At 50.1% G+C, this 55,667-nt stretch carries 61 protein-coding genes and 4 pseudogenes (2 of these 65 only partly in view); 49 read left to right on the top strand and 16 right to left on the bottom strand.

All coding sequences use genetic code 11. The features are described from left to right. The 10 genes from cysD to NA330_RS06810 all read left to right on the top strand — a co-directional run. Window positions 1-781, top strand: partial view of a sulfate adenylyltransferase subunit CysD gene (gene cysD, locus NA330_RS06765; protein WP_000372384.1) — the 3' portion only. It extends 128 nt beyond the left edge of the window; only the last 781 of its 909 coding nucleotides appear in the window; its start codon lies beyond the left edge, outside the window; its stop codon occupies window positions 779-781. Window positions 782-790: 9 nt separating this feature from the next. After that, window positions 791-2,230 (top strand): sulfate adenylyltransferase subunit CysN, encoded by a 1,440-nt coding sequence (gene cysN, locus NA330_RS06770; protein ID WP_023241748.1) that lies wholly within the window; start codon window positions 791-793, stop codon window positions 2,228-2,230. After that, the gene (gene cysC / locus NA330_RS06775) at window positions 2,217-2,822 is read left to right on the top strand and encodes an adenylyl-sulfate kinase (protein WP_001173663.1); all 606 of its coding nucleotides are present in this window, start codon (window positions 2,217-2,219) and stop codon (window positions 2,820-2,822) included. The genes cysN and cysC overlap by 14 nt, the downstream gene beginning before the upstream one ends. 50 nt (window positions 2,823-2,872) lie before the next feature. Further along, window positions 2,873-3,196: a DUF3561 family protein gene (locus tag NA330_RS06780; RefSeq protein ID WP_001537530.1), complete on the top strand. Its 324-nt coding sequence runs from the start codon at window positions 2,873-2,875 to the stop codon at window positions 3,194-3,196. A 190-nt stretch (window positions 3,197-3,386) separates the two neighbouring features. Then, a complete protein-coding gene (gene ftsB, locus NA330_RS06785) occupies window positions 3,387-3,698 on the top strand; it encodes a cell division protein FtsB (protein ID WP_000517480.1) in 312 nt (103 codons plus the stop codon). 18 nt (window positions 3,699-3,716) lie between these two features. Beyond that, window positions 3,717-4,427: a 2-C-methyl-D-erythritol 4-phosphate cytidylyltransferase gene (gene ispD, locus NA330_RS06790; protein ID WP_000741653.1), complete on the top strand. Its 711-nt coding sequence runs from the start codon at window positions 3,717-3,719 to the stop codon at window positions 4,425-4,427. Beyond that, on the top strand, window positions 4,427-4,906 hold the full coding sequence (ispF, locus tag NA330_RS06795) for a 2-C-methyl-D-erythritol 2,4-cyclodiphosphate synthase (protein ID WP_001219244.1): 480 nt from the start codon (window positions 4,427-4,429) through the stop codon (window positions 4,904-4,906). Before ispD ends, ispF begins: the two co-directional genes overlap by 1 nt. Beyond that, window positions 4,903-5,952, top strand: coding sequence for a tRNA pseudouridine(13) synthase TruD (gene truD / locus NA330_RS06800; protein ID WP_000134246.1), 1,050 nt, complete (start codon window positions 4,903-4,905; stop codon window positions 5,950-5,952). Before ispF ends, truD begins: the two co-directional genes overlap by 4 nt. Next, the gene (gene surE / locus NA330_RS06805; RefSeq protein WP_001221537.1) at window positions 5,933-6,694 is read left to right on the top strand and encodes a 5'/3'-nucleotidase SurE; all 762 of its coding nucleotides are present in this window, start codon (window positions 5,933-5,935) and stop codon (window positions 6,692-6,694) included. Before truD ends, surE begins: the two co-directional genes overlap by 20 nt. After that, window positions 6,688-7,314, top strand: a complete 627-nt coding sequence (locus tag NA330_RS06810) for a protein-L-isoaspartate(D-aspartate) O-methyltransferase (RefSeq protein ID WP_000253545.1) — start codon at window positions 6,688-6,690, stop codon at window positions 7,312-7,314. The genes surE and NA330_RS06810 overlap by 7 nt, the downstream gene beginning before the upstream one ends. Before the next feature lie 138 nt (window positions 7,315-7,452). Here NA330_RS06810 and NA330_RS06815 read toward each other — a convergent pair whose 3' ends face one another. After that, entirely contained in the window at window positions 7,453-7,611 is a 159-nt protein-coding gene (locus NA330_RS06815; protein ID WP_223148970.1) for a peptidase, read from the bottom strand. Here NA330_RS06815 and nlpD point away from each other — a divergent pair. Together nlpD and rpoS are read left to right on the top strand one after the other, a co-directional pair. Next, entirely contained in the window at window positions 7,541-8,623 is a 1,083-nt protein-coding gene (gene nlpD, locus NA330_RS06820) for a murein hydrolase activator NlpD (RefSeq protein WP_223149274.1), read from the top strand. The genes NA330_RS06815 and nlpD overlap by 71 nt on opposite strands. 62 nt (window positions 8,624-8,685) lie before the next feature. Further along, a complete protein-coding gene (rpoS, locus tag NA330_RS06825) occupies window positions 8,686-9,678 on the top strand; it encodes an RNA polymerase sigma factor RpoS (RefSeq protein WP_000081498.1) in 993 nt (330 codons plus the stop codon). Between the two features lie 44 nt (window positions 9,679-9,722). On the opposite strand, the gene NA330_RS06830 is transcribed toward rpoS, so the two are convergent. From NA330_RS06830 to NA330_RS06840, 3 genes are read right to left on the bottom strand one after another with little or no spacing between them, the layout of a single operon-like run. Beyond that, window positions 9,723-9,959 (bottom strand): non-oxidative hydroxyarylic acid decarboxylases subunit D, encoded by a 237-nt coding sequence (locus tag NA330_RS06830; RefSeq protein ID WP_000562964.1) that lies wholly within the window; start codon window positions 9,957-9,959, stop codon window positions 9,723-9,725. A 10-nt stretch (window positions 9,960-9,969) separates the two neighbouring features. After that, window positions 9,970-11,397: a non-oxidative hydroxyarylic acid decarboxylases subunit C gene (locus tag NA330_RS06835; RefSeq protein ID WP_000863168.1), complete on the bottom strand. Its 1,428-nt coding sequence runs from the start codon at window positions 11,395-11,397 to the stop codon at window positions 9,970-9,972. After that, window positions 11,397-11,990 (bottom strand): non-oxidative hydroxyarylic acid decarboxylases subunit B, encoded by a 594-nt coding sequence (locus tag NA330_RS06840; RefSeq protein ID WP_001237180.1) that lies wholly within the window; start codon window positions 11,988-11,990, stop codon window positions 11,397-11,399. Before NA330_RS06840 ends, NA330_RS06835 begins: the two co-directional genes overlap by 1 nt. Before the next feature lie 170 nt (window positions 11,991-12,160). Between NA330_RS06840 and NA330_RS06845 the strand changes: the two genes are divergently transcribed. After that, a complete protein-coding gene (locus NA330_RS06845) occupies window positions 12,161-12,565 on the top strand; it encodes a MarR family winged helix-turn-helix transcriptional regulator (RefSeq protein ID WP_000423338.1) in 405 nt (134 codons plus the stop codon). Between the two features lie 18 nt (window positions 12,566-12,583). On the opposite strand, the gene ygbI is transcribed toward NA330_RS06845, so the two are convergent. Further along, window positions 12,584-13,348, bottom strand: coding sequence for a DNA-binding transcriptional repressor YgbI (gene ygbI / locus NA330_RS06850; RefSeq protein WP_000613179.1), 765 nt, complete (start codon window positions 13,346-13,348; stop codon window positions 12,584-12,586). 196 nt (window positions 13,349-13,544) lie between these two features. Between ygbI and ltnD the strand changes: the two genes are divergently transcribed. The 6 genes from ltnD to NA330_RS06880 are packed head-to-tail and all read left to right on the top strand — an operon-like array spanning window position 13,545 to window position 19,623. Beyond that, complete coding sequence (gene ltnD, locus NA330_RS06855; RefSeq protein ID WP_000206958.1) at window positions 13,545-14,468, top strand: L-threonate dehydrogenase; 924 nt, start codon at window positions 13,545-13,547, stop codon at window positions 14,466-14,468. After that, window positions 14,462-15,724: a 3-oxo-tetronate kinase gene (otnK, locus tag NA330_RS06860; RefSeq protein WP_023241750.1), complete on the top strand. Its 1,263-nt coding sequence runs from the start codon at window positions 14,462-14,464 to the stop codon at window positions 15,722-15,724. The genes ltnD and otnK overlap by 7 nt, the downstream gene beginning before the upstream one ends. Then, window positions 15,721-16,359 (top strand): 3-oxo-tetronate 4-phosphate decarboxylase, encoded by a 639-nt coding sequence (gene otnC, locus NA330_RS06865; protein ID WP_000153636.1) that lies wholly within the window; start codon window positions 15,721-15,723, stop codon window positions 16,357-16,359. The genes otnK and otnC overlap by 4 nt, the downstream gene beginning before the upstream one ends. Window positions 16,360-16,363: 4 nt before the next feature. Next, complete coding sequence (locus NA330_RS06870; RefSeq protein WP_001136891.1) at window positions 16,364-17,140, top strand: HPr family phosphocarrier protein; 777 nt, start codon at window positions 16,364-16,366, stop codon at window positions 17,138-17,140. Window positions 17,141-17,179: 39 nt separating this feature from the next. Beyond that, on the top strand, window positions 17,180-18,130 hold the full coding sequence (gene denD / locus NA330_RS06875) for a D-erythronate dehydrogenase (RefSeq protein ID WP_052894785.1): 951 nt from the start codon (window positions 17,180-17,182) through the stop codon (window positions 18,128-18,130). Continuing rightward, window positions 18,127-19,623 (top strand): GntP family permease, encoded by a 1,497-nt coding sequence (locus tag NA330_RS06880; protein ID WP_000202725.1) that lies wholly within the window; start codon window positions 18,127-18,129, stop codon window positions 19,621-19,623. Before denD ends, NA330_RS06880 begins: the two co-directional genes overlap by 4 nt. A 41-nt stretch (window positions 19,624-19,664) precedes the next feature. Here NA330_RS06880 and NA330_RS06885 read toward each other — a convergent pair whose 3' ends face one another. After that, entirely contained in the window at window positions 19,665-20,597 is a 933-nt protein-coding gene (locus NA330_RS06885) for a LysR family transcriptional regulator (RefSeq protein ID WP_072103202.1), read from the bottom strand. Between the two features lie 87 nt (window positions 20,598-20,684). On the opposite strand from NA330_RS06885, the gene NA330_RS06890 reads away from it, so the two are divergent. Next, entirely contained in the window at window positions 20,685-21,893 is a 1,209-nt protein-coding gene (locus NA330_RS06890) for an MFS transporter (protein ID WP_023241753.1), read from the top strand. Next, window positions 21,890-22,270, top strand: coding sequence for a DUF4440 domain-containing protein (locus NA330_RS06895; RefSeq protein ID WP_023214371.1), 381 nt, complete (start codon window positions 21,890-21,892; stop codon window positions 22,268-22,270). The genes NA330_RS06890 and NA330_RS06895 overlap by 4 nt, the downstream gene beginning before the upstream one ends. Before the next feature lie 55 nt (window positions 22,271-22,325). Here NA330_RS06895 and mutS read toward each other — a convergent pair whose 3' ends face one another. Further along, a complete protein-coding gene (gene mutS, locus NA330_RS06900) occupies window positions 22,326-24,893 on the bottom strand; it encodes a DNA mismatch repair protein MutS (RefSeq protein ID WP_001005807.1) in 2,568 nt (855 codons plus the stop codon). Between the two features lie 158 nt (window positions 24,894-25,051). Between mutS and NA330_RS06905 the strand changes: the two are divergent. The 4 genes and pseudogenes from NA330_RS06905 to NA330_RS06920 all read left to right on the top strand — a co-directional run. Further along, a pseudogene (locus NA330_RS06905) lies at window positions 25,052-25,450 on the top strand (cytoplasmic protein); the annotation flags it as partial. Between the two features lie 199 nt (window positions 25,451-25,649). After that, a pseudogene (locus tag NA330_RS06910) lies at window positions 25,650-25,880 on the top strand (hypothetical protein); the annotation flags it as partial. 156 nt (window positions 25,881-26,036) lie between these two features. After that, complete coding sequence (locus NA330_RS06915) at window positions 26,037-26,705, top strand: hypothetical protein (RefSeq protein WP_000445914.1); 669 nt, start codon at window positions 26,037-26,039, stop codon at window positions 26,703-26,705. 26 nt (window positions 26,706-26,731) lie between these two features. Next, window positions 26,732-27,226 carry a hypothetical protein gene (locus tag NA330_RS06920; RefSeq protein ID WP_020899151.1) on the top strand — a complete coding sequence of 165 codons (495 nt, stop codon included), beginning with the start codon at window positions 26,732-26,734 and terminating at the stop codon, window positions 27,224-27,226. 171 nt (window positions 27,227-27,397) lie between these two features. Here the strand turns inward: NA330_RS06920 and pphB are convergent, their stop codons facing one another. Further along, window positions 27,398-28,054: a protein-serine/threonine phosphatase gene (pphB, locus tag NA330_RS06925; protein WP_023181885.1), complete on the bottom strand. Its 657-nt coding sequence runs from the start codon at window positions 28,052-28,054 to the stop codon at window positions 27,398-27,400. Between the two features lie 226 nt (window positions 28,055-28,280). On the opposite strand from pphB, the pseudogene NA330_RS06930 reads away from it, so the two are divergent. Beyond that, window positions 28,281-28,705, top strand: a pseudogene (locus NA330_RS06930) (transposase); the annotation flags it as partial. Between the two features lie 72 nt (window positions 28,706-28,777). Here the strand turns inward: NA330_RS06930 and NA330_RS06935 are convergent. From NA330_RS06935 to NA330_RS06945, 3 genes and pseudogenes are all read right to left on the bottom strand, one after another. Further along, window positions 28,778-29,305, bottom strand: a complete 528-nt coding sequence (locus NA330_RS06935; protein WP_000971653.1) for a GNAT family N-acetyltransferase — start codon at window positions 29,303-29,305, stop codon at window positions 28,778-28,780. Further along, on the bottom strand, window positions 29,302-29,592 hold the full coding sequence (locus NA330_RS06940; RefSeq protein ID WP_000855694.1) for a DUF1778 domain-containing protein: 291 nt from the start codon (window positions 29,590-29,592) through the stop codon (window positions 29,302-29,304). Before NA330_RS06940 ends, NA330_RS06935 begins: the two co-directional genes overlap by 4 nt. A 269-nt stretch (window positions 29,593-29,861) precedes the next feature. Beyond that, a pseudogene (locus tag NA330_RS06945) lies at window positions 29,862-30,062 on the bottom strand (IS3 family transposase); the annotation flags it as partial. A 240-nt stretch (window positions 30,063-30,302) separates the two neighbouring features. Here NA330_RS06945 and NA330_RS06950 point away from each other — a divergent pair. Then, on the top strand, window positions 30,303-30,629 hold the full coding sequence (locus NA330_RS06950) for a hypothetical protein (protein WP_000393297.1): 327 nt from the start codon (window positions 30,303-30,305) through the stop codon (window positions 30,627-30,629). Between the two features lie 271 nt (window positions 30,630-30,900). On the opposite strand, the gene NA330_RS06955 is transcribed toward NA330_RS06950, so the two are convergent. The 3 genes from NA330_RS06955 to invH form a co-directional block, all read right to left on the bottom strand. Next, window positions 30,901-31,248 carry a DUF1493 family protein gene (locus NA330_RS06955; RefSeq protein ID WP_001555786.1) on the bottom strand — a complete coding sequence of 116 codons (348 nt, stop codon included), beginning with the start codon at window positions 31,246-31,248 and terminating at the stop codon, window positions 30,901-30,903. Further along, window positions 31,233-31,682, bottom strand: coding sequence for an STM2901 family protein (locus NA330_RS06960; RefSeq protein WP_000381616.1), 450 nt, complete (start codon window positions 31,680-31,682; stop codon window positions 31,233-31,235). Before NA330_RS06960 ends, NA330_RS06955 begins: the two co-directional genes overlap by 16 nt. Window positions 31,683-32,100: 418 nt before the next feature. Further along, entirely contained in the window at window positions 32,101-32,544 is a 444-nt protein-coding gene (invH, locus tag NA330_RS06965) for an SPI-1 type III secretion system invasion lipoprotein InvH (protein WP_023241755.1), read from the bottom strand. Window positions 32,545-33,001: 457 nt separating this feature from the next. Here invH and invF point away from each other — a divergent pair, with 457 nt between their 5' ends. The 22 genes from invF to sptP all read left to right on the top strand — a co-directional run bounded on the left by invF (window position 33,002) and on the right by sptP (window position 54,863). Continuing rightward, on the top strand, window positions 33,002-33,652 hold the full coding sequence (gene invF, locus NA330_RS06970) for a type III secretion system transcriptional activator InvF (protein ID WP_001728903.1): 651 nt from the start codon (window positions 33,002-33,004) through the stop codon (window positions 33,650-33,652). Next, a complete protein-coding gene (invG, locus tag NA330_RS06975; RefSeq protein ID WP_000848102.1) occupies window positions 33,649-35,337 on the top strand; it encodes a type III secretion system outer membrane ring protein InvG in 1,689 nt (562 codons plus the stop codon). Before invF ends, invG begins: the two co-directional genes overlap by 4 nt. Continuing rightward, window positions 35,334-36,452 (top strand): type III secretion system gatekeeper InvE, encoded by a 1,119-nt coding sequence (gene invE, locus NA330_RS06980; RefSeq protein WP_000612166.1) that lies wholly within the window; start codon window positions 35,334-35,336, stop codon window positions 36,450-36,452. The genes invG and invE overlap by 4 nt, the downstream gene beginning before the upstream one ends. Before the next feature lie 24 nt (window positions 36,453-36,476). Beyond that, a complete protein-coding gene (gene invA, locus NA330_RS06985) occupies window positions 36,477-38,534 on the top strand; it encodes a type III secretion system export apparatus protein InvA (protein WP_023241756.1) in 2,058 nt (685 codons plus the stop codon). Window positions 38,535-38,557: 23 nt separating this feature from the next. Beyond that, window positions 38,558-38,965 carry an SPI-1 type III secretion system chaperone SpaK gene (gene spaK, locus NA330_RS06990; RefSeq protein ID WP_001164066.1) on the top strand — a complete coding sequence of 136 codons (408 nt, stop codon included), beginning with the start codon at window positions 38,558-38,560 and terminating at the stop codon, window positions 38,963-38,965. Then, window positions 38,962-40,257, top strand: a complete 1,296-nt coding sequence (invC, locus tag NA330_RS06995; RefSeq protein ID WP_000856766.1) for a SctN family type III secretion system ATPase InvC — start codon at window positions 38,962-38,964, stop codon at window positions 40,255-40,257. Before spaK ends, invC begins: the two co-directional genes overlap by 4 nt. Beyond that, window positions 40,235-40,678, top strand: coding sequence for an SPI-1 type III secretion system protein SpaM (spaM, locus tag NA330_RS07000; RefSeq protein ID WP_000555884.1), 444 nt, complete (start codon window positions 40,235-40,237; stop codon window positions 40,676-40,678). Before invC ends, spaM begins: the two co-directional genes overlap by 23 nt. Next, window positions 40,678-41,688, top strand: a complete 1,011-nt coding sequence (gene spaN / locus NA330_RS07005; protein WP_000503107.1) for an SPI-1 type III secretion system protein SpaN — start codon at window positions 40,678-40,680, stop codon at window positions 41,686-41,688. The genes spaM and spaN overlap by 1 nt, the downstream gene beginning before the upstream one ends. Next, window positions 41,688-42,599 carry an SPI-1 type III secretion system protein SpaO gene (gene spaO, locus NA330_RS07010; protein WP_000058726.1) on the top strand — a complete coding sequence of 304 codons (912 nt, stop codon included), beginning with the start codon at window positions 41,688-41,690 and terminating at the stop codon, window positions 42,597-42,599. Before spaN ends, spaO begins: the two co-directional genes overlap by 1 nt. Then, window positions 42,589-43,263, top strand: a complete 675-nt coding sequence (gene spaP / locus NA330_RS07015) for an SPI-1 type III secretion system export apparatus protein SpaP (protein ID WP_000526016.1) — start codon at window positions 42,589-42,591, stop codon at window positions 43,261-43,263. The genes spaO and spaP overlap by 11 nt, the downstream gene beginning before the upstream one ends. 25 nt (window positions 43,264-43,288) lie before the next feature. Then, window positions 43,289-43,549 (top strand): SPI-1 type III secretion system export apparatus protein SpaQ, encoded by a 261-nt coding sequence (spaQ, locus tag NA330_RS07020; protein ID WP_000342503.1) that lies wholly within the window; start codon window positions 43,289-43,291, stop codon window positions 43,547-43,549. A 3-nt stretch (window positions 43,550-43,552) separates the two neighbouring features. Next, window positions 43,553-44,344 (top strand): SPI-1 type III secretion system export apparatus protein SpaR, encoded by a 792-nt coding sequence (spaR, locus tag NA330_RS07025; RefSeq protein ID WP_000498965.1) that lies wholly within the window; start codon window positions 43,553-43,555, stop codon window positions 44,342-44,344. Further along, window positions 44,331-45,401: an SPI-1 type III secretion system export apparatus protein SpaS gene (gene spaS, locus NA330_RS07030; protein ID WP_000097719.1), complete on the top strand. Its 1,071-nt coding sequence runs from the start codon at window positions 44,331-44,333 to the stop codon at window positions 45,399-45,401. Before spaR ends, spaS begins: the two co-directional genes overlap by 14 nt. A 137-nt stretch (window positions 45,402-45,538) precedes the next feature. Continuing rightward, window positions 45,539-46,036, top strand: coding sequence for a SycD/LcrH family type III secretion system chaperone SicA (sicA, locus tag NA330_RS07035; RefSeq protein ID WP_000386309.1), 498 nt, complete (start codon window positions 45,539-45,541; stop codon window positions 46,034-46,036). A 2-nt stretch (window positions 46,037-46,038) separates the two neighbouring features. Further along, window positions 46,039-47,820, top strand: a complete 1,782-nt coding sequence (gene sipB / locus NA330_RS07040; protein ID WP_023241757.1) for an SPI-1 type III secretion system needle tip complex protein SipB — start codon at window positions 46,039-46,041, stop codon at window positions 47,818-47,820. 27 nt (window positions 47,821-47,847) lie between these two features. Continuing rightward, window positions 47,848-49,077 (top strand): SPI-1 type III secretion system needle tip complex protein SipC, encoded by a 1,230-nt coding sequence (gene sipC / locus NA330_RS07045; protein ID WP_000909028.1) that lies wholly within the window; start codon window positions 47,848-47,850, stop codon window positions 49,075-49,077. Between the two features lie 70 nt (window positions 49,078-49,147). After that, window positions 49,148-50,179, top strand: a complete 1,032-nt coding sequence (gene sipD, locus NA330_RS07050; protein WP_020899142.1) for an SPI-1 type III secretion system needle tip complex protein SipD — start codon at window positions 49,148-49,150, stop codon at window positions 50,177-50,179. 18 nt (window positions 50,180-50,197) lie between these two features. Beyond that, window positions 50,198-52,255 carry an SPI-1 type III secretion system effector SipA gene (gene sipA / locus NA330_RS07055; protein WP_023241758.1) on the top strand — a complete coding sequence of 686 codons (2,058 nt, stop codon included), beginning with the start codon at window positions 50,198-50,200 and terminating at the stop codon, window positions 52,253-52,255. An 18-nt stretch (window positions 52,256-52,273) separates the two neighbouring features. Further along, window positions 52,274-52,522 (top strand): acyl carrier protein, encoded by a 249-nt coding sequence (locus tag NA330_RS07060; RefSeq protein WP_001055579.1) that lies wholly within the window; start codon window positions 52,274-52,276, stop codon window positions 52,520-52,522. Window positions 52,523-52,565: 43 nt separating this feature from the next. Beyond that, on the top strand, window positions 52,566-52,826 hold the full coding sequence (locus NA330_RS07065) for a hypothetical protein (protein ID WP_000692249.1): 261 nt from the start codon (window positions 52,566-52,568) through the stop codon (window positions 52,824-52,826). A 26-nt stretch (window positions 52,827-52,852) separates the two neighbouring features. After that, on the top strand, window positions 52,853-53,245 hold the full coding sequence (gene sicP / locus NA330_RS07070; protein WP_001147851.1) for a chaperone SicP: 393 nt from the start codon (window positions 52,853-52,855) through the stop codon (window positions 53,243-53,245). Next, complete coding sequence (gene sptP / locus NA330_RS07075) at window positions 53,232-54,863, top strand: SPI-1 type III secretion system effector GTPase-activating protein SptP (RefSeq protein WP_023241759.1); 1,632 nt, start codon at window positions 53,232-53,234, stop codon at window positions 54,861-54,863. Before sicP ends, sptP begins: the two co-directional genes overlap by 14 nt. 53 nt (window positions 54,864-54,916) lie before the next feature. Here the strand turns inward: sptP and iagB are convergent, their stop codons facing one another. Together iagB and hilA are read right to left on the bottom strand one after the other, a co-directional pair. Then, on the bottom strand, window positions 54,917-55,399 hold the full coding sequence (gene iagB, locus NA330_RS07080) for an SPI-1 type III secretion system invasion protein IagB (protein ID WP_000558930.1): 483 nt from the start codon (window positions 55,397-55,399) through the stop codon (window positions 54,917-54,919). 17 nt (window positions 55,400-55,416) lie between these two features. Next, window positions 55,417-55,667, bottom strand: partial view of a transcriptional regulator HilA gene (gene hilA, locus NA330_RS07085; protein ID WP_001120085.1) — the end only. 1,411 nt of this gene lie beyond the right edge of the window; only the last 251 of its 1,662 coding nucleotides appear in the window; its start codon lies beyond the right edge, outside the window; the stop codon is at window positions 55,417-55,419.

Raw genomic sequence — 55,667 nt, forward strand, 5'->3', positions numbered from 1 at the left:
GCTGCATCTGGCGCGTAAGGCGTTTTATCCGGGTACGTTACCGTTCCCGCTATTGCACGTTGATACCGGTTGGAAATTCCGTGAGATGTACGCCTTTCGCGATCGTACCGCCAACGCATATGGCTGCGAGTTGCTGGTACATAAAAATCCGGAAGGCGTGGCGATGGGCATCAATCCGTTCGTTCACGGTAGCGCTAAACACACCGACATTATGAAAACCGAAGGGTTAAAGCAGGCGCTGAATAAGTACGGTTTTGATGCCGCGTTCGGCGGCGCACGGCGCGATGAGGAAAAATCCCGTGCGAAAGAACGTATTTACTCCTTTCGTGACCGTTTCCATCGCTGGGACCCGAAAAATCAGCGTCCAGAGTTGTGGCGTAACTATAACGGTCAGATTAATAAAGGCGAAAGTATACGCGTCTTCCCGCTCTCCAACTGGACAGAGCAGGATATCTGGCAATACATCTGGCTGGAAAACATCGACATCGTGCCGCTGTATTTGGCTGCTGAACGCCCGGTTCTGGAACGTGACGGCATGTTGATGATGGTGGATGACGATCGTATCGATCTCCAGCCTGGCGAAGTCATCAAAAAAAGGATGGTGCGCTTCCGTACACTTGGCTGTTGGCCGCTCACCGGGGCGGTGGAATCCCACGCGCAAACGCTGCCGGAAATTATCGAAGAGATGCTGGTTTCTACCACCAGCGAGCGCCAGGGAAGGATGATTGACCGCGATCAGGCGGGGTCGATGGAGCTTAAAAAACGTCAGGGGTATTTCTAAGGAGCCGCCATGAACACCATACTTGCACAACAAATCGCCAATGAAGGCGGCGTCGAAGCCTGGATGATGGCCCAACAGCACAAAAGCCTGCTGCGTTTTTTAACCTGTGGCAGCGTTGATGACGGTAAAAGTACGCTGATAGGTCGTTTGCTGCACGATACCCTGCAAATTTATGAAGATCAGCTCTCTTCTCTGCATAATGACAGTAAACGTCATGGCACGCAGGGAGAAAAACTCGATCTGGCGCTGCTGGTAGATGGGCTGCAGGCCGAGCGTGAGCAGGGCATTACTATTGACGTCGCGTACCGCTATTTCTCCACGGAAAAACGAAAATTTATTATCGCCGACACGCCGGGCCATGAACAATATACCCGGAATATGGCGACCGGAGCGTCCACCTGCGATCTGGCGATCCTACTGATCGACGCGCGTAAAGGCGTGCTGGATCAGACGCGTCGCCATAGCTTTATCTCCACTCTGTTGGGGATCAAACACCTGGTGGTGGCAATCAACAAAATGGATCTCGTTGACTACCGCGAAGAGACCTTCGCCCGTATTCGTGAAGATTACCTGACCTTTGCTGAACAGTTGCCGGGCGATCTGGATATTCGCTTTGTCCCGCTTTCGGCGCTGGAAGGGGATAATGTCGCCGCGCAGAGCGCCAATATGCGCTGGTACAGCGGTCCGACGCTGCTGGAAGTCCTGGAAACGGTAGACATACAGCGTGCGGTAGACCGTCAGCCGATGCGCTTTCCGGTACAATACGTCAATCGCCCGAACCTTGATTTTCGGGGGTATGCCGGCACTCTGGCGTCTGGTAGCGTCAAAGTCGGAGAGCGCATTAAAGTGCTGCCGTCCGGCGTGGAATCCAGCGTGGCGCGTATCGTCACTTTTGATGGCGATAAAGAAGAAGCCTGTGCGGGCGAAGCCATTACCCTGGTACTCAACGACGACATTGATATTAGCCGCGGCGATCTGCTGCTGGCGGCAAACGAGACGCTGGCACCTGCGCGGCACGCCGCGATCGATGTGGTATGGATGGCGGAACAGCCGCTGACGCCGGGCCAAAGTTACGACGTTAAACTTGCGGGTAAGAAAACCCGCGCGCGTATCGAGGCTATTCGCTATCAGATTGATATCAACAATCTGACTCAACGAGACGTCGAGAGCCTGCCGTTAAACGGTATTGGTCTGGTAGAGATGACATTCGATGAGCCGCTCGCGCTGGATATTTATCAGCAAAATCCGGTGACGGGCGGACTGATTTTTATCGACCGGCTTTCTAACGTTACCGTGGGCGCTGGCATGGTGCGGGAACTGGACGAACGCGGAGCGACGCCGCCCGTGGAATACAGTGCGTTTGAGCTGGAGCTGAATGCGCTGGTACGCCGTCATTTTCCGCACTGGGACGCCCGCGATTTGCTGGGAGATAAACATGGCGCTGCATGATGAGAACGTGGTCTGGCATTCTCATCCCGTTACTGTCGCCGCCCGTGAACAGCTCCACGGCCACCGTGGCGTGGTGCTGTGGTTTACCGGACTCTCCGGTTCGGGAAAATCAACGGTGGCCGGCGCGCTGGAAGAGGCGTTACATCAGCGTGGCGTCAGTACCTACCTATTGGACGGCGATAATGTGCGCCACGGTTTGTGCCGTGATTTAGGCTTTAGCGATGCCGATCGCCAGGAGAATATCCGGCGGGTAGGCGAAGTGGCCAGCCTGATGGCGGACGCCGGCCTGATTGTTTTGACGGCATTTATTTCTCCGCACCGCGCCGAGCGGCAACTGGTAAAAGAGCGCGTCGGCCACGATCGTTTTATCGAGATTTATGTCAATACGCCGCTGGCTATCTGTGAACAGCGCGATCCTAAGGGGTTGTATAAAAAAGCGCGCGCGGGCGAGTTGCGTAACTTTACCGGCATCGACGCCATTTACGAAGCGCCTGACTCGCCCCAGGTTCATCTTAATGGTGAACAATTAGTAACAAATTTGGTTTCCCAATTATTAGACCTGCTGAGACGGCGCGATATTATCAGATCCTGAGACACCACCGGGCTTGTATGCCCGGTATGGTCAAGGTTACAGGATTTAATATGCGTAATAGCCATAACATTACTTTCACAAGGTCAGACGCCTTCATGGTCGACGATGACGCCACCAGTGCATTTCCGGGGGCGGTGGTCGGCTTTGTGTCATGGCTGCTGGCGTTGGGGATCCCTTTTCTGCTTTATGGCCCTAACACGCTGTTTTTTTTCCTCTATACCTGGCCCTTTTTCCTCGCGTTAATGCCGGTATCGGTGATTATCGGCATTGCGTTGCATCTGCTGGTAAAGGGCAAAATACTTTTTAGCATTATGTTTACTCTACTGGCCGTAGGCGCGCTGTTCGGCGCGTTATTTATATGGCTATTAGGGTAGACGGGTTATCAGTGCGCCTCCGGTCATAATTCAAACCGTAACCAACAATGAGATTATGTTCTCCTTACTCGGGTATACGTAACATCCGGCAAATGTGGTACATTTGCCGGCGTTGTCGCGGCAATCCCGTCCTGAATGTGGAGTCACAGAGGACGTTATGGGATGATGATGCCGTTTTTCAGGGGGCAGGATGGGTAAACTAACGCTGCTGTTGCTGGCTTTACTGGTCTGGCTACAGTACTCGCTGTGGTTCGGTAAGAACGGCATACATGACTATAGCCGCGTCAACGATGATGTGGTCGCGCAGCAGGCGACAAACGCCAAACTTAAAGCGCGTAACGATCAGCTTTTTGCCGAAATTGACGATCTCAATGGCGGCCAGGAAGCGATTGAGGAGCGCGCGCGCAACGAACTTAGCATGACCAAACCGGGCGAAACCTTCTATCGTCTGGTGCCTGACGCCTCAAAACGCGCGGCAACGGCGGGGCAAACTCATCGATAAACCATCCAGGGATTTAACATGGCAGCCACTTTATTGGACGTTTGCGCCGTGGTGCCGGCTGCCGGATTTGGCCGCCGAATGCAAACAGAATGTCCTAAGCAGTATCTCTCAATCGGTAATAAAACCATTCTGGAGCACTCAGTTCATGCGCTGCTGGCGCATCCTCGGGTGACACGCGTTGTTATTGCTATCAGCCCTGGCGATCATCGCTTTGCCCAACTTCCGCTGGCGAATCATCCGCAAATCACCGTTGTGGATGGCGGCAACGAACGCGCTGATTCCGTTTTGGCCGGGTTACAGGCCGTTGCAAAGGCGCAGTGGGTGCTGGTGCACGACGCGGCAAGACCCTGTTTGCATCAGGATGACCTTGCGCGGTTGCTGACCATCAGCGAAAACAGCCGGGTTGGCGGTATCCTCGCCAGTCCGGTGCGCGACACCATGAAACGCGGCGAACCGGGGAAGAACGCTATTGCCCATACCGTAGAGCGCGCCGATTTATGGCACGCGCTCACCCCGCAGTTTTTCCCCCGCGAACTCTTGCACGATTGTCTGACGCGTGCGCTGAATGAAGGCGCGACCATCACCGACGAAGCGTCAGCGCTGGAATATTGTGGTTTTCATCCGGCGCTGGTAGAAGGTCGCGCGGATAACATCAAGGTCACTCGTCCGGAAGATCTGGCGCTGGCGGAATTTTATCTGACCCGAACCATCCACCAGGAGAAAGCATAATGCGAATTGGACACGGTTTTGACGTACACGCGTTTGGCGGAGAAGGGCCGATTATTATTGGCGGCGTGCGTATCCCTTATGAAAAAGGGCTATTGGCGCATTCCGATGGCGATGTGGCGTTACATGCGCTGACCGATGCGCTGCTGGGCGCGGCGGCGCTTGGCGATATCGGCAAGCTCTTCCCGGATACCGATCCGGCATTTAAGGGAGCGGATAGCCGCGAACTACTGCGTGAAGCCTGGCGTCGTATTCAGGCCAAGGGGTACACCCTCGGCAACGTGGATGTCACCATTATTGCGCAGGCGCCGAAAATGCTGCCGCATATTCCGCAAATGCGCGTCTTTATCGCCGAAGATCTCGGCTGCCATATGGATGACGTTAACGTGAAGGCGACGACGACGGAAAAGCTCGGATTTACCGGACGCGGAGAAGGCATTGCCTGCGAAGCGGTCGCGTTGCTGATGAAGGCGGCGAAATGACAGAGTTTGACAATCTCACCTGGCTGCACGGAAAACCACAAGGTAGCGGATTGCTGAAAGCGAATCCGGAAGATTTTGTGGTGGTTGAAGATTTAGGCTTTACGCCGGATGGTGAAGGCGAGCACATTCTGCTGCGTATTTTGAAAAACGGTTGCAATACCCGTTTTGTCGCTGACGCGCTGGCGAAATTCCTGAAAATTCACGCTCGCGAAGTGAGCTTTGCCGGGCAAAAAGATAAACACGCCGTTACCGAGCAGTGGCTGTGCGCGCGCGTGCCGGGGAAAGAGATGCCCGATTTCAGCGCCTTTCAGCTGGAAGGTTGTAAAGTGCTGGAATACGCGCGTCACAAGCGTAAGCTGCGTTTAGGCGCGCTGAAAGGCAATGCCTTTACGCTGGTGTTGCGTGAAATAAGCGATCGCCGCGATGTCGAAACACGATTGCAGGCGATTCGCGATGGCGGCGTGCCGAACTATTTCGGCGCACAGCGATTCGGCATTGGCGGCAGCAACTTGCAGGGCGCGCTGCGCTGGGCGCAAAGTAACGCGCCGGTGCGCGATCGCAATAAACGCAGTTTTTGGTTGTCGGCGGCACGTAGCGCGTTGTTTAATCAAATTGTTCACCAGCGGCTGAAGAAACCAGACTTTAATCAAGTTGTTGACGGCGATGCGCTACAATTAGCGGGGCGTGGAAGCTGGTTCGTCGCGACATCTGAAGAACTGCCTGAATTGCAGCGCCGGGTAGACGAAAAAGAGCTGATGATTACAGCGTCGTTGCCGGGCAGCGGAGAGTGGGGAACACAGCGTGCGGCGCTGGCGTTTGAGCAAGATGCCATTGCCCAGGAAACGGTGTTGCAATCGCTGTTGCTGCGCGAAAAAGTAGAGGCGTCGCGCAGAGCGATGCTGCTTTATCCGCAACAATTAAGCTGGAACTGGTGGGATGACGTTACCGTCGAGTTACGTTTCTGGCTGCCCGCAGGCAGTTTTGCCACCAGCGTAGTAAGGGAACTGATCAACACAATGGGTGATTATGCGCATATTGCTGAGTAACGATGACGGGGTTCACGCGCCCGGTATACAAACGCTGGCGAAAGCGCTGCGTGAGTTTGCTGATGTACAGGTCGTAGCCCCGGATCGTAACCGCAGCGGCGCGTCTAATTCCCTCACGCTGGAATCTTCGCTTCGTACTTTTACCTTTGATAATGGCGATATCGCCGTACAGATGGGGACGCCGACCGATTGCGTCTATCTGGGCGTTAATGCCTTAATGCGTCCGCGTCCGGATATTGTCGTTTCCGGTATTAACGCGGGTCCGAATCTGGGCGATGATGTGATCTATTCCGGTACTGTCGCCGCGGCGATGGAAGGTCGTCATCTCGGCTTTCCGGCATTAGCGGTCTCCCTTAACGGCTATCAGCATTATGATACGGCTGCGGCCGTGACTTGCGCGCTTTTGCGAGGGTTAAGCCGGGAGCCGTTGCGTACCGGGCGTATTCTCAACGTGAATGTCCCGGATCTACCGTTAGCGCAGATTAAAGGCATCCGCGTGACTCGCTGTGGTAGCCGCCATCCAGCGGATAAAGTAATCCCGCAGGAAGATCCGCGCGGTAATACATTGTACTGGATTGGCCCGCCAGGCGATAAATACGATGCCGGGCCGGATACCGATTTCGCGGCGGTGGATGAAGGCTACGTCTCCGTCACGCCGTTGCATGTGGATTTAACCGCGCACAGCGCGCATGATGTGGTTTCAGACTGGTTAGACAGCGTGGGAGTTGGCACGCAATGGTAAGTGGACGTGTACAGGCTCTTCTTGAACAATTGCGCGCGCAGGGCATCAGAGATGAGCAGGTGCTTAATGCGCTTGCCGCAGTGCCGCGCGAGAAATTTATTGATGAAGCGTTTGAACATAAGGCCTGGGAAAATATCGCTTTGCCGATAGGCCAGGGTCAGACGATTTCGCAGCCCTATATGGTGGCGCGAATGACGGAACTGCTCGAACTGACGCCGCAATCCAGGGTGCTGGAAATTGGCACCGGTTCCGGCTATCAGACGGCGATTCTGGCGCATCTGGTACATCACGTTTGCTCCGTTGAGCGGATTAAGGGGCTGCAATGGCAGGCGCGTCGCCGCCTGAAGCAGCTCGATTTACATAATGTTTCTACCCGTCATGGCGATGGCTGGCAAGGCTGGCAGGCGCGTGCGCCGTTTGACGCTATCATTGTGACGGCCGCGCCACCGGAAATTCCTACCGCGCTCATGGCACAGTTGGATGAAGGCGGCATTCTTGTTCTGCCCGTGGGCGATGAGCAGCAGTTTTTGAAACGCGTGCGTCGCCGGGGCGGCGAATTTATTATCGATACCGTGGAGGCCGTTCGCTTCGTCCCGTTAGTCAAGGGAGAGCTGGCCTAGTTTGCTCTGCAAACACCCACTCTTACGCCTGATGAAGCCGAAACGAATACCTGGAGTTTTCCTGGTTATTCCCGGTGGGTTAAGCGTATCGTGAACACATTTTTCCGTGTTCACTTAATGCGTTGCACGGTTCTTACGTCACTGGTTGTTAACCAAATTTTTTCCTGGGGGATAAATGAGCGCGGGAAGCCCAAAATTCACCGTTAGTCGCATTGCGGCACTATCACTGGTTTCACTATGGCTGGCAGGTTGTACCAGTTCGTCAAACCCTCCGGCGCCGGTCACGTCTGTGGACAGTGGGTCGTCATCAAATACCAATTCCGGGATGTTGATCACACCGCCGCCAAAAATGGGCGCGACAACGCAACAAACGCCGCAACAAGCGCCGCAAATTCAACCCGTTCAGCGTCCTGTAACGCAGCCCATGCAAACTCAACCGGTCACGGAACAACCCGTGCAGATGGAAAATGGGCGAATCGTATACAATCGCCAGTATGGGAATATTCCGAAAGGTAGCTATACGGGTGGCAGTACTTACACCGTGAAAAAGGGTGATACGCTTTTTTACATCGCCTGGATTACCGGGAACGATTTCCGCGATCTGGCCCAGAGAAACAGTATTTCTGCCCCGTATAGCCTGAATGTAGGGCAAACTTTGCAAGTTGGTAACGCATCCGGCACGCCAATTACTGGCGGAAATGCGATCACCCAGGCGGATGCAGCACAGCAAGGAGTTGTGACCAGGTCTGCACAAAATTCCACCGTTGCAGTTGCGTCTCAACCAACAATTACGTATTCTGAGGGCTCAGGTGAACAAAGTGCTAACAAAATGTTGCCAAACAACAAGCCTGCTGGGACGGTTGTCACAGCGCCTGTAACGGCACCAACGGTAAGCACGACCGAACCAAATGCAAGCAGTACGTCAACCAGCGCGCCGATTTCCGCATGGCGCTGGCCGACGGATGGCAAAGTGATCGAAAACTTTGGCGCTTCCGAAGGGGGCAATAAAGGGATCGACATTGCAGGCAGTAAGGGACAGGCTATCGTCGCAACCGCTGATGGGCGCGTCGTATATGCCGGTAACGCACTGCGTGGTTACGGTAATCTTATTATCATCAAACATAACGATGATTACCTGAGTGCCTACGCCCATAATGATACGATGCTGGTCCGGGAACAACAGGAAGTTAAGGCGGGGCAAAAAATCGCTACTATGGGTAGCACCGGCACCAGCTCTACACGCTTGCATTTTGAAATTCGTTACAAGGGGAAATCCGTAAACCCGCTGCGTTATTTACCGCAGCGATAAAGCGGCGGAACCAGGCTTTGACTTGCTAGTTCCGTCAAGGGATCACGGGTAGGAGCCACCTTATGAGTCAGAATACGCTGAAAGTTCATGATTTAAATGAAGACGCGGAATTTGATGAGAACGGAGTAGAGGCTTTTGACGAAAAAGCCTTGAGTGAAGAGGAACCCAGTGATAACGACCTGGCTGAAGAAGAGCTGTTATCGCAAGGGGCCACACAGCGTGTGTTGGACGCGACTCAGCTTTACCTTGGTGAGATTGGGTATTCACCACTGTTAACAGCCGAAGAAGAAGTCTATTTTGCGCGTCGCGCACTGCGTGGAGATGTCGCTTCTCGCCGTCGCATGATTGAGAGTAACCTGCGTCTGGTGGTAAAAATTGCCCGCCGTTATGGCAATCGTGGACTGGCGTTGCTGGACCTGATTGAAGAGGGCAACCTGGGGCTTATCCGTGCAGTCGAGAAGTTTGACCCGGAACGCGGGTTCCGCTTCTCAACATACGCAACCTGGTGGATTCGCCAGACAATCGAACGGGCGATTATGAACCAAACCCGTACGATTCGCTTGCCGATTCACATTGTTAAAGAGCTGAACGTATACCTGCGCACCGCACGTGAGTTGTCGCATAAACTGGACCACGAACCGAGTGCGGAAGAAATTGCAGAGCAACTGGATAAACCGGTTGATGACGTCAGCCGTATGCTTCGTCTCAACGAGCGCATTACCTCGGTAGACACCCCGCTGGGCGGTGATTCCGAAAAAGCGTTGCTGGACATCCTGGCCGATGAAAAAGAGAACGGTCCGGAAGACACCACGCAAGATGACGATATGAAACAGAGCATCGTCAAATGGTTGTTCGAACTGAACGCCAAACAGCGTGAAGTGCTGGCGCGCCGTTTCGGTCTGCTGGGATATGAAGCTGCGACACTGGAAGATGTAGGCCGTGAAATCGGTCTTACGCGTGAACGTGTTCGTCAGATTCAGGTTGAAGGCCTGCGCCGTCTGCGCGAAATTCTGCAGACGCAGGGGCTGAATATCGAAGCGCTGTTCCGCGAGTAAGTACCCTTGTCAAAAAAAGGCCAGTCGACAGACTGGCCTTTTTTTTACCGTTTGTCTTCTGCCAGCAGCGGCGGGATACTCGGCACCATTGGCGCGTCATCAATATCTTTTTGCGTCATGCGAAACGCTTGTGGATAGTGTTCGCGGCTGGTACGGCGTAACGGTTCGGTATCGCGCCAGGTATACAGACAATGCTGACACTGATATACCGTCCAGACTCCTTTTACCGGCGAAGTCGCCATGAGTTCAATATGTGCATCGGCACAGCGTGGACAAATCATCGGTTACTCCTTATTTACGGTTGGCCAGCATGGCGGTCAGCTTTTCAGCCCAGGCTTTAGTTTCCGGTAAATCAACAACCGGCTGGCTATAGTGACCACGGTTATCTGGCGCAACCGGCGTGGTGGCGTCAATGATCAGCTTGTCGGTAATCCCCGCCGGGCTTGAGCCCGGATCCAGTTCCAGGACGGACATATTCGGTAGCTGTACCAGATCGCCTGCCGGATTCACTTTCGACGACAACGCCCACATCACCTGTGGCAGATTGAATGGATCGACATCTTCATCGACCATGATCACCATCTTCACATATCCCAGACCGTGCGGCGTTGTCATCGCTCGCAGGCCCACCGCGCGGGCAAAGCCGCCGTAGCGTTTTTTGGTTGAGATGATGGCCAGCAGGCCGTGGGTGTACATGGCGTTTACCGCCTGCACTTCCGGAAATTCGGCTTTCAACTGTTGATACAGTGGCACGCAGGTCGCCGGCCCCATCAGGTAGTCGATTTCCGTCCACGGCATCCCCAAATAGAGCGATTCAAAAATGGGTTTGCTGCGATAAGAGACCTTATCGATACGCACCACGGTCATGTTGCGACCGCCGGAATAGTGGCCGGTAAATTCGCCGAACGGTCCTTCAATTTCACGTTTACGGCTTTCGATGACCCCTTCAAGAATGACTTCAGATCCCCACGGCACATCAAAACCGGTCAACGGCGCGGTGGCGATAGGATAGGGGCTTTCACGCAGCGCGCCTGCCATTTCATACTCTGACTGATCGTATTTCAGCGGCGTTGCGCCCATCAGGGTAATGATCGGATCGTTACCCAGCGTGATCGCAATCGGCAGATCTTCGCCACGCTCTTCGGCTTTGTGCAGGTGCAATGCGATATCATGCATCGGCACTGGTTGCAGACCCAGCTTACGCTTGCCTTTAACTTCCATACGGTAGATGCCGACATTCTGCTTGCCGAAGTTATCGGGATCGAGCGGATCGCGTGATACCACACAGGCTTTATCCAGATAGAATCCGCCGTCGCCGTCGTTCAGACGAAACAGCGGCAGGATATCAAACAGGTTGATCGCGTCGCCGTCGACGGTATTTTCCGCCCAGCCCGGATTCGCCCGTCGTTCCGGCGCTACCGGAAAATTGTCCCAGCGGCGAATAAATTCATCGATCTGTTTTTTAACCGGCGTGTTAGGCGGCAAACCCAGTGAGATGGCATGGTTCTGCCAGGAACCGATGGTATTCATCGCCACGCGGGCGTCGGTAAAACCACGAATATTGTCAAACCACAGCGCGGGCGCGCCATCGCCGATTCGTCCCGTTGCGTTGGCAGCGGCGGCGAGATCCGGCTCCGCATTCACTTCCTCGCTGATTTTCAGCAGTTGTCCCTGCTGATCCAGCGCATGTAAAAAACTGCGCAAATCATCAAATGCCATTATCCATTCTCCTGTGAAAAATTTGCTGCCTGTCGCAGTCCTTGCCAGCGACGCGCGCGCGTATGCTCCAGACCAAACTGGTCGAGAACGCGCGCTACGATATGCTGGATAATATCGTCAACGGTTTGCGGCAGGTTGTAGAACGCGGGCATGGGCGGCACTATCGCCACCCCCATACGAGAAAGCGCAAGCATGTTTTCCAGATGAATCGTGCTGAGCGGCATTTCCCGCGGCACAAGCACCAGCTTGCGACCCTCTTTCAACACGACATCGGCAGCGCGTCCCACCAGCCCCTCGGCATAGCCGGCGCGAACCCCCGCCAGTGTTTTCATACTGCAGGGGATAATAATCATGCCGTCGGTACGAAATGAGCCAGAGGAAATGGTCGCCGCCTGATCGGCCGGGCTATGACAATAATCTGCCAGGGCGGCTACCTCAGCGGGCGTGTAGGGCGTCTCCAGTTCAATAGTGGTTTTCGCCCACTTTGACATTACCAGATGCGTTTCAACATCAGGTATCGCCCGCAATGCCTGGAGTAGCTCGACGCCAAGCGGCGCGCCGGTCGCACCGGTCATCCCCACAATCAATCTCATTTCTTACCTCAAATATCGTTCGTATACGAACATTTTGATCAAAATACGCCCACACGGCCTTTGCGACAAGATCGCTTCCGACGCCTGCGCACGTTTAGCTAAAGCATTCGTCATTAAAAAACCGTGCATAAGTCGTTATGATAGAAAAAGTTAATTTATCCGGAGCGCTCATGGAGTTACGAAACACCGCGTTTCATCTGTTACGCCAACTTTTTCAGCAACATACCGCACGCTGGCAGCATGAACTACCGGAGCTCACCAAACCTCAATATGCGGTGATGCGCGTTATTGCTGAACATCCGGGTATTGAACAGGTCGATCTGACCGAAGCGGCGGTCAGCACTAAAGCGACGCTGGCGGAGATGTTAAGCCGGATGGAAAATCGTGGGCTGGTAAAGCGAGAAAACGATCCGCTGGATAAACGTCGGCGTTTTGTCTATCTCACCGTTCAGGGCCAAACGTTGCTCGCCGCCGCGATACCACTGGGGGATCGCGTTGACGATGAGTTTTTGGGGCGACTGAGCGCTGAAGAACGCGAACAGTTTACGCAACTGGTTCGCAAGATGATGACGTAAGCGGCTTGCGCCGCTTCGCTATTGTTTGGCCATCAGCAGTGAGATATCCACTTTAGCCAGCGCCCGAATTGCGCTTTCCGGCAGGCCGTCATCGGTGACGATTTGGTTGAATTCCGCCAGCGGTAACGCCAGCCATGTAGCTACCTGGCCGTATTTGGTCGCGTCGCACACCAGAATTTTTTGGCGGCTGGCGCTGGCGACGGCCCGTTTCACCGTGACTTTATCTTCTGCCGGCGTTGAAATACCGCGCACGCTCCAGGAAGAGGCGGAAATAAAGGCCTGGTCAATCATCAACCCGCGCAAAAGCGTCGCCGCGGCTTCACCGACGCACGACCGGTTTTCCCGGCATACCGCCCCGCCAGTGTGAATAATTGTGCAATCGCTATTGTCCATCAGGTAATCGGCGATAACGAAATCATTCGTCACCACCGTAAGTTTATTCATCGTAACCAGCTGCCTGGCGATCGCCAGCGTGGTAGTACCTGCATCAAGGTAGATACAGCTTTCTGGCTGTACCAGGCTGGCGGCCAGTTTGCCAATCGCCGCTTTCTGCGGCGTCGCCAGTTCGGTTTTGATCTGATGCGAGGGTTCGTGCGCCACGCGAGTCGATGATTGCACGCCGCCAGAGACCTGGATTACCGCGCCTTGCTGCTCCAGTTTTTGTAAATCACGGCGGATAGTCATGTGGGATACATGCATGCGCTCGGTCAGTTCAGCGATACTGACGATGCCTTTCTCCGCCACCATATCAAGAATGATTTGTCGACGCTCAGTAGGTATCAACGTCTGCTCCTTTCTTTAGTCCTGTCGCGATTTTACGCGATTTCTCGTCACAGCGTGTGAAGTTCTATGAGGATTGCCTTCACAAAAAATAACATATTTTGTTATTTTTTGTGAAACAACTCACCGCAATTGTTTACAAAAACGCCTATATTCACATAACAAAACATAATATCACGTAAATTAACATGGAGTGATAATGACAACAGGAACTGATTTTCATGTCGGCATTGTGGGGCTTGGCTCAATGGGAATGGGCGCTGCGCGTTCATGCCTGCGCGCCGGGCTTTCCACATGGGGGGCCGATCTTAACCCGCAAGCGTGCGCGAATCTGCTCGCTGAAGGGGCTTGTGGGGCTGCCGCCAGCGCCAGGGAGTTCGCCGGCGTCGTGGATGCGTTAGTCATTCTGGTCGTCAATGCCGCCCAGGTCAGACAGGTGTTATTCGGTGAGGATGGCGTCGCCCATCTGATGAAACCCGGAAGCGCGGTGATGGTTTCGTCCACGATCTCAAGCGCCGACGCGCAAGAGATCGCCGCGGCGTTGACGGCATTGAATCTTAACATGCTGGATGCGCCGGTTTCCGGCGGCGCGGTAAAAGCGGCGCAGGGCGAAATGACGGTGATGGCCTCCGGGAGCGAGGCGGCGTTTACCCGCCTGAAGCCTGTGCTGGACGCCGTTGCCAGCAACGTTTATCGCATCAGCGATACGCCGGGCGCAGGCTCAACCGTCAAAATCATTCATCAACTGCTGGCTGGCGTGCATATTGCGGCGGCGGCCGAAGCGATGGCGCTGGCCGCGCGGGCCGGTATTCCTCTGGACGTGATGTATGACGTCGTGACCCATGCCGCCGGCAACTCCTGGATGTTCGAAAACCGTATGCAGCATGTCGTTGACGGCGACTATACCCCGCGTTCGGCCGTCGACATTTTTGTCAAAGATTTGGGGCTGGTTGCCGACACGGCGAAAGCGCTGCGCTTCCCCTTACCGCTGGCCTCTACGGCGTTAAATATGTTCACCAGCGCCAGTAACGCCGGTTATGGCAAAGAGGATGACAGCGCTGTGATCAAAATTTTCTCGGGGATTACTCTGCCTGGCGTCACGCCTGAGGAGCCGTCATGTTAAAAATTGGCGTCATTGCCGATGATTTTACCGGCGCGACCGACATCGCCAGTTTTCTGGTCGAAAACGGGATGCCGACAGTGCAGATCAATGATGTCCCAACCGGGACGCAACCGGAAGGGTGCGACGCGGTGGTTATCAGCCTGAAAACCCGCTCATGCCCGGTGCAAGAGGCGATAAAACAATCGCTGGCGGCGCTGGTATGGCTAAAAAAACAGGGCTGCCAGCAAGTCTATTTCAAATATTGCTCGACTTTCGATAGTACCGCCGAAGGCAATATCGGCCCGGTCACCGACGCGCTGATGGTGGCGCTGGATACCTCATTTACCGTGATTTCTCCCGCGCTGCCGGTTAACGGACGCACGGTTTATCAGGGCTATCTGTTTGTCATGAACCACTTGCTGGCGGAGTCCGGTATGCGCCACCACCCTATCAATCCGATGACCGACAGCTACCTGCCGCGTCTGATGGAAGCGCAGGCGCAAGGGCGCTGCGGCGTTATTCCGGCTCAGACGCTTGATGAAGGCGTTGCCGCGACCCGTGCGGCGCTGTCGCGTTTACAGCAGGAAGGATATCGCTACGCGGTACTTGACGCGCTCAATGAGCGACACCTGGAAATCCAGGGCGAGGTTTTGCGTGATGCTCCGCTGGTGACCGGCGGTTCCGGGATGGCAATGGGGCTGGCGCGTCAGTGGGCGAAGCACGGCGTTTCTCAGGCCCGTTCCGCAGGCTATCCGCTGAGCGGTCGCGCGGTGGTGCTTTCCGGTTCCTGTTCGCAAATGACGAATCAGCAGGTGGCCTTCTATCGACAACATGCTCCCACACGCGACGTTGACGTGGCGCGCTGCCTGTCATCCGAGACGCGCGAGGCCTACGCTGAAGCGCTGGCGCAGTGGGTGCTCAGTCAGGACAGCGAACTGGCGCCAATGATTAGCGCCACCGCCTCCACGCAGGCGCTGGCCGCCATCCAGCAGCAATATGGCGCTACCGAAGCCAGCCATGCGGTAGAGGCGCTCTTTTCCCTGCTGGCCGCTCGCTTAGCGGAAGGCGGTATCACCCGGTTTATCGTGGCGGGCGGCGAAACCTCGGGCGTGGTGACGCAAAGCCTCGGTATTACCGGTTTTCACATCGGACCGTGCATTTCACCCGGCGTGCCGTGGGTCAACGCGCTCCATGCGCCAGTCTCGCTGGCGCTAAAGTCAGGTAATTTTGGCGATGAATCCTTTTTCATCCGCGCTCAAAGGGAGTTTCAGGTATGACGATACTGGCAAAAGAAGAGCACGCTTTGCGAGAAGAGATGGTCAGGATAGCCGCCTCGTTTTTCCAGCGCGGCTATGCCACCGGCTCGGCAGGCAACCTCTCGCTGTTACTGCCGGACGGCAATATTCTGGCGACGCCCACCGGTTCGTGTCTGGGTAATCTCGACCCGCAGCGGCTATCCAAAGTGGACCCGCAGGGCGAATGGCTCAGCGGCGATAAACCGTCTAAAGAGGTGCGTTTTCATCTGGCGTTGTATCGCAATAACCCTTGCTGCAAGGCCGTGGTACATCTGCACAGCACCTGGTCAACGGCGCTTTCCTGTCTCGAAGGGCTGGACCCGCAAAATGTGATTCGCCCGTTTACCCCCTATGTGGTGATGCGGATGGGGGACATTCCTCTGGTTCCCTACTATCGCCCGGGGGATGACCGAATTGCTCGCGATTTGGCTGCGCTGGCGGCCCGGCATCAGGCCTTTTTACTGGCTAATCATGGGCCGGTCGTGTGCGGGGAGAATTTGCAGGAAGCCGCTAATAATACCGAGGAGCTGGAAGAGACGGCAAAGCTGATTTTTATCCTTGGCGAACGCCCGATTCGTTATTTAACCACCGAAGAAATTGCGCAGTTAAGGAGATAACCCGATGCCGCGTTTTGCCGCCAATTTGTCGATGATGTTTACCGAAGCGCCGTTTATCGAGCGTTTTGCCGCTGCTGCCGAAGCCGGTTTTCAGGCCGTTGAGTTTCTGTTCCCCTACGGCTTTGCCGCCAGCGAGATTAAAGCCCAGCTATCGCGTCATGATCTGACGCTGGCGCTGTTTAATACTTCGGCGGGCGATACCGCGGCGGGCGAGTGGGGACGTGCCGCGCTACCGGGGCGCGAACACGACGCGCGCGCCGATATCGATCTGGCTCTGGAATACGCTTTGGCGCTGGAATGCGAGCAGGTTCACATCATGGCGGGCGTAGTGCCGGATGGCGCTGATGGCGCACGTTATCGCGCCACGTTTATCGATAATTTGCGTTATGCCGCCGACCGGTTTGCCGCCCACGATAAACGTATTTTGATCGAAGCGCTGAGTCCCGGCGTTAAACCCGGCTACCTCTTTTCCAGCCAATATCAGGCGCTGGGCATCGCAGAAGAGGTTGACCGCCCGAATGTGTTCATCCAGCTCGACACTTTCCACGCACAAAAAGTGGATGGCAATTTGAGTCACCTGATTCGCGAGTATGCGGGCCGCTATGCCCATGTACAAATCGCCTCGCTACCGGACAGACATGAACCGGATGATGGCGAGATCAACTACCCGTGGCTGTTCCGGCTGTTCGATGACGTAGGTTATCGCGGCTGGATAGGCTGCGAATACCAACCACGGAATACCACTCAGGACGGGCTTGGCTGGTTTAACGCCTGGCGCTAACCCTGAACTACCCTACACAACAATAAAGAGGACATCCGGATGCAGATTATCATTACCGGCGGGGGCGGCTTTTTAGGCCAGAAACTCGCAAGCGCCTTATTAAACTCATCGCTGGCGTTTAACGAACTGCTTCTTGTTGATTTAAAAATGCCTGCACGGTTATCAGATTCCCCTCGTTTACGCTGCCTGGAAGCTGACTTAACCCAGCCGGGCGTGCTGGAGAGTGTGATTACCGCTAATACCTCTGTTGTTTATCATCTCGCTGCGATTGTCAGCAGGCATGCGGAAGACGATTTCGATCTGGGATGGAAAGTTAACCTGGATCTTACCCGCCAGTTACTTGAGGCGTGTCGTCGACAATCGCAGAAAATTCGTTTTGTCTTCTCCAGCTCGCTTGCCGTTTATGGCGGTACGCTGCCGGAATGCGTCACCGATACCACCGCGCTCACGCCGCGCTCGTCTTATGGCGCGCAGAAGGCTGCCTGTGAACTGTTGGTCAACGACTATACCCGCAAAGGCTATGTGGATGGGCTGGCGCTGCGTTTGCCGACGATCTGTGTTCGCCCGGGTAAACCAAACCGCGCCGCTTCTTCTTTTGTCAGTGCGATTATTCGTGAACCGTTGCAGGGCGAGACGACCATCTGCCCGGTATCGGAAAGTTTGCGGCTGTGGATTTCCAGCCCGGCGACGGTGATCCATAACCTGTCGCTGGCCGCAACGTTACCCGCGCCTGGCGAGGCGAGCAGCATCAACTTACCGGGGATCAGCGTAACCGTGGGCGAGATGCTGGAAACGTTGCGTCAGGCGGGCGGTCAGGCGGCGCGCGATCGGGTTACGCATCAGCGCGACGAAGGCGTCGAGAAAATTGTCGCCTCCTGGCCGGGACGTATCGATAACCAGCGTGCGCTGGCGTTAGGTTTTGTCGCCGATAAACGCTTCGATGACATTATCGAACGCTTTCGACAAGATGATATGGAGGGGAGGTCATGACAAGTTTACCGACCCCAATTATCGGCCTGATCGTTGCCGTTTTCGTGCTGGTATGGCTGGTGTTACGCACCCGTGTTCATGCGCTGATCGCGATGCTGGCGGCGGCCTGTATCGCCGGTCTGTTGGGGGGAATGGGCATTGATAAAACGCTCTCTGTCATCACAAGCGGATTCGGTACAACGCTGGGCAGCATTGGCCTGGTGATTGGTCTCGGCGTAATGATGGGGCGCTTGCTGGAGGTTTCCGGCGCGGCGGAGCGTATCGCCTGGAGCTTTATCAAATGGCTGGGGAAACGCCGTGAAGAGTGGGCGCTGGCAATCACGGGTTATATTGTCAGCATCCCCATTTTCGTCGATTCCGCTTTTGTCATTCTTTATCCGGTGGCGAAAGCGCTGGCGAAAAGCGGTAAACGTTCGCTACTGACGCTGGGCGTCGCGCTGGCGGGCGGGCTGGTGGTCACTCACCATACGGTACCTCCCACGCCCGGTCCGCTGGGGGTAGCCGGGATTTTTAACGTCGACATCGGCGCAATGTTATTGACCGGGATGGCGCTGGCGGTGCCCTGTGTGATCGGCATTGTGTTCTATGCGCAGTGGCTGGATAAACGCTACCCTGATTTCGTGCCGCGCACGCTGAACGCCGATGAAGTCAATGCCGCGCTGGAGCAGTACAATAAAGAGAAAGAGCAAAAGGATCTGCCGAGCCTGACGCTCTCTCTGCTGCCTATTGTGGTGCCGATCGTGCTGATCTTCCTGAAGGCTATCTGTTCCACCCTCGCCACTGTAGAAGGATGGTCCGGCCTGGCGACGCATCCGGTGGTACAGGCAATCAACTTTGTGGGAAGCCCAGTGATCGCGTTGGCCATCAGCGTTCTGCTGGCGGTGTATACGCTGGTGCCGCGCATGGATAAACATACCACCGCAGAGCGTCTGGAAGAGGGCTTGCAAAGCGCCGGGATTATCTTACTGGTCACGGGCGCTGGCGGCGCGTTGGGCGCAATCCTGCGCGATAGCGGCGCGGGGCAACAGCTGGCGGAGCAGGTTGCCAACCTGCCGATCTCGCCGATCCTGATCCCGTTTATCGTGGCGACGCTGGTACGCCTGATTCAGGGATCGGGGACGGTGGCGATGATCACTGCCGCCTCGATTTCCGCGCCGATCCTGGCGCAGATCCCCGGCATCAATATGTTGCTTGCCGCTCAGGCCGCAACGATGGGGTCGCTGTTCTTCGGCTACTTCAACGATAGCCTGTTCTGGGTGGTTAACCGCATGATGGGCGTCTCTGATGTCAAACAGCAGATGGTGGTTTGGTCTGTACCGACGACCATTGCCTGGGCGATTGGCGGCACCGGCGTGGCGCTGATTAACCTGCTGTTCGGTTCCGGCGGTAGTTGGCTCGATCCGTTACTGCCGATTGTTGTTCTGGCGGCAATTATGCTGTGGGTGCGTTGGCAGGCGCAGGGGATCAAAGACAAGCTGGTAGTTAAGGATTAAGACAGTATTATCCGTCCGGGAGCGCAATGCTCCCGGACTGGCTACGATGATGGGGCGTGCTCCCCGCAATCCCATTGCGAACGTAAAAAATCAATAAATGCGCGTACTTTTGTCGATACATGGCGGGCGTCCGGGTAAACGGCATAAATGCCCTGACGGGGAAAATGATAGTCGGGTAACAGGTGAATTAACGTTCCATCCTCCAGTGCGGTGTTGACTAACCATTGCGGCAGTAATGCGACGCCGCTTCCCGCGAGAGCGAAGGCCATCAGCGAGCGCGCGCTGTCGACAGAAATTTTTCCGGCTTTGCTTATCTCCAGGCGTGAGTGTTGGCCATGATTATTCGTTACTGTCCACCGTAGCGGCGTAGGTAATCGCTCATGAATAATCCATTCCGCCTGGGCCAACGACTCCAGTGATGAAACAGGGTTGCGGGCGAGCCACTGCGGCGCGGCGACCGGCAGAATGGTAAAGCGGGATATCAGCGCGGCGCGATAGCGGGAGTCCGCCAGCGAGCCAAGCCGAATCGCCACATCAAAGCGCTCGGCAATTAAATCGGCATGATGTGATGAGGACATATGCCGAATACGGAGATCGGGATGGCGCTGACTAAACTGCGCCAGTACCGGAATGACCACCTGTTCGCCAAACTCGGGCGTAGTGGTAATACGTAACTCGCCGCCCAGCCCACTATGGCTGGCACGCACTTCATCCTGCAAATTTTTCGCGGCATTGAGTAAATTCACGCCTTTTTGGTAAAAGAGGACGCCGGCGTCTGTGAGCGTCAATCGTCGGGTGGAACGTAGCAGTAACGTTACGCCAAGCTCTTTTTCAAGCTGCCGAATATTAAAACTCACTACCGCTTTTGTTTGGCCCGATGCGGCGGCGGCGGCCGTGAAGCTGCCGCTATCTACCACGGCGATAAACAGCGACATACGCTGCAAATTGAGCATGGCGAGCTCCTTTACTGTCAAAATTATTTTGACAGTATATCGTTGAAGCGCGGACTTATCTGGCTTTCTCCGGACGGCTACATTAGCGCCTCTGACGGAGGATGCATAATGACGTATCGCAGTAAAGTGGCAGTGGTTTACCTGCTCGGCTTCTTTCTTGATCTGATTAATCTGTTTATTGCCAGCGTGGCTTTTCCTGCGATGTCCGTGGATCTGCATACGTCCATATCGGCGCTGGCATGGGTGAGTAACGGTTATATCGCAGGATTAACGCTGATCGTTCCGTTTAGCGCGTTTCTTTCGCGTTATCTCGGCGCACGACGGCTGATCATATTTTCGCTCATTCTGTTTAGCGTTGCCGCCGCTGCCGCAGGTTTTGCCGATTCCTTACACAGCCTTGTTTTCTGGCGTATTGTGCAGGGGGCGGGCGGTGGCTTATTGATCCCGGTTGGTCAGGCGTTAACCTGGCAACAGTTTAAACCGCATGAACGCGCTGGCGTGTCATCGGTTGTCATGATGGTGGCGCTACTGGCGCCGGCATGTTCGCCTGCGATTGGTGGGCTGCTGGTGGAAACGTGCGGCTGGCGCTGGATATTCTTTGCCACGCTGCCGGTGGCCGTTCTCACTTTATTGCTCGCTTATTGTTGGCTGAACGCCGCGTCGACGACAATGGCGTCAGCAAGATTGCTCCATCTGCCGTTGTTGACGGACAGGCTGCTGCGTTTTGCCATGATCGTCTATCTGTGCGTACCGGGTATGTTCATTGGTATCAGCGTGGTCGGGATGTTTTATCTACAGAACGTCGCGCAGCTATCGCCTGCGGCGGCGGGGGCGCTGATGCTCCCCTGGTCGATCGCTTCATTTGTCGCCATTATGTTTACCGGACGTTACTTCAATCGGCTTGGGCCGCGTCCGCTGATTATCGTCGGCTGTCTTCTTCAGGCCGCAGGGATACTGCTTTTAACTAACGTTACGCCTGCGACATCGCACCGTGTACTGATGATGATATTCGCCTTAATGGGCGCTGGCGGCAGTTTGTGCAGCAGTACCGCGCAGAGTGGCGCTTTCCTGACTATTGCTCGCCGGGACATGCCTGACGCCAGCGCGCTATGGAATCTTAATCGTCAGCTCAGCTTTTTCCTTGGCGCGACGCTGTTGACGCTGCTGTTAAACGCGCTCCAGCGCGTTATGTCGCTTGAGGTTGCTTATCGCTGGACCTTTATTGCCGCCGCCGGTATCACCCTGCTGCCCCTTATTTACGCTGTCTGTCTAAACAATAGACAGGCGCTTCTGTGCCTGAAAAAGGAAAGATCATGAATCCATATAAAGAAGAAATTATTCACGCCCATGCGGCGATTGAGAACTGGCTTAGTAAGGGGGTGGGTAGCCTGGAGGCGTTGATAGCGCGTTTTGCTGTTGATTTTACGATGATAACGCCAGGAGGTATTTGTCTGGATTATCCGGCGCTGGGCGCTTTTTTCCAGGCGCAGCGCGCGTGTCGCCCGGGGCTGGTTATCGTGGTTGAGCACATTGACTTTGTGGCGGAGTGGCCGGAAGGTGCCGCGCTGCGTTATCGTGAGCGCCAGCAACTGCCGGGCCAGGCCGAGACGGTACGCTGGTCGACGGTTATTTTAAAAAGGGAAAGAGGACGGATAGTCTGGCGTCATTTACACGAAACGACAGTCACAGTCTGAAAAGCCTGTTCCGGCGCGTGGGCCCGATAACGCGCCGCTATCGGGCCCGACACGTTTACACCAGACTTTTCAGCCGATAGATCCACTCCAGCGCCTGGCGTGGCGTCAGGGAGTCCGGATCGAGATTCTCCAGCGCTTCAACGGCAGGCGATGTCTCCTCCGGGGCCGCAAGCAACGACATTTGCGTGCCGTCCACCTGCGTTGCCGCCGCATTGGGCGAGATGCTTTCCAGCTCGCGGAGTTTTTGGCGCGCGCGTTTGATGACTTCTTTAGGGACGCCCGCAAGCGCCGCGACCGCCAGGCCATAGCTCTTACTTGCCGCGCCGTCCTGCACGCTGTGCATAAACGCGATAGTATCGCCGTGTTCCAGCGCATCCAGGTGGACGTTCGCCACGCCTTCCATTTTCTCCGGTAATTGGGTCAGCTCGAAGTAGTGGGTAGCGAACAGCGTTAACGCTTTAATCTTATTCGCGAGATTCTCCGCGCAGGCCCAGGCCAACGACAGCCCGTCATACGTGGAGGTACCGCGCCCGATTTCATCCATCAATACCAGACTGTTTTCCGTGGCATTATGCAGAATGTTCGCGGTTTCGGTCATCTCCACCATAAAGGTCGAACGCCCGGAGGCCAGGTCGTCCGCTGCGCCGACGCGGGTAAAAATACGGTCGATGGGGCCGATTTCCACGTTTTGCGCCGGAACGTAACTGCCGATATAGGCCAGCAGGGCGATCAATGCCGTTTGCCGCATATAGGTACTTTTACCGCCCATATTGGGGCCGGTAATGATCAACATCCGGCGCTGCGGCGACAGGTTGAGCGGGTTAGCGATAAACGGCTCATTCAGTACCTGTTCAACCACCGGGTGGCGACCTTCGGTAATACGGATACCTGGTTTATCGGTAAATGTCGGGCAGGTGTAATTCAGCGTCCAGGCGCGTTCGGCCAGGTTAACCAGCACATCCAGCTCCGCCAGCGCGTTGGCGCTCTGCTGTAAATCGGCCAGATGCGGCAACAGCAGATCAAACAATTCGTCATATAGCTGTTTTTCCAGCGCCAGCGCTTTGCCTTTCGAGGTCAGAACTTTATCTTCGTACTCTTTAAGCTCAGGAATAATGTAGCGTTCGGCATTTTTCAGCGTCTGGCGACGCACATAATTGATGGGCGCCAGATGGCTTTGACCACGGCTAATCTGAATGTAATAACCATGTACCGCGTTATAGCCGACTTTCAGCGTATCCAGCCCGGTACGCTCGCGTTCGCGAATTTCCAGACGATCGAGATAATCGGTGGCACCGTCCGCCAGCGCGCGCCATTCATCCAGCTCTTCATGGTAGCCGGGCGCAATAACGCCGCCGTCGCGGACCAGTACCGGCGGCGCGTCAATAATGGCGCGTTCCAGGAGGTCGCGCAGCTCGGCGAAATCGCCCATTTTTTTACGCAACGCCTGTACCGGCGCGCTGTCAACGGTTTCAAGCTGAGCGTGCAATTCCGGCAACTGCTGGAAGGCGTGACGCATTCGGGCGAGATCGCGCGGACGCGCGGTGCGCAGCGCCAGACGCGCAAGGATACGCTCCAGATCGCCGACCTGACGCAGCACCGGTTGCAGTTCGCTGACGGTGTCCTGCAAGGCGCCGATGGTCTGCTGGCGTTCACGTAATATGTCGGTATTTCGTACCGGCATATGCAGCCAGCGTTTAAGCATTCGGCTACCCATTGGCGTCACGGTACAGTCAAGCACCGCGGCGAGGGTATTTTCGACACCACCGGCCAGGTTCTGGGTAATTTCCAGATTGCGGCGGGTTGCGGCATCCATAATGATGCTGTCCTGCTGGCGTTCCATCGTAATGGAACGAATATGCGGCAGGGAGGTGCGCTGGGTATCTTTTACGTACTGTAACAGGCAGCCTGCCGCACATAATCCACGCGAGGCATTTTCGACGCCGAAACCGACCAGATCCCGCGTACCGAATTGCAGATTTAACTGCTGGCGGGCGGTATCAATCTCAAACTCCCACAACGGGCGACGGCGCAGACCCCGGCGTCCCTCTATTAACGCCATTTCAGCAAAATCTTCGGCATACAACAGTTCGGCGGGATTGGTGCGCTGCAGCTCTGCGGCCATCGTTTCACGGTCGGCGGGTTCGCTCAGACGAAAGCGCCCGGAGCTGATATCCAGCGTGGCGTAACCGTAGCCTTTACCATCCTGCCAGATAGCCGCCAGCAGGTTATCCTGACGCTCCTGTAACAGGGCTTCATCGCTGATGGTGCCAGGCGTAACGATACGCACGACCTTACGTTCAACGGGACCTTTGCTGGTGGCCGGATCGCCAATCTGTTCGCAAATAGCGACGGATTCGCCCTGATTGACCAGTTTCGCGAGGTAGTTTTCTACGGCGTGGTGCGGGATACCCGCCATAGGGATAGGTTCGCCAGCCGATGCGCCGCGTTTGGTCAGCGAAATATCGAGCAACTGCGACGCACGCTTTGCGTCGTCATAAAACAGCTCGTAAAAGTCTCCCATACGATAAAAGAGCAGGATCTCCGGATGCTGGGCTTTCAGCTTGAGATACTGCTGCATCATCGGGGTGTGGTTGGAGAAGTCCTTATCAAATGACTCATTCATATTGATTTTACTCGTTTTTTTATTCTTTCAAGTGCTCATGTGGCCCCAGGTAAAACCCTTATAAACTCACATAAACCCATAAATTTGTAGCTCACCTGTAGCCTAAAATGTGACAGGTTACATTCTCATCATTCCTGGACTACAACAGGGGTGATACTTTGAAAACAACTCTCAGCCAGCCTTTCATTATCAACAAGTTAAGTATCAATGTTAAGCCTGCACTCAGTCGCTCTGGAAAAATCGTTTTCGAAGCTAACCCAGCTCAAAAACTCTACACTGTTTTCGATGACCACAGAGAAGCTCCTGCTGGTTTCGGGGTAAAAGCCAGTTTGACGAAAAAAACCTACGTAATCCAGCGAAGAGTAGCCTCGTCAGATCGTAATGTCAGTGAGGGTAGGAAGCCAAGTTCTGTCTTGAAAGTAAAAGTTGGAAATGTGTTCGATTTTCCAAATATTGACGAAACAAGGCAAGGTGCCAGGCAATTAGTTCAGACCATGCTCGCAACAAAGAGAAATCCCAATAAAATTAAGAGGGAAACGGATGCTTCCAAACTCAAAATGAGACTGTAATTAAAATTGTGTAATTGCCTGATTTTGATATGTTCGATTCAACATCAAAAGCTGGTTGCTTTATGGACGAAAAACAGTTGCAGGCTCTGGCTAATGCACTGGCCAAAATCTCAAAATACCTGAAGATCTCAGCCCGTTCGATCGTCTGCTGAAGAAAAACCAGACCCGCATTTCCGGCATAGATAATCAACATGCTATTAAAAAGCGTACGGTGTTTCCGACGGACGAGTCAGTGAAAAAGGTCGTGTGACTGGCAATTCAGGCCGACATCCGAAAATGGACAATGTCGCTAAGGGACTGGCTCATGACAACGAGTCGCTTTATTATCACGCTCGGGTTCGGTAGCCGCCTGGACGTTCACTTCCGAGAAAGGCATTTACACCGAATGGTGTATAGGCTCGTGGTTGGTCTTCGGTGAGAGGCAGGATGTCTCTCATTAATCTCCGGGAGCGTACAATAGTTGCTCCGGCAGCCTGAAGGATGAAGTGTATATAACCTAAAACATAACGGATATAGCTTCCTTACTCAACCTGACGTAATACGCCGACAGTAAAATCAGGGATACCATACCATCATGGAAAGTCGTCAATACACCCGGCATCTTTCGCTTTCGGAGCTGAAATGGTTTGCTATCGGGATCGGTTTTTTTATTCTCAGCATAGCAACAGCCACCGTGAATTATCGGCTTTCCGGTATATCGCTACTGGTGGGCCTGTTGTTTATCATCTGGAAATTCAGCGTCACAGTTCTGTTTCTGTTTACGCCGCGCAGGATGACGTTAACCGAAACCGCGTTGCAGGCCGGGCATCGGGTTATCCATTACGATGCGCTTGAATCAATGCGTCTGCTCCACCAATCCGACAAACTCATCTTGCGCCACAGTGGCGGCAAGAAGTACGTCATCTACCTTGATTTCTGGAACGATGGCAACGGAATTTACGACCGACTGGCTGCTGAACTTGTCCGGCGACACGGTTCTGCGCTGGGGGCGCGCCTCGCCGCCGATGGACGTCTTAAATTCGGCAAAGTGACCGCGCTGGCGGATCGGCTTGAACACAAAAACCGGGCGGTGCCGTATGCGCAGATCGCCAGTATTCGCACCCAGCGCGAGGAGGGGGCTGGCAGTTCAATGAGCTATCTGATGATTAGCACCGCTACGGGCCGGATCTGCAAAATCGACCGCTCCACTATCGTCAATGAGCCGCTGCTGCTCAACTTTCTTTCCCAGCGTTTACCCGCCTGACGACATTTTTATACAAGGATGAATCAATGGAACTGTACGTATCAAAAACCAGCCAGCAAAACATGCCTGTGGAGTTCAATATCTATTATTCCAGATCTAAAACGTTGGTTGGTATTGTGTTCTGGATTTGTATGATGGGAGTTTTTATTGCGCTGGCGGTGAATATGGCCACCGATCCCGAGGAGCCCAAAACTGGCGGTGCCGTCTTTATGGGACTTATTTGTTGCGGCAGTCTGTTATTTATTGTGCGCCTGGCTCGCTCATTTTTAAGCGCGGCAAAGCCGGCAGTCACCATCAGTCGTGAAGGTATTCGCTTCTGTAATGGCAAATTCGCGGCCTGGACAAATATCGCCGAAAACACCTGGCATTCACAGAGCATTAACTTCATCCCGGCCGCCGCCGGTATTAAGATTGTGTTGCATGAAGGCAAGCCGATCCATTTCGCCACCACGGTTATTGCGCTTTCTTCCGATAGGTATCTTGAGATGTGCGATCTTTACTCGTCTCAGGCGCTCGAGTAACTACCTGCGTCGGATTACGGCTTCGTTTTTTTGGCCTGCGATCTTAATGCTGAAATGGGCAGAAAAACGCGAAATTTAGACGCTATTACGAATGGGCAATGGTACTTATTGAAGGCTATATCATTGCCCATAATGCAGGGAGGGTTGATATTATATAATTCTATTTCCAGATTACTTTATTTTAAAAAAAGACAGATTGCCTGAACAGAAAGAACCTGTGTCAATGTAGATTTGATTGGCGAATGTTGTTGTGTAGTCAACAATCATATGGCCGAAGATAAAAGTATCCGCACCGCGTATTGGATGGATATTCCCCTGTAACGAACCAAGCAGACGATCGCGTGACCATAGAACGCTATCAATATCAACTTGCTTCCCATAATCGTAGCTGTCATCTGGATAATCGGCATGGGCAATCACGTACTTCTTTGAGGACGTTTCAACCTCTATGATGTGAGGACGCTGCTTAAAAGTTAGTAATAGCTCAGTGGCTTCTTGCCTGTCTTTTTCGGTGACCGAGTCGTACCAGTAACCACCGTTTACATACCAGAAATTGCCATCCTGTGTTTCAAAAGCGTCAAGCGCCATAGCTTCATGATTACCCACTACAGAAATAAACCATGAGGTATTTAACAGTCTCAGTGTTTCAAGGTTTTCTTTTCCTCGATCAATGTTATCTCCAGTGGAGATCAAGAGATCGGTATCAGGAGAGAAATTTAATTGAGCCAGTCTGGTTAACAATAAGGAGTAACATCCATGAATATCACCAACGACCCAAATGTGGCGATAGAGATCGCTGTTGATGTCAGCATAACGAATTAATTCCATGATGTTCCTATAGCACAATTTTGGAGGCTGGTATTATAACAAAGAAGTAGGGTGATATTAATTTTTATTCTTTAAAATATACAGTTATTAAAATAACCTACAAGCTAGAAATCAACAGATAATATATATTTTATGAATCGGTTAATTAAAGTAGACGATGTGCTTGAAAGATGCACTATTTCTCGCGCAACACTTTACTGATTAATTGCAAAGGCATACTTTCCCGCTCAGAGGCTCGACAGATGCGCAGGCACTGCCGGGGTTGATTAGCCAGACTCACCGTAAAATCAGGGAAGCCTCGGCTGACGGCGCTTATGACACGCGCTATTGCTATGATGTGTTGTTGAGGAAAAAAATCAGGCCGCTAATCCCGCCACGAAGCGGTGCGCGATACTGGCCGGGCAAGTACCATGAGCGTAACCACGCGGTGGCAAATCAACATCGGAGCGGCAGCAATGAGGTCTGGAAAAGAAAGTGGGCTATCACCGTCGTTCAGTAGCGGAAACGGTCATGTTCCGTATCAAAACCTTGCTGGGCGGCCATCTGAGCCTGCGGAACTATGGTGCGCAGGTGGGTGAAGCGATGGCGATGGCCAAAACGCTGAACAGGATGACGTTGTTGGCAATGTCGACCAGCGTCAGGCTCGTATAACGAGTGCTCCGGTGGGAGTCCTGTATTCTTATCGTTGGCCGATTCTGAATTATTCAACAAAGCCTCATGTTGTCATAACCTACCAGATGCAGATAAAGCAGCATAAAGCGTTTTAAACGACAGCAACAAGGAAAGGGGTTGATCGTTTAATGGTACTGCGCCAAATCCTTTGTACCAGTCGCAGACCTGTTTATTTTTGGCATCAATAAGCAGGGCTACGCCACCGACCTGCAAAGCCGCCTGTATGCAACGCTTTCCGGCAGATAACAAAAGTTGTGCTCCCAGCCCTTGCCCCTGCATAGATTTGTCTACGGCTAAACGACCCAGACGAAACACTGGCACATCGTGTCTCCCTAATCCTTTGCTTATTGCGCCGGGAACCTGTGCATATATCAGTGATGCAGGACTGACTGAGTAAAAGCCATGGATACGTGTAACATCCGAATTATCAAGCGCAACATAGGTTTTCGTTGTCCCTTTCTCATGATTTTGTCGTGCATGGCGTTGCAGGAATTGGTTCAGATCGGCATCCCCACAATCAAAATTCATTCGATTGTGGGTTTTCCCTATCGCGGCCTCATGCCAGTCTGTAAACATCATTTCTTCATGTCCGGCAGGGCGAAAGCAGCAGCAAGAAGCTTTTCATTCGGCGCTGGCGGGTTATCTAAAATTTCCATGATCATTTGAGTATCACGCTCCGTCAGATATACCCGTTCGGCGGCATCAACAATCTTCTGTGCGACAGGTAGTACGTTACTGACCACAAAATCCGTCAGGTTGGTTTGCTGGATTGCCGCAGCGCGGACTATCAACTTTTTGGCATCCGTCGATACACGTAACGACAGTCTTTCGTTAGATTCTATAGCTATCTGAGGCATGGTTTTCATCCTCCTGTTTATGAACAATATGTACAATTATAATACATATTTGTACGCTTTCAAGGCGTACATGTGAGGCTAATATAGTCCAGACATGGCAAGAAGGTCGTTCACTGTCTTTAAACAGGGGATTAACTTCGGTTTATCGCGATTGCATTACTTTAATCTCACTGATTACGTATCATCAGGGAGTTTGCTAAATATATTCATGATTCTCTTTTTTGCCGTAACTGCTTGATTGATCCTACCCGCGTAATAGGGACACAACCCTAAGCGGCGGACATCTTCTGCTCACGTTCAGAAGAAGAGAGCTGAGTTTGCTGTTTGCTTCGCCAGCTGTAGAGCTATGATTCATACAGGTTAAGCTCGCTGGTGGCAGCGGCCACCCCAATGCGTTCCGCCAGTTTCAGGGCTTCCTGACGAAATTCAGGCGTGTGCTACTTGCGTAGCTTTTTGGTGGTTGATGCTGGTTTTGTCATGTGAGTCACCTCTTGCTTGAGCGTTTACTCACTTAGTTGCGTGTCCACTATTGCTGAGTAAGATCAGATGGTTAAAAATCAACAAAGGCCCAACGGCGTGCATTAGGCCCTGGTGATGAAGGTGGCATACGGGAGGATGTATATCCTACACTTTCATCCGGATGATGTAACAAAAATACAGATATCGGTAATGAAAGGATCATCACCGTTTAATAGAGGCCCATATATTGAGGTTCCATAATGGAAGAAGTTAACGCTGAGTTCACAATCGTTGTTGAGTCTGATCTGGATAAATATGAGTTAATTGATTTTTTATCCCAAGGGATTCCAGACATAATAAAAGTGAATTCATTATATTTAAGATACGAAAACACAATGATTACAATAGAAAGAAATTATGACTGGAATCCTAAGTTGATAAATGTGAATGATGGTTGGCTGTATTATAAATATGAATTAACAGTATTTTTCATGGAGAATACCTCGTATGAATATCAGTATGAATTAGCGAATAAAATTATGAATGCTCTACGTGAGGCGGGATATCTGGCAGAATCAATTTGGTAATATACCGGTACCTATGTAACAGCATCGTCGCCACCATACATGCAGGCTAAAAAAGAGTGAATAGTCAAGCAGTTCAGAAATGTCTACTCGCGATATACACCAGAACAAAATGGTCAATTTGAAACGGATGGCGTCAAAGTTACTGGTGGTCGAAAGGTAGATACAACAAACTATTTTAATTTGAAAATCATATGAAATTTACTACTTTTAATTTTAATCGATTAACAAAATTCATAATAATTAACCCCTGATTAATCCGAAATATTTTTCATTAATCATAAAGCCATTTCCCAGCTTTCGCTGACTCAGAAAACATTCTGATTGTTAAAGGTGTACGAGTTCGTTCTACATCTTCCCGTTTTAATTTAAACCATCGTGTAAGCAGTGGAGTATTCTCCCAGGGAAAATAACACGACCATTTAACTTGTGATAAATCTACATTAAATTTTTTTTCAAATTTATCCAAAGCTTCATGCAGGTCATCGCCTGGAGCTTCAAATAAATCAGAATCAAGTTCTAAAGGGATTTCTTTCCAATTGCTGTCTAAATATCCGGGAATCTCTTCACGGAAGAGTGCTAACACCTCTTGCTGAATTGTGTCCATCAAAAGGATGTCCATTGTATACGATCTTTAGGGCGTGCTATTAGGTTGTATTTTGCCTGAGTTCTCCTTGATACCTGGTAAATTGAATTCACAAGACCAACCCAACCTAACCATGGAACATATCGTGCTATGACTGCGGCAAGATTATTTGTTTTTCGCATTCTTATACCAACGGGTGTAGGAATTCTAATACCAAAAGGAGTTCGTGCATTTCGTAAAAGCATTCTCCCATACCTGGAGATAACACTTGTCCCTTTGATTGCCTCTCCCGGTTTCGTTCTGGTTTTTAACCACGGTTGCCCGGCGAGGATAGCAGCACCTGACTCAATGCCAATCCCTGGTTCATCACAAAATTGCTCAAGGAAAATTACATCAAATAGTTCACCTGCTGACAGGTTCGATTGTCCGTGGTAGAAGTAGGTTCCGTTTAGTTCTTCTGTCGTATCCATTCAATCACCTTATAGACTGTTTGCCATTCATTCCAGACATCGGGACGTTTCTGCCGCTATACTAGCCTGGTCGTCAATACGCTGTCACAGGTAAAAAGAACGTTGGATGGGGTATCGTAAGAATGCCAACATGTGGGGCAAGAGGGGGATGTCAGTTTATCGCGATATACGAGACGATAGTTTGTCAGTATAAGTTTCGGCTATTTTCCCGAGTCTGGGAGGCAGTTCTTTATCGCAAATAAAAAAAGCAGCAGCGAGGTGCTGCTGTATCAAAAAGCAGATTGATAAATGCAACGTAAGAGACAAATGGCCAACCGTAAAAGTGACCATAGCTATAATAATTATATTGATATTAAGTGGCAATGCAAAATATGGTCTTAATTATATCATGATGAGTTCAGCCAGCGGTGATATGGCCTTATAAGGCTTGCAGTCTTTCATGGGCAGCAAGTAACGTCTGATATATGCTTAAATTCTTACTTCCGGGTTCAAGCAAAACTTTTTTAAATTCGGTCATGAGTTGCTCTTCATCTTCTTTCGAACGCATGTATTGTGGATGTTCCTGGAAGAAGGTGAGCGCCTGCTCTTTGGTTTGTTTATATTTTTCGCAAAAAATGCTTGAGCTGATTGCGCTATTTTTTGATGCGGAATTATCAGCGTTCTGGTTTGATAATGATTTATTCTTCGCAAGGTCTGACGGCACATACGGAAGAGACTGACACTCATCAATACTATTTGCGTTGGCCAATTGCTCTTTCTGAGCGCCAGGTTGCTGTACCGGTTTGCTCACGGAGGAAGGGAGGGGCGCCTGGGCACAGCCGATCAGTAAAAAGACAGGAAGACAGCTATAAAATTTTTTCATATTAACTCCAACTACAGAAGAATGAGGCGCAATGTTTTTACACAACCGTCAGAACGTTATCTGACAATAGTTATAAGGGGGCGGATGCGTTTCAGGAATGCTAGCAAAAAAAACTCCTGATATAAATAATTAATTCATCCATCCCGATGACAATATCTGAATTTTTGCTGCTGCAGAGTAATAAGCCAGAATTTATACACTATGAGCTGATTTTCTATTTTAAATTATCAAGCGCTGTGCAAGTGGGCCAATTTAATTAGCGGGTGGCATCAGTTTCATAATGATTGCATCAGGATTTTGCCACCCGCTCCCGGTATTGTTTACATATTAAAATGATTTTTAACTGGTGCTGACAACTATGCTAAATACGCAGGAAGTACTTAAAGAAGGAGAGAAGCGGAAAATCCGCAGCCCGGAAGCATGGTTTATACAGACGTGTTCCGCGCAAAAGCTGCATATGTCATTTTCTGAAGGCCGACACAATGAAAATTGCCTGATTCAGGAAGGCGCGCTGCTTTTTTGCGAGCAGGCCGTTGTCGCACCAGTATCAGGAGACCTGGTTTTTCGACCGTTAAAAATTGAAGTACTCAGCAAATTACTGGCATTTATCGATGGTGCAGGATTAGTGGACACGACATATGCTGAATCCGATAAATGGGTTTTGCTGAGTCCTGAGTTTCGCGCTATTTGGCAAGATCGTAAACGCTGCGAGTACTGGTTTTTGCAGCAAATTATTACGCCTTCTCCGGCCTTCAATAAGGTACTGGCGCTGTTACGAAAAAGCGAGAGTTACTGGTTGGTTGGCTATTTACTCGCTCAGTCAACCAGCGGCAACACGATGAGAATGCTGGGAGAAGACTATGGCGTTTCTTATACCCATTTTCGTCGTTTGTGCAGCAGAGCGTTGGGCGGAAAAGCGAAGAGTGAATTACGAAACTGGCGTATGGCGCAATCGCTGCTGAATAGTGTAGAAGGCCACGAGAACATCACCCAATTAGCCGTTAATCATGGTTACTCATCGCCTTCACATTTTTCTAGTGAGATCAAAGAGCTGATCGGCGTTTCGCCGCGGAAATTATCAAATATTATTCAATTGGCAGACAAATGAAGACACATATTCTTTTGGCCAGAGTGCTGGCATGTGCCGCGCTTGTTCTGGTTGCACCTGGTTATTCTAGTGAAAAAATACCTGTAACGGGAAGTGGGTTTGTTGCGAAAGACGATAGCCTGCGGACATTTTTCGATGCCATGGCGCTACAGCTAAAGGAGCCTGTCATTGTTAGCAAAATGGCGGCACGAAAAAAAATTACGGGCAACTTTGAGTTTCACGATCCTAACGCATTACTGGAGAAGCTTTCCCTACAACTGGGGCTGATTTGGTATTTCGATGGGCAGGCTATCTATATTTATGACGCCAGTGAAATGCGCAATGCCGTGGTTTCTTTACGCAACGTCTCACTCAATGAGTTCAACAATTTTCTAAAACGCTCAGGTTTATATAACAAAAATTACCCGCTACGTGGCGATAACCGTAAAGGAACATTCTATGTTTCAGGGCCACCCGTCTATGTTGATATGGTGGTCAACGCCGCCACCATGATGGACAAGCAAAACGATGGTATTGAGCTGGGACGCCAGAAAATAGGGGTGATGCGTCTGAACAATACCTTCGTGGGCGATCGTACCTACAATCTGCGCGATCAGAAAATGGTTATCCCCGGTATTGCCACGGCCATTGAAAGGTTGTTGCAGGGAGAAGAGCAACCTTTAGGTAATATTGTCAGTAGCGAACCCCCGGCGATGCCAGCGTTTTCAGCGAATGGAGAAAAAGGTAAAGCAGCAAATTATGCCGGTGGCATGAGTCTGCAGGAAGCTTTAAAGCAAAATGCCGCGGCGGGCAATATTAAAATCGTGGCCTATCCGGATACCAACAGTTTGTTAGTAAAGGGAACGGCTGAGCAGGTGCATTTTATCGAAATGCTGGTTAAAGCGCTGGATGTCGCCAAACGTCACGTAGAATTATCCCTGTGGATTGTCGATCTTAATAAAAGCGATCTGGAGCGTTTGGGCACTTCATGGAGCGGCAGCATTACTATTGGGGACAAACTTGGCGTGTCATTAAACCAGTCTTCAATAAGTACCCTCGATGGCAGTCGATTCATCGCCGCGGTCAATGCGTTAGAAGAGAAGAAACAGGCGACGGTGGTTTCGCGTCCGGTATTACTGACTCAGGAAAATGTTCCCGCTATTTTTGATAACAACAGAACGTTTTACACCAAGCTGATTGGGGAACGTAATGTGGCGCTTGAGCATGTAACATACGGAACAATGATCCGAGTGCTGCCCCGTTTTTCCGCAGATGGTCAGATAGAAATGTCGCTGGACATTGAAGATGGCAACGATAAGACGCCGCAATCCGATACTACCACCTCCGTAGATGCGTTACCCGAAGTCGGGCGAACGTTAATTAGCACTATTGCAAGAGTTCCGCACGGAAAAAGTTTGCTGGTCGGTGGTTATACACGGGATGCAAATACCGATACTGTCCAAAGTATTCCGTTTTTAGGCAAATTACCGCTTATTGGTAGCCTGTTCCGTTATTCCAGTAAGAATAAAAGTAATGTTGTTCGTGTGTTCATGATTGAACCAAAAGAAATTGTCGACCCGTTAACGCCGGATGCCAGCGAATCGGTAAACAATATTCTGAAGCAAAGCGGTGCCTGGAGTGGGGACGATAAGTTACAGAAATGGGTTCGTGTTTATCTGGATAGAGGTCAGGAGGTAATTAAATGATTCCTGGCTCAACCTCTGGTATTTCATTTTCCAGAATATTGTCCCGGCAGGCATCTCATCAGGATGCGACCCAGCATACTGATGCGCAACAGGCGGAAATACAACAGGCCGCAGAGGATTCGTCTCCAGGGGCGGAAGTACAAAAATTTGTCCAGTCGACGGACGAAATGTCAGCGGCGCTGGCGCAATTTCGTAACCGTCGCGATTATGAAAAAAAATCCAGTAATTTATCTAACAGTTTTGAACGCGTGCTGGAGGATGAGGCTTTACCGAAGGCGAAGCAAATATTAAAGCTAATTAGCGTACATGGCGGCGCGTTAGAAGATTTTTTACGTCAGGCGCGTAGCTTATTTCCTGACCCCAGTGATTTAGTCCTTGTGTTACGCGAATTGCTTCGTCGTAAAGACCTGGAAGAGATCGTGCGGAAAAAGCTGGAGTCGTTACTTAAGCACGTTGAAGAGCAAACCGATCCGAAGACCCTCAAGGCAGGGATTAATTGTGCGTTGAAGGCCCGGCTTTTTGGGAAAACATTATCGTTAAAACCAGGCTTATTGCGCGCCAGCTATCGGCAATTTATCCAGAGTGAATCACATGAAGTGGAGATTTACTCTGACTGGATAGCCAGTTATGGCTATCAACGTCGACTGGTGGTACTGGATTTTATCGAGGGTTCGCTATTAACCGATATTGACGCGAATGACGCCAGCTGTTCGCGTCTGGAGTTTGGTCAGCTTTTACGACGCCTGACGCAACTCAAAATGTTGCGCTCCGCTGATCTACTGTTTGTGAGTACATTGTTGTCGTATTCGTTTACCAAAGCGTTTAATGCGGAGGAGTCGTCGTGGCTACTACTGATGCTTTCGCTATTGCAACAGCCACATGAAGTGGATTCGCTGTTAGCCGATATTATAGGTTTGAATGCGTTATTGCTTAGTCATAAAGAACATGCATCCTTTTTGCAGATATTTTATCAAGTATGTAAAGCCATACCCTCTTCACTCTTTTATGAAGAATATTGGCAGGAAGAATTGTTAATGGCGTTACGTAGTATGACCGATATTGCCTACAAGCATGAAATGGCAGAACAGCGTCGTACTATTGAAAAGCTGTCTTAATTTAATATTAACAGGATACCTATAGTGCTGCTTTCTCTACTTAACAGTGCTCGTTTACGACCTGAATTACTGATTCTGGTACTAATGGTGATGATCATTTCTATGTTCGTCATTCCATTGCCTACCTATCTGGTTGATTTCCTGATCGCACTGAATATCGTACTGGCGATATTGGTGTTTATGGGGTCGTTCTATATTGACAGAATCCTCAGTTTTTCAACGTTTCCTGCGGTACTGTTAATTACCACGCTCTTTCGTCTGGCATTATCGATCAGTACCAGCCGTCTTATCTTGATTGAAGCCGATGCCGGTGAAATTATCGCCACGTTCGGGCAATTCGTTATTGGCGATAGCCTGGCGGTGGGTTTTGTTGTCTTCTCTATTGTCACCGTGGTCCAGTTTATCGTTATTACCAAAGGTTCAGAACGCGTCGCGGAAGTCGCGGCCCGATTTTCTCTGGATGGTATGCCCGGTAAACAGATGAGTATTGATGCCGATTTGAAGGCCGGTATTATTGATGCGGATGCTGCGCGCGAACGGCGAAGTGTACTGGAAAGGGAAAGCCAGCTTTACGGTTCCTTTGACGGTGCGATGAAGTTTATCAAAGGTGACGCTATTGCCGGCATCATTATTATCTTTGTGAACTTTATTGGCGGTATTTCGGTGGGGATGACCCGCCATGGTATGGATTTGTCCTCCGCTCTGTCTACTTATACCATGCTGACCATTGGTGATGGTCTTGTCGCCCAGATCCCCGCATTGTTGATTGCGATTAGTGCCGGTTTTATCGTGACTCGCGTAAATGGCGATAGCGATAATATGGGGCGGAATATCATGACGCAGCTGTTGAACAACCCATTTGTATTGGTTGTTACGGCTATTTTGACCATTTCAATGGGAATTCTGCCGGGATTCCCGCTGCCGGTTTTTGTTATTTTATCGGTGGTTTTAAGCGTACTCTTCTATTTTAAATTCCGTGAAGCAAAACGTAGCGCCGCCAAACCTAAAACCAGCAAAGGCGAGCAGCCGCTCAGTATTGAGGAAAAAGAAGGGTCGTCGTTAGGACTGATTGGCGATCTCGATAAAGTCTCTACAGAGACTGTACCGTTGATATTACTTGTGCCGAAGAGCCGGCGTGAAGATCTGGAAAAAGCTCAACTTGCGGAGCGTCTACGTAGTCAGTTCTTTATTGATTATGGCGTGCGCCTGCCGGAAGTATTGTTACGCGATGGCGAGGGCCTGGACGATAACAGCATCGTATTGTTGATTAATGAGATCCGTGTTGAACAATTTACGGTCTATTTTGATTTGATGCGAGTGGTAAATTATTCCGATGAAGTCGTGTCCTTTGGTATTAATCCAACAATCCATCAGCAAGGTAGCAGTCAGTATTTCTGGGTAACGCATGAAGAGGGGGAGAAACTCCGGGAGCTTGGCTATGTGTTGCGGAACGCGCTTGATGAGCTTTACCACTGTCTGGCGGTGACGCTGGCGCGCAACGTCAATGAATATTTCGGTATTCAGGAAACAAAACATATGCTGGACCAACTGGAAGCGAAATTTCCTGATTTACTTAAAGAAGTGCTCAGACATGCCACGGTACAACGTATATCTGAAGTTTTGCAGCGTTTGTTAAGCGAACGTGTTTCCGTGCGTAATATGAAGTTAATTATGGAAGCGCTCGCATTGTGGGCGCCAAGAGAAAAAGATGTCATTAACCTTGTGGAGCATATTCGTGGAGCAATGGCGCGTTATATTTGTCATAAATTCGCCAATGGCGGCGAATTACGAGCAGTAATGGTATCTGCTGAAGTTGAGGATGTTATTCGCAAAGGGATCCGTCAGACCTCTGGCAGTACCTTCCTCAGCCTTGACCCGGAAGCCTCCGCTAATTTGATGGATCTCATTACACTTAAGTTGGATGATTTATTGATTGCACATAAAGATCTTGTCCTCCTTACGTCTGTCGATGTCCGTCGATTTATTAAGAAAATGATTGAAGGTCGTTTTCCGGATCTGGAGGTTTTATCTTTCGGTGAGATAGCAGATAGCAAGTCAGTGAATGTTATAAAAACAATATAAGGGCTTAATTAAGGAAAAGATCTATGCAACATTTGGATATCGCTGAATTAGTTCGTTCCGCACTGGAAGTAAGTGGTTGCGATCCTTCACTCATCGGAGGAATAGATAGCCATTCAACAATTGTTCTGGATTTATTTGCATTGCCAAGTATCTGTATCAGCGTCAAGGACGATGATGTATGGATCTGGGCGCAATTGGGTGCTGACAGCATGGTGGTATTACAACAGCGGGCTTATGAAATCTTAATGACCATAATGGAAGGATGCCATTTTGCCCGCGGCGGGCAATTACTACTGGGGGAGCAGAATGGGGAGCTAACGCTTAAAGCCTTAGTGCATCCGGATTTTTTATCTGACGGTGAAAAGTTCTCTACTGCCTTGAATGGGTTTTACAACTATCTGGAAGTTTTTAGTCGGTCGCTAATGAGATGAAAACACCTCGTTTACTGCAATATCTGGCCTACCCACAAAAAATAACCGGCCCAATTATTGAGGCGGAATTGCGCGATGTAGCCATTGGCGAACTGTGTGAAATACGCCGTGGCTGGCACCAAAAACAGGTTGTTGCACGTGCGCAGGTGGTTGGCTTACAGCGGGAACGCACCGTGCTGAGCCTTATCGGCAATGCCCAGGGGCTGAGCCGCGATGTCGTGCTTTATCCCACTGGACGTGCGTTATCGGCGTGGGTGGGATACTCAGTATTAGGCGCGGTGTTGGATCCGACAGGGAAAATCGTTGAGCGTTTTACCCCTGAAGTGGCGCCGATTAGCGAAGAACGCGTTATTGATGTCGCACCGCCGTCTTACGCTTCGCGCGTTGGCGTCCGTGAACCGCTGATTACCGGTGTGCGCGCGATTGACGGGTTATTGACCTGTGGCGTAGGCCAGCGAATGGGCATTTTTGCCTCCGCAGGATGCGGTAAGACCATGCTGATGCATATGCTGATCGAGCAAACGGAGGCGGATGTCTTTGTTATTGGTCTTATCGGTGAACGAGGCCGTGAGGTCACTGAATTCGTGGATATGTTGCGCGCTTCGCATAAGAAAGAAAAATGCGTGCTGGTTTTTGCCACTTCCGATTTCCCCTCGGTCGATCGCTGCAATGCGGCGCAACTGGCGACAACCGTAGCGGAATATTTTCGCGACCAGGGAAAACGGGTCGTGCTTTTTATCGATTCCATGACCCGTTATGCGCGTGCTTTGCGAGACGTGGCACTGGCGTCGGGCGAGCGTCCGGCCCGTCGAGGTTATCCCGCCTCCGTATTCGATAATTTGCCCCGCTTGCTGGAACGCCCCGGGGCGACCAGCGAGGGAAGCATTACTGCCTTTTATACGGTACTGCTGGAAAGCGAGGAAGAGGCGGACCCGATGGCGGATGAAATTCGCTCTATCCTTGACGGTCACCTGTATCTGAGCAGAAAGCTGGCCGGGCAGGGACATTACCCGGCAATCGATGTACTGAAAAGCGTAAGCCGCGTTTTTGGACAAGTCACGACGCCGACACATGCTGAACAGGCATCTGCCGTGCGTAAATTAATGACGCGTCTGGAAGAGCTCCAGCTTTTCATTGATTTGGGAGAATATCGTCCTGGCGAAAATATCGATAACGATCGGGCGATGCAGATGCGGGATAGCCTGAAAGCCTGGTTATGCCAGCCGGTAGCGCAGTATTCATCCTTTGATGACACGTTGAGCGGTATGAATGCATTCGCTGACCAGAATTAAAGTATTGCAGCGGCGCTGTACGGTATTTCATTCACAGTGTGAGTCGATATTACTTCGCTATCAGGATGAGGACCGCGGGCTGCAGGCCGAGGAGGAGGCGATCCTTGAACAAATAGCGGGTCTGAAATTGTTATTAGATACGCTGCGTGCAGAAAACAGACAGCTCAGTCGTGAGGAAATTTATACGTTATTACGTAAGCAGTCTATTGTTCGCCGGCAGATAAAAGATTTAGAACTCCAGATTATACAAATTCAGGAAAAACGGAGCGAGCTGGAAAAGAAAAGGGAAGAGTTTCAGAAAAAAAGTAAATATTGGTTGCGCAAAGAAGGGAACTATCAACGCTGGATAATCCGTCAGAAAAGACACTATATCCAGCGAGAGATACAGCAGGAAGAGGCCGAGTCAGAGGAGATAATTTAATGGGCGATGTGTCAGCTGTCAGTTCATCCGGGAACATTTTACTGCCGCAGCAGGATGAGGTTGGCGGTTTATCAGAAGCATTAAAAAAAGCGGTGGAAAAACATAAGACAGAATATTCCGGTGATAAAAAAGATCGCGACTATGGCGATGCTTTCGTAATGCATAAAGAAACGGCTTTACCGGTATTACTGGCGGCATGGCGACATGGCGCGCCAGCGAAATCAGAACATCACAATGGCAACGTTTCTGGTCTGCATCATAACGGAAAAGGCGAACTCAGGATTGCTGAAAAACTGTTGAAAGTCACTGCTGAAAAATCTGTCGGTTTGATTTCTGCGGAGGCCAAAGTAGATAAATCCGCAGCGTTGCTATCGTCTAAAAATAGGCCGTTAGAAAGCGTAAGCGGTAAAAAATTATCTGCTGATTTAAAAGCTGTGGAATCCGTTAGTGAAGTAACCGATAACGCCACGGGAATCTCTGACGATAATATCAAGGCATTGCCTGGGGATAATAAAGCCATCGCGGGCGAAGGCGTTCGTAAAGAGGGCGCGCCGCTGGCGCGGGATGTCGCACCTGCCCGAATGGCCGCAGCCAATACTGGTAAGCCTGACGATAAAGATCATAAAAAGGTTAAAGATGTTTCTCAGCTTCCGCTGCAACCAACCACTATCGCCGATCTTAGCCAATTAACCGGCGGCGATGAAAAAATGCCTTTAGCGGCGCAATCAAAGCCGATGATGACTATTTTTCCCACTGCCGATGGCGTGAAAGGAGAGGATAGCTCGCTGACTTACCGTTTTCAGCGCTGGGGAAATGACTATTCCGTCAATATTCAGGCGCGGCAAGCAGGGGAGTTTTCGTTAATACCGTCAAATACGCAGGTTGAACATCGTTTGCATGATCAATGGCAAAACGGTAATCCCCAGCGCTGGCACCTGACGCGAGACGATCAACAAAATCCGCAGCAGCAACAGCACAGACAGCAATCTGGCGAGGAGGATGACGCCTGATGTCATTGCGTGTGAGACAGATTGATCGTCGCGAATGGCTATTGGCGCAAACCGCGACAGAATGCCAGCGCCATGGCCAGGAAGCTACGCTGGAATATCCGACGCGACAGGGAATGTGGGTTCGGTTGAGCGATGCAGAAAAACGGTGGTCGGCCTGGATTAAACCTGGGGACTGGCTTGAGCATGTCTCTCCCGCTCTGGCGGGGGCGGCGGTTTCTGCTGGCGCTGAGCATCTGGTCGTTCCCTGGCTTGCTGCAACAGAGCGACCGTTTGAGTTGCCCGTGCCGCATTTGTCCTGTCGGCGTTTATGCGTAGAGAACCCCGTGCCGGGAAGCGCGCTGCCGGAAGGGAAATTGTTGCACATTATGAGCGATCGGGGCGGCCTGTGGTTTGAGCATCTTCCTGAACTGCCTGCAGTCGGGGGCGGCAGGCCGAAAATGCTGCGTTGGCCGTTGCGCTTTGTAATCGGTAGCAGTGATACGCAGCGTTCGTTGCTGGGCCGAATCGGGATCGGAGATGTACTCCTGATTCGTACTTCCCGTGCGGAAGTTTATTGCTACGCGAAAAAGTTAGGTCATTTCAACCGTGTTGAAGGGGGAATTATTGTGGAAACGTTAGATATTCAACATATCGAAGAAGAAAATAATACAACTGAAACTGCAGAAACTCTGCCTGGCTTGAACCAATTGCCCGTCAAACTGGAATTTGTTTTGTATCGTAAGAACGTTACCCTCGCCGAACTCGAAGCCATGGGGCAGCAACAGCTATTATCACTGCCGACCAATGCTGAACTTAACGTTGAAATTATGGCGAATGGTGTTTTGCTGGGTAATGGCGAACTGGTACAGATGAATGACACCTTAGGCGTTGAGATCCATGAATGGCTGAGCGAGTCTGGTAATGGGGAATGATATCTCATTAATTGCCTTACTGGCATTTTCCACCCTGTTGCCATTTATTATTGCGTCAGGAACCTGTTTCGTTAAATTTTCTATTGTATTTGTCATGGTGCGTAACGCCCTGGGATTGCAGCAGATACCTTCAAATATGACGCTTAACGGCGTCGCATTGCTGCTTTCTATGTTTGTTATGTGGCCCATAATGCATGATGCCTACGTCTATTTTGAGGACGAAGATGTCACCTTTAATGATATTTCGTCATTAAGTAAACACGTTGATGAAGGTCTGGATGGTTATCGCGATTATCTGATCAAATATTCAGATCGCGAGTTAGTTCAGTTTTTTGAAAACGCGCAACTGAAGCGTCAGTATGGAGAAGAGACCGAGACGGTAAAGCGTGACAAAGATGAAATTGAAAAACCTTCAATATTTGCGTTGTTACCTGCTTATGCGCTGAGCGAAATAAAAAGCGCGTTTAAAATTGGTTTTTATCTTTATTTACCTTTTGTCGTCGTCGACCTGGTGGTATCCAGCGTGCTACTGGCGCTGGGGATGATGATGATGAGTCCGGTGACGATATCTACACCTATTAAGCTGGTGCTTTTTGTCGCGCTTGATGGCTGGACCTTACTGTCTAAGGGATTGATATTACAGTATATGGACATTGCAACATGACATCATTACGAGACGGGATAGTTAAATGGATGATTTAGTGTTTGCAGGTAATAAGGCGCTCTATCTTGTTTTGATCCTGTCAGGGTGGCCGACGATTGTCGCAACGATTATCGGCCTCCTGGTAGGGTTATTCCAGACGGTAACGCAATTACAGGAACAGACGCTGCCTTTTGGCATTAAATTACTTGGCGTGTGTTTGTGCTTGTTTTTACTGTCTGGCTGGTATGGCGAAGTTTTACTCTCTTACGGGCGTCAGGTGATATTCCTGGCGTTGGCTAAGGGGTAAAAAATGTTTTACGCGTTGTACTTTGAAATTCATCACCTGGTTGCGTCTGCGGCGCTAGGGTTTGCTCGCGTGGCGCCGATTTTTTTCTTCCTGCCGTTTTTGAATAGCGGGGTATTAAGCGGCGCGCCGAGAAACGCCATTATCATCCTGGTGGCATTGGGAGTATGGCCGCATGCATTGAACGAGGCGCCGCCGTTTTTATCGGTGGCGATGATCCCGTTAGTTCTGCAAGAAGCGGCGGTAGGCGTCATGCTGGGCTGTCTGCTGTCATGGCCTTTTTGGGTTATGCATGCGCTGGGTTGTATTATCGATAACCAGCGAGGGGCAACGCTAAGTAGCAGTATCGATCCGGCAAACGGTATTGATACCTCGGAAATGGCTAATTTCCTGAATATGTTTGCCGCTGTCGTTTATTTACAAAACGGCGGTCTGGTCACGATGGTTGACGTGTTAAATAAAAGCTATCAGCTATGCGATCCGATGAACGAGTGCACGCCTTCATTACCGCCGCTATTAACGTTTATTAATCAGGTGGCTCAAAACGCCTTGGTTCTGGCCAGTCCGGTGGTATTAGTGCTGTTGCTGTCAGAAGTATTCCTGGGTTTATTGTCGCGCTTTGCTCCGCAAATGAACGCTTTTGCGATTTCACTGACGGTAAAAAGCGGTATTGCCGTTTTAATTATGCTGCTTTATTTCTCTCCGGTACTACCGGACAATGTACTGCGACTCTCTTTCCAGGCCACAGGATTAAGCAGTTGGTTTTACGAGCGAGGGGCGACGCATGTCCTCGAATAAAACAGAAAAACCGACTAAAAAACGGCTGGAAGACTCCGCTAAAAAAGGCCAGTCATTTAAAAGTAAAGATCTCATTATCGCCTGCCTGACGCTGGGAGGAATTGCCTATCTGGTGTCGTATGGCTCATTTAATGAGTTTATGGGGATAATTAAGATCATTATTGCGGATAATTTTGATCAGAGCATGGCTGACTACAGTTTGGCCGTTTTTGGGATAGGGTTAAAATATCTGATTCCATTTATGCTGCTCTGCTTAGTGTGTTCCGCATTACCGGCGTTATTACAGGCCGGTTTTGTGCTGGCGACAGAAGCATTAAAGCCTAATTTATCGGCGTTAAACCCGGTAGAAGGGGCAAAAAAACTTTTTAGTATGCGCACGGTTAAAGATACGGTCAAAACCCTACTGTATCTCTCATCCTTTGTGGTGGCCGCCATCATTTGCTGGAAGAAATATAAGGTTGAAATCTTTTCTCAGCTAAATGGCAATATTGTAGGTATTGCCGTCATTTGGCGTGAACTTCTCCTCGCATTGGTATTAACTTGCCTTGCTTGCGCATTGATTGTCTTATTATTGGATGCTATTGCGGAATATTTCCTGACCATGAAAGATATGAAAATGGATAAGGAAGAAGTGAAGCGTGAAATGAAGGAGCAGGAAGGGAACCCAGAGGTTAAATCTAAAAGACGTGAAGTTCATATGGAAATTCTGTCTGAACAGGTGAAATCTGATATTGAAAACTCACGCCTGATTGTTGCCAACCCCACGCATATTACGATCGGGATTTATTTTAAACCCGAACTGATGCCGATTCCGATGATCTCGGTGTATGAAACGAATCAGCGCGCACTGGCCGTCCGCGCCTATGCGGAGAAGGTTGGCGTACCTGTGATCGTCGATATCAAACTGGCGCGCAGTCTTTTCAAAACCCATCGCCGTTATGATCTGGTGAGTCTGGAAGAAATTGATGAAGTTTTACGTCTTCTGGTTTGGCTGGAAGAGGTAGAAAACGCGGGCAAAGACGTTATTCAGCCACAAGAAAACGAGGTACGGCATTGAGCCGCGTAAAGCAGTAGCGATGTATTCATTGGGCGTTTTTTGAATGTTCACTAACCACCGTCGGGGTTTAATAACTGCATCAGATAAACGCAGTCGTTAAGTTCTACAAAGTCGGTGACAGATAACAGGAGTAAGTAATGGATTATCAAAATAATGTCAGCGAAGAACGTGTTGCGGAAATGATTTGGGATGCCGTTAGTGAAGGCGCCACGCTAAAAGACGTTCATGGGATCCCTCAAGATATGATGGACGGTTTATATGCTCATGCTTATGAGTTTTATAACCAGGGACGACTGGATGAAGCTGAGACATTCTTTCGTTTCTTATGCATTTATGATTTTTACAATCCCGATTACACCATGGGACTGGCGGCGGTATGCCAACTGAAAAAACAATTTCAGAAAGCATGTGACCTTTATGCAGTAGCGTTTACGTTACTTAAAAATGATTATCGCCCCGTTTTTTTTACCGGGCAGTGTCAATTATTAATGCGTAAGGCGGCAAAAGCCAGACAGTGTTTTGAACTTGTCAATGAACGTACTGAAGATGAGTCTCTGCGGGCAAAAGCGTTGGTCTATCTGGAGGCGCTAAAAACGGCGGAGACAGAGCAGCACAGTGAACAAGAAAAGGAATAATTATGGTAAATGACGCAAGTAGCATTAGCCGTAGCGGATATACCCAAAATCCGCGCCTCGCTGAGGCGGCTTTTGAAGGCGTTCGTAAGAACACGGACTTTTTAAAAGCGGCGGATAAAGCTTTTAAAGATGTGGTGGCAACGAAAGCGGGCGACCTTAAAGCCGGAACAAAGTCCGGCGAGAGCGCTATTAATACGGTGGGTCTGAAGCCGCCTACGGACGCCGCCCGGGAAAAACTCTCCAGCGAAGGGCAATTGACATTACTGCTTGGCAAGTTAATGACCCTACTGGGCGATGTTTCGCTGTCTCAACTGGAGTCTCGTCTGGCGGTATGGCAGGCGATGATTGAGTCACAAAAAGAGATGGGGATTCAGGTATCGAAAGAATTCCAGACGGCTCTGGGAGAGGCTCAGGAGGCGACGGATCTCTATGAAGCCAGCATCAAAAAGACGGATACCGCCAAGAGTGTTTATGACGCTGCGGCCAAAAAACTGACGCAGGCGCAAAATAAATTGCAATCGCTGGACCCGGCTGACCCCGGCTATGCACAAGCTGAAGCCGCGGTAGAACAGGCAGGAAAAGAAGCGACAGAGGCGAAAGGGGCATTAGATAAGGCCACGGATGCGGCGGTTAAAGCAGGCACAGACGCCAAAGCGAAAGCCGAGAAAGCGGATAACATTCTGACCAAATTCCAGGGAACGGCTAATGCCGCCTCTCAGAATCAGGTTTCCCAGGGTGAGCAGGATAATCTGTCAAATGTCGCCCGCCTCACTATGCTCATGGCCATGTTTATTGAGATTGTGGGCAAAAATACGGAAGAAAGCCTGCAAAACGATCTTGCGCTTTTCAACGCCTTGCAGGAAGGGCGTCAGGCGGAGATGGAAAAGAAATCGGCTGAATTCCAGGAAGAGACGCGCAAAGCCGAGGAAACGAACCGCATTATGGGATGTATCGGGAAAGTCCTCGGCGCGCTGCTAACCATTGTCAGCGTTGTGGCCGCTGTTTTTACCGGTGGGGCGAGTCTGGCGCTGGCTGCGGTGGGACTTGCGGTAATGGTGGCCGATGAAATTGTGAAGGCGGCGACGGGGGTGTCGTTTATTCAGCAGGCGCTAAACCCGATTATGGAGCATGTGCTGAAGCCGTTAATGGAGCTGATTGGCAAGGCGATTACCAAAGCGCTGGAAGGATTAGGCGTCGATAAGAAAACGGCAGAGATGGCCGGCAGCATTGTTGGTGCGATTGTTGCCGCTATTGCGATGGTAGCGGTCATTGTGGTGGTCGCAGTTGTCGGGAAAGGCGCGGCGGCGAAACTGGGTAACGCGCTGAGCAAAATGATGGGCGAAACGATTAAGAAGTTGGTGCCTAACGTGCTGAAACAGTTGGCGCAAAACGGCAGCAAACTCTTTACCCAGGGGATGCAACGTATTACTAGCGGTCTGGGTAATGTGGGTAGCAAGATGGGCCTGCAAACGAATGCCTTAAGTAAAGAGCTGGTAGGTAATACCCTAAATAAAGTGGCGTTGGGCATGGAAGTCACGAATACCGCAGCCCAGTCAGCCGGTGGTGTTGCCGAGGGCGTATTTATTAAAAATGCCAGCGAGGCGCTTGCTGATTTTATGCTCGCCCGTTTTGCCATGGATCAGATTCAGCAGTGGCTTAAACAATCCGTAGAAATATTTGGTGAAAACCAGAAGGTAACGGCGGAACTGCAAAAAGCCATGTCTTCCGCGGTACAGCAAAATGCGGATGCTTCGCGTTTTATTCTGCGCCAGAGTCGCGCATAAAAACTGCCAAAATAAAGGGAGAAAAATATGTTAATTAGTAATGTGGGAGTAAATCCCGCCGCTTATTTAAATAATCATTCTGTTGAGAATAGTTCACAGACAGCTTCGCAATCCGTTAGCGCTAAAGATATTCTGAATAGTATTGGTATTAGCAGCAGTAAAGTCAGTGACCTGGGGTTGAGTCCTACACTGAGCGCGCCTGCGCCAGGGGTATTAACGCAAACCCCCGGAACGATCACGTCCTTTTTAAAAGCCAGTATTCAAAATACCGACATGAATCAGGATTTGAATGCCCTGGCAAATAATGTCACGACTAAAGCGAATGAGGTTGTGCAAACCCAGTTACGCGAGCAGCAGGCAGAAGTCGGTAAGTTTTTTGATATTAGCGGAATGTCTTCCAGTGCCGTTGCGCTGTTGGCTGCCGCGAATACGTTAATGCTGACGTTGAACCAGGCTGATAGCAAACTGTCTGGTAAGTTGTCATTAGTCAGCTTTGATGCAGCTAAAACGACGGCAAGCTCCATGATGCGCGAAGGGATGAATGCGTTGTCCGGTAGTATTTCCCAGAGCGCGCTTCAGTTGGGGATCACTGGCGTGGGCGCCAAACTGGAATATAAGGGGCTGCAGAATGAAAGAGGCGCGCTTAAACATAATGCCGCGAAGATCGATAAACTGACCACTGAAAGCCACAGTATTAAAAACGTGCTGAACGGGCAGAATAGCGTCAAACTCGGTGCTGAAGGCGTCGATTCTCTGAAATCGTTAAATATGAAGAAAACCGGTACCGATGCGACGAAAAATCTTAATGATGCGACGCTTAAATCTAATGCCGGAACCAGCGCCACGGAAAGTCTGGGTATTAAAGACAGTAATAAACAAATCTCCCCTGAACATCAGGCTATTCTGTCGAAACGTCTTGAGTCTGTCGAATCCGATATTCGTCTTGAGCAGAATACCATGGATATGACCCGAATTGATGCGCGCAAGATGCAGATGACGGGCGATCTGATTATGAAAAACTCAGTTACGGTCGGTGGTATTGCAGGGGCGTCCGGGCAGTACGCCGCTACTCAGGAACGTTCCGAGCAGCAAATTAGCCAGGTGAATAACCGTGTTGCCAGCACCGCATCGGACGAAGCCCGTGAAAGTTCACGTAAATCGACCAGCCTGATTCAGGAAATGCTGAAAACAATGGAGAGCATTAACCAGTCGAAAGCATCCGCACTCGCTGCTATCGCAGGCAATATTCGCGCTTAATCTGAAAGGTCATCTATACGCCATCAGGGGTGTGATTTAATCGCGCTCCTGATGGCGAACTGGGGATATTATGCTTAATATTCAAAATTATTCCGCTTCTCCTCATCCGGGGATCGTTGCCGAACGGCCGCAGACTCCCTCGGCGAGCGAGCATGTCGAGGTTGCCGTGGTACCGTCTACCACAGAACATCGCGGCACAGATATCATTTCATTATCGCAGGCGGCTACTAAAATCCAGCAGGCACAGCAGACGCTGCAGTCAACGCTACCGATTTCTGAAGAGAATAATGACGAGCGCACGCTGGCGCGCCAACAGTTGACCAGCAGCCTGAATGCGCTGGCGAAGTCCGGCGTGTCATTATCCGCAGAACAAAATGAGAACCTGCGGAGCGCGTTTTCTGCGCCGACGTCGGCCTTATTTAGCGCTTCGCCTATGGCGCAGTCGAGAACAACCATTTCTGATGCTGAGATTTGGGATATGGTTTCCCAAAATATATCGGCGATAGGTGACAGCTATCTGGGCGTTTATGAAAACGTTGTCGCAGTCTATACCGATTTTTATCAGGCCTTCAGTGACATTCTGTCCAAAATGGGAGGCTGGTTATTACCAGGTAAGGACGGTAATACCGTTAAGCTAGATGTTACCTCACTCAAAAATGATTTAAACAGTTTAGTCAATAAATATAATCAAATAAACAGTAATACCGTTTTATTCCCAGCGCAGTCAGGCAGCGGCGTTAAAGTAGCTACTGAAGCGGAAGCGAGACAGTGGCTCAGTGAATTGAATTTGCCGAATAGCTGCCTGAAATCTTATGGATCCGGTTATGTCGTCACCGTTGATCTGACGCCATTACAAAAAATGGTTCAGGATATTGATGGTTTAGGCGCGCCGGGAAAAGATTCAAAACTCGAAATGGATAACGCCAAATATCAAGCCTGGCAGTCGGGTTTTAAAGCGCAGGAAGAAAATCTGAAAACCACATTACAGACGCTGACGCAAAAATATAGCAATGCCAATTCATTATACGACAACCTGGTAAAAGTGCTGAGCAGTACGATAAGTAGCAGCCTGGAAACCGCCAAAAGCTTCCTGCAAGGATAACAGAAGAGGATATTAATAATGGTTACAAGTGTAAGGACTCAGCCCCCCGTCATAATGCCAGGTATGCAGGCCGAGATCAAAACGCAGGCCACGAATCTTGCGGCGAATCTTTCCGCAGTCAGAGAAAGTGCCACAACGACGCTGTCAGGGGAAATTAGAGGCCCGCAACTGGAAGATTTTCCCGCGCTGATCAAACAGGCGAGTCTGGATGCGTTGTTTAAATGCGGGAAAGACGCTGAGGCGTTAAAAGAAGTTTTTACCAATTCAAATAATGTCGCCGGTAAGAAAGCGATAATGGAGTTTGCCGGGCTCTTTCGTTCAGCGCTCAACGCCACCAGTGATTCTCCTGCGGCGAAGACGCTACTGATGAAGGTGGGGGCAGAGTATACCGCGCAAATCATAAAAGATGGCCTGAAAGAAAAGTCAGCTTTTGGGCCATGGCTGCCAGAAACAAAGAAAGCGGAAGCGAAGCTGGAAAACCTGGAAAAGCAGCTGTTAGATATCATCAAAAATAACACTGGCGGTGAATTAAGTAAATTATCGACGAATCTTGTTATGCAGGAGGTGATGCCCTATATTGCCAGCTGCATTGAACATAACTTTGGCTGTACGTTGGATCCGTTAACCCGCAGCAGTCTTACGCAGCTTGTTGACAAAGCGGCGGCGAAGGCGGTTGAGGCGCTTGATATGTGCCACCAAAAATTAACGCAAGAGCAGGGTACCAGCGTAGGACGGGAAGCCCGGCACCTTGAAACGCAAACGTTGATACCCCTGCTGCTACGTAATGTTTTTGCACAAATTCCTGCAGATAAACTGCCTGACCCTAAAATTCCGGAACCTGCGGCTGGACCAGTACCTGATGGTGGGAAAAAAGCAGAACCTACGGGTATTAATATCAATATTAATATTGATAGCAGTAGCCATAGCGTGGATAACAGTAAGCATATTAACAATAGCCGAAGCCATGTCGATAATAGCCAGCGCCATATCGATAATAGCAACCATGATAATAGCCGGAAGACGATTGATAATAGCCGAACATTTATTGATAACAGCCAACGCCATGGCGAGTCACACCATTCGACTAACAGCAGTAACGTAAGTCATAGTCATTCGCGTGTGGATTCGACTACGCATCAAACGGAGACGGCACACAGCGCCAGCACAGGGGCAATTGACCATGGCATCGCGGGTAAAATTGACGTCACGGCTCATGCGACGGCAGAGGCTGTGACCAATTCTTCATCCGAAAGTAAAGATGGAAAGGTGGTCACGTCAGAAAAGGGCACTACGGGTGAAACACCCTCTTTTGATGAAGTTGATGGCGTAACCAGCAAGAACATTATCGGCAAGCCTGTACAGGCCACGGTGCACGGCGTTGATGATAATAAACAGCAAAGCCAGACGGCAGAGATTGTGAATGTGAAGCCGCTTGCCAGTCAACTGGCTGGCGTCGAGAATGTTAAAATCAATACTTTACAATCAGACTCGACGGTAATTACAGGTAATAAAGCCGGTACGACCGATAATGATAATAGCCAGACAGATAAGACTGGCCCATTTTCTGGTTTGAAGTTTAAGCAAAATAGTTTCCTCTCAACAGTACCGAGCGTTACGAATATGCATTCAATGCATTTCGACGCCCGTGAGACGTTTTTGGGGGTGATACGTAAAGCCCTGGAGCCGGATGCCTCTACACCGTTTCCTGTACGCAGAGCGTTTGACGGCTTGCGTGCGGAAATATTACCCAATGACACGATAAAGAGTGCAGCGTTGAAAGCGCAATGTAGCGATATTGACAAGCACCCAGAATTGAAAGCGAAAATGGATACGCTTAAAGAGGTCATTACTCATCATCCACAAAAAGAAAAACTGGCTGAGATTGCACAGCAGTTTGCCAGAGAGGCGGGGCTGACCAGGCTAAAAGGGGAAACTGACTATGTGTTAAGTAATGTGCTGGACGGCCTTATCGGAGACGGTAGCTGGCGAGCTGGCCCGGCTTACGAGTCATACCTGAATAAACCTGGCGTGGATCGGGTTATTACTACCGTTGATGGCTTGCACATGCAGCGTTAATTAACCGGGAAAGATGCGATGAATATGGATATTGAAGCAAGAGTCAAAAAAGTGATTACCTCCTGTATTGCCGTTGATGTTGATAGTATCAATGGTCAGACCCATCTGGTTGAGGATCTTTACGCTGACTCATTGGATTTAATTGATATTGTATTTGGTCTTAGTGAGGAGTTTGACATTAGTTGTAATGAAAACGATCTTCCTGATATGACGACCTTTGCGGATATATGTCGTGTTGTTAAAAAAAGTCTTGAGTCCAGGGTGTAGTATTTTTCTCTCGCTCGACAACAATTGAACAAGATTAATTGTTATGAAAATCATCACACATGTAGTACCCGGTTCAGGTATGGCTGCAATATATGATGATATTGCTGACAGTCCGCGTTTTGTTATTAAAGGCAAATTACGTCATGTTGAAAATGATCCGAAGGAACTGCTGATATGTGTTCCGATGCGTAGTGAATGGCTATTCTACTGGATTAAAGGAGAGAAATATTGCGCCCGGCGATGGGCGCGAAAATGCATCAAAACATCATGTAACCAGATTAAATTTGAAGAAGCAATCTTATAAAAGATATAATTAAAGAGGAAAGTAAATTGCAAGCACACCAGGATATTATCGCTAATATTGGTGAGAAATTGGGTTTACCGCTCACTTTTGACGACAACAATCAGTGCTTATTACTACTCGATAGCGATATTTTTACGTCTATTGAAGCTAAAGATGATATCTGGTTATTGAACGGTATGATTATACCGTTATCGCCTGTTTGTGGCGATTCTATCTGGCGGCAGATTATGGTGATTAATGGTGAACTGGCTGCGAATAATGAAGGTACGTTAGCGTATATTGATGCTGCAGAGACGTTGTTGTTTATACATGCAATTACCGATCTGACAAATACTTACCATATTATATCGCAGCTTGAGTCATTTGTGAATCAGCAGGAAGCGCTCAAAAACATACTGCAGGAATATGCTAAAGTATGAGGAGAGAAAATTGAATAATTTAACGTTGTCTTCGTTTTCAAAAGTTGGTGTGTCGAATGATGCCCGACTTTATATTGCTAAGGAAAATACTGATAAGGCATATGTTGCGCCTGAAAAATTTTCGTCAAAAGTATTAACCTGGCTTGGAAAAATGCCGTTATTTAAAAACACTGAAGTGGTGCAAAAACATACGGAAAATATCAGAGTACAGGACCAAAAGATTTTACAGACATTTCTCCATGCACTAACGGAAAAATATGGGGAAACAGCGGTTAATGACGCACTGTTAATGTCCCGTATAAATATGAACAAACCCCTTACCCAACGTTTAGCAGTGCAGATCACGGAGTGTGTAAAAGCTGCTGACGGAGGGTTTATAAACCTTATTAATAGCAAGGATAATATTGGTGTCAGGAATGCCGCTTTAGTCATAAAAGGCGGCGATACAAAAGTGGCAGAAAAAAATAACGATGTTGGAGCAGAAAGTAAGCAACCTTTACTCGATATCGCGCTAAAGGGACTTAAAAGAACATTACCGCAACTGGAACAAATGGATGGAAATAGCCTGCGAGAAAACTTCCAGGAGATGGCTTCAGGTAACGGCCCGCTGCGTTCATTAATGACGAATTTACAGAATTTAAATAAAATTCCAGAGGCTAAACAACTTAATGATTATGTTACAACGTTAACAAATATTCAGATAGGAGCAGACAGGTTCTCACAATGGGGAACCTGTGGGGGAGTGGTTGAGAGGTGGATTGATAAAGCCTCTACCCATGAATTAACCCAGGCTGTAAGAAAAATTCACGTTATTGCTAAAGAACTGAAAAACGTTACAGCTGAACTTGAGAAAATAAAAGCCGGCGCGCCAATGCCACAGACGATGAGCGGACCGACACTGGGCCTGGCACGGTTTGCGGTCAGCAGCATTCCAATTAATCAGCAAACCCAGGTGAAACTGAGCGATGGAATGCCTGTGCCAGTGAATACGTTAACTTTTGACGGTAAGCCTGTGGCATTAGCCGGTTCGTACCCAAAAAATACGCCGGATGCGCTGGAAGCGCATATGAAAATGCTTCTTGAAAAAGAATGTTCGTGCCTGGTGGTGTTAACGTCGGAAGATCAGATGCAGGCAAAACAATTACCACCCTATTTCAGAGGGAGCTACACCTTTGGCGAGGTGCATACCAACAGCCAAAAAGTGAGCTCAGCCAGTCAGGGAGGTGCGGTAGACCAATACAATATGCAACTGTCCTGCGGAGAAAAGCAGTATACAATCCCGGTATTACATGTCAAAAATTGGCCAGATCACCAGCCGTTACCGTCTACTAATCAGTTAGAATACCTGGCGGATATTGTGAAAAATAGTAACCAAAATGGCGCGCTGGGGCGTAGTTCATCAGATAAGCATTTACCGATGATTCATTGTTTGGGCGGAGTGGGGAGAACCGGAACGATGGCGGCGGCTCTTGTACTTAAGGATAATCCTCATAGTAATCTGGAGCAGGTACGTGCAGATTTCCGGGATTCACGGAACAATAGAATGCTGGAAGACGCCTCACAGTTTGTACAACTAAAAGCAATGCAAGCCCAGTTGCTTATGACGACGGCAAGCTGATAAAAAAATAGCTTACTTTTAGAACTATCTGAAAGTAAGCTATTCCTGTCTCATTATTTGTTTACCGCGATAGAAAGTCTTTTGTTTTTCTCTTCTGCTGACATCCCTTTTAATTTTCTGTAATTCTCCCAAATTTTTTTAGCATAACGTTTCCTTATATCCGATCGTTTCGGTGACGTCCCCGCATTATAAGCGCCAACGGCCTCCCAGCTATAACCGTAGATTTTCATCATATCTGATAAAATGGATGCGCCAACAATGACAGAAATGCAGGGGTCCTGTAACAACTGTTTTTCACTAATCCCCATTTTTTTCAGCCTTTTCATATGGAAGCTGTTAATTTGCATCAGGCCAAGATCGGTTGAACCATCTCGGTTATGACCAATGGCGCCAGGTTTCATCGCCGATTCCTGCTGGGCGATAGCGTAAAGTAGTTCGGATTCAATATTGAACATTTTTTCAGCCTGAAGCCAGCAATCAGCCCATGCTGTATTTATGCTAAGCAACCAGATTACGATGATAAAAAAATAATGCATATCTCCTCTCTCAGATTTTACCGTAATTTAATCAAGCGGGGATCCTGTTTCCATCTTTTGAACCAAATATTGTCTTCGTTTTTAAATTTATTCCACATTTTCTCGGCAATAGCTTCGCCGTGGGCAACCAGCACTAACGGTAATAATCCCGGATTATTATCAATACGCTGTTCGCTTTCCAGAAACTCTCTTATCGTCGGTAAGGCACGCTCACTATTCTGACAGTATTCAGCATAAAGAAGATTAACAGCAATAAGCCCTGTTATTT

It is taken from the genome of Salmonella sp. NW722, assembly GCF_051702785.1.
Classification (GTDB): domain Bacteria; phylum Pseudomonadota; class Gammaproteobacteria; order Enterobacterales; family Enterobacteriaceae; genus Salmonella; species Salmonella enterica.

What these genes read in the sequence shown, in the direction of transcription:
- spaK (WP_001164066.1), top strand. Translation starts at nt 38,558, where the DNA reads ATGCAACATTTGGATATCGCTGAATTAGTTCGTTCCGCACTGGAAGTA.
- invE (WP_000612166.1), top strand. Translation starts at nt 35,334, where the DNA reads ATGATTCCTGGCTCAACCTCTGGTATTTCATTTTCCAGAATATTGTCC.
- sipB (WP_023241757.1), top strand. Translation starts at nt 46,039, where the DNA reads ATGGTAAATGACGCAAGTAGCATTAGCCGTAGCGGATATACCCAAAAT.
- NA330_RS06810 (WP_000253545.1), top strand. Translation starts at nt 6,688, where the DNA reads ATGGTAAGTGGACGTGTACAGGCTCTTCTTGAACAATTGCGCGCGCAG.
- truD (WP_000134246.1), top strand. Translation starts at nt 4,903, where the DNA reads ATGACAGAGTTTGACAATCTCACCTGGCTGCACGGAAAACCACAAGGT.
- invG (WP_000848102.1), top strand. Translation starts at nt 33,649, where the DNA reads ATGAAGACACATATTCTTTTGGCCAGAGTGCTGGCATGTGCCGCGCTT.
- NA330_RS06840 (WP_001237180.1), bottom strand. Translation starts at nt 11,990, where the DNA reads ATGAGATTGATTGTGGGGATGACCGGTGCGACCGGCGCGCCGCTTGGC.
- spaP (WP_000526016.1), top strand. Translation starts at nt 42,589, where the DNA reads ATGGGGAATGATATCTCATTAATTGCCTTACTGGCATTTTCCACCCTG.
- spaR (WP_000498965.1), top strand. Translation starts at nt 43,553, where the DNA reads ATGTTTTACGCGTTGTACTTTGAAATTCATCACCTGGTTGCGTCTGCG.
- NA330_RS06955 (WP_001555786.1), bottom strand. Translation starts at nt 31,248, where the DNA reads ATGGACATCCTTTTGATGGACACAATTCAGCAAGAGGTGTTAGCACTC.
- ftsB (WP_000517480.1), top strand. Translation starts at nt 3,387, where the DNA reads ATGGGTAAACTAACGCTGCTGTTGCTGGCTTTACTGGTCTGGCTACAG.
- NA330_RS06780 (WP_001537530.1), top strand. Translation starts at nt 2,873, where the DNA reads ATGCGTAATAGCCATAACATTACTTTCACAAGGTCAGACGCCTTCATG.
- cysC (WP_001173663.1), top strand. Translation starts at nt 2,217, where the DNA reads ATGGCGCTGCATGATGAGAACGTGGTCTGGCATTCTCATCCCGTTACT.
- ispD (WP_000741653.1), top strand. Translation starts at nt 3,717, where the DNA reads ATGGCAGCCACTTTATTGGACGTTTGCGCCGTGGTGCCGGCTGCCGGA.
- NA330_RS06935 (WP_000971653.1), bottom strand. Translation starts at nt 29,305, where the DNA reads ATGATGTTTACAGACTGGCATGAGGCCGCGATAGGGAAAACCCACAAT.
- NA330_RS06950 (WP_000393297.1), top strand. Translation starts at nt 30,303, where the DNA reads ATGGAAGAAGTTAACGCTGAGTTCACAATCGTTGTTGAGTCTGATCTG.
- invF (WP_001728903.1), top strand. Translation starts at nt 33,002, where the DNA reads ATGTCATTTTCTGAAGGCCGACACAATGAAAATTGCCTGATTCAGGAA.
- NA330_RS07065 (WP_000692249.1), top strand. Translation starts at nt 52,566, where the DNA reads ATGAAAATCATCACACATGTAGTACCCGGTTCAGGTATGGCTGCAATA.
- rpoS (WP_000081498.1), top strand. Translation starts at nt 8,686, where the DNA reads ATGAGTCAGAATACGCTGAAAGTTCATGATTTAAATGAAGACGCGGAA.
- spaO (WP_000058726.1), top strand. Translation starts at nt 41,688, where the DNA reads ATGTCATTGCGTGTGAGACAGATTGATCGTCGCGAATGGCTATTGGCG.
- NA330_RS06920 (WP_020899151.1), top strand. Translation starts at nt 26,732, where the DNA reads ATGGAACTGTACGTATCAAAAACCAGCCAGCAAAACATGCCTGTGGAG.
- ispF (WP_001219244.1), top strand. Translation starts at nt 4,427, where the DNA reads ATGCGAATTGGACACGGTTTTGACGTACACGCGTTTGGCGGAGAAGGG.
- sipA (WP_023241758.1), top strand. Translation starts at nt 50,198, where the DNA reads ATGGTTACAAGTGTAAGGACTCAGCCCCCCGTCATAATGCCAGGTATG.
- sicA (WP_000386309.1), top strand. Translation starts at nt 45,539, where the DNA reads ATGGATTATCAAAATAATGTCAGCGAAGAACGTGTTGCGGAAATGATT.
- ltnD (WP_000206958.1), top strand. Translation starts at nt 13,545, where the DNA reads ATGACAACAGGAACTGATTTTCATGTCGGCATTGTGGGGCTTGGCTCA.
- otnC (WP_000153636.1), top strand. Translation starts at nt 15,721, where the DNA reads ATGACGATACTGGCAAAAGAAGAGCACGCTTTGCGAGAAGAGATGGTC.
- NA330_RS06895 (WP_023214371.1), top strand. Translation starts at nt 21,890, where the DNA reads ATGAATCCATATAAAGAAGAAATTATTCACGCCCATGCGGCGATTGAG.
- mutS (WP_001005807.1), bottom strand. Translation starts at nt 24,893, where the DNA reads ATGAATGAGTCATTTGATAAGGACTTCTCCAACCACACCCCGATGATG.
- iagB (WP_000558930.1), bottom strand. Translation starts at nt 55,399, where the DNA reads ATGCATTATTTTTTTATCATCGTAATCTGGTTGCTTAGCATAAATACA.
- NA330_RS06845 (WP_000423338.1), top strand. Translation starts at nt 12,161, where the DNA reads ATGGAGTTACGAAACACCGCGTTTCATCTGTTACGCCAACTTTTTCAG.
- NA330_RS06960 (WP_000381616.1), bottom strand. Translation starts at nt 31,682, where the DNA reads ATGGATACGACAGAAGAACTAAACGGAACCTACTTCTACCACGGACAA.
- spaS (WP_000097719.1), top strand. Translation starts at nt 44,331, where the DNA reads ATGTCCTCGAATAAAACAGAAAAACCGACTAAAAAACGGCTGGAAGAC.
- sptP (WP_023241759.1), top strand. Translation starts at nt 53,232, where the DNA reads ATGCTAAAGTATGAGGAGAGAAAATTGAATAATTTAACGTTGTCTTCG.
- sipD (WP_020899142.1), top strand. Translation starts at nt 49,148, where the DNA reads ATGCTTAATATTCAAAATTATTCCGCTTCTCCTCATCCGGGGATCGTT.
- sipC (WP_000909028.1), top strand. Translation starts at nt 47,848, where the DNA reads ATGTTAATTAGTAATGTGGGAGTAAATCCCGCCGCTTATTTAAATAAT.
- NA330_RS06915 (WP_000445914.1), top strand. Translation starts at nt 26,037, where the DNA reads ATGGAAAGTCGTCAATACACCCGGCATCTTTCGCTTTCGGAGCTGAAA.
- invH (WP_023241755.1), bottom strand. Translation starts at nt 32,544, where the DNA reads ATGAAAAAATTTTATAGCTGTCTTCCTGTCTTTTTACTGATCGGCTGT.
- NA330_RS06870 (WP_001136891.1), top strand. Translation starts at nt 16,364, where the DNA reads ATGCCGCGTTTTGCCGCCAATTTGTCGATGATGTTTACCGAAGCGCCG.
- NA330_RS07060 (WP_001055579.1), top strand. Translation starts at nt 52,274, where the DNA reads ATGAATATGGATATTGAAGCAAGAGTCAAAAAAGTGATTACCTCCTGT.
- NA330_RS06880 (WP_000202725.1), top strand. Translation starts at nt 18,127, where the DNA reads ATGACAAGTTTACCGACCCCAATTATCGGCCTGATCGTTGCCGTTTTC.
- denD (WP_052894785.1), top strand. Translation starts at nt 17,180, where the DNA reads ATGCAGATTATCATTACCGGCGGGGGCGGCTTTTTAGGCCAGAAACTC.
- cysN (WP_023241748.1), top strand. Translation starts at nt 791, where the DNA reads ATGAACACCATACTTGCACAACAAATCGCCAATGAAGGCGGCGTCGAA.
- NA330_RS06835 (WP_000863168.1), bottom strand. Translation starts at nt 11,397, where the DNA reads ATGGCATTTGATGATTTGCGCAGTTTTTTACATGCGCTGGATCAGCAG.
- surE (WP_001221537.1), top strand. Translation starts at nt 5,933, where the DNA reads ATGCGCATATTGCTGAGTAACGATGACGGGGTTCACGCGCCCGGTATA.
- NA330_RS06830 (WP_000562964.1), bottom strand. Translation starts at nt 9,959, where the DNA reads ATGATTTGTCCACGCTGTGCCGATGCACATATTGAACTCATGGCGACT.
- spaN (WP_000503107.1), top strand. Translation starts at nt 40,678, where the DNA reads ATGGGCGATGTGTCAGCTGTCAGTTCATCCGGGAACATTTTACTGCCG.
- spaQ (WP_000342503.1), top strand. Translation starts at nt 43,289, where the DNA reads ATGGATGATTTAGTGTTTGCAGGTAATAAGGCGCTCTATCTTGTTTTG.
- invC (WP_000856766.1), top strand. Translation starts at nt 38,962, where the DNA reads ATGAAAACACCTCGTTTACTGCAATATCTGGCCTACCCACAAAAAATA.
- NA330_RS06940 (WP_000855694.1), bottom strand. Translation starts at nt 29,592, where the DNA reads ATGAAAACCATGCCTCAGATAGCTATAGAATCTAACGAAAGACTGTCG.
- pphB (WP_023181885.1), bottom strand. Translation starts at nt 28,054, where the DNA reads ATGGAATTAATTCGTTATGCTGACATCAACAGCGATCTCTATCGCCAC.
- spaM (WP_000555884.1), top strand. Translation starts at nt 40,235, where the DNA reads ATGCATTCGCTGACCAGAATTAAAGTATTGCAGCGGCGCTGTACGGTA.
- otnK (WP_023241750.1), top strand. Translation starts at nt 14,462, where the DNA reads ATGTTAAAAATTGGCGTCATTGCCGATGATTTTACCGGCGCGACCGAC.
- NA330_RS06890 (WP_023241753.1), top strand. Translation starts at nt 20,685, where the DNA reads ATGACGTATCGCAGTAAAGTGGCAGTGGTTTACCTGCTCGGCTTCTTT.